The sequence below is a fragment of the Limosilactobacillus walteri genome, from assembly GCF_014830205.1.
In the GTDB taxonomy this organism is placed as follows: domain Bacteria; phylum Bacillota; class Bacilli; order Lactobacillales; family Lactobacillaceae; genus Limosilactobacillus; species Limosilactobacillus walteri.
This window is the reverse complement of record NZ_QORN01000024.1, coordinates 1-41,191: the sequence shown is the minus strand read 5'-3', so window position 1 is coordinate 41,191 and position 41,191 is coordinate 1. Positions and strand designations below refer to the sequence as shown.

Here is a 41,191-nt window from a genome sequence, read left to right as displayed (position 1 = left end):
AGAAAGTTATTAGATAAATCCGCTAAAATTATTTATAAATTGAATGGCTAACTATTGAAAGAAAGCATTTTCTTTTATGAAATATTTGGATTAAAATATAGAAAGGTAATAAAGGAGGCTATCTTGATAATGAAAAAAGCAATTTTTGAAAAAGTTAGTCAAGTCAAGCTTGTTGATGTGGATCGCCCCACAATCGAACAACCAGATGATGTAATTATTAAAGTTGTCCGGACCTGTGTTTGCGGATCAGATCTTTGGAATTTTCGGGGAATTAATCCACTCACAGAAGGCGAAGAAAATTCTGGTCACGAAGCTTTAGGGATTGTCGAAGAAGTCGGTGACGAGATTACAACAGTCAAACCAGGTGACTTTGTAATTGCGCCATTTACTCATGGCTGTGGTCATTGTGCTGCTTGTCGTGCAGGCTTTGATGGTTCGTGTGAAGCTCATACCGATAACTTTAGCAATGGGGTTCAAGGTCAATATTATCGCTTTGCTCATGGGCAATGGGCACTCGTTAAAGTCCCTGGCAAGCCAAGCGATTATAGTGAAGGAATGCTTAAATCATTATTGACATTAGCGGATGTCATGGCAACTGGTTATCACGCTGCCCGTGTTGCTAATGTTGGCGCTGGCGATACTGTTGTTGTATTGGGTGACGGTGCGGTTGGCCTTTGTGCAATTATTGCTGCTAAGATGCGCGGTGCCAAGAAAATCATTTCAACTAGCCGTCATGCAGACCGGCAAGCACTTGCTGAAGAATTTGGGGCAACTGATAATGTTGCTGAACGTGGTGAAGAAGCCATTCAAAAGATTATGGAATTAACCAATGGTTCTGGCGCGGATGCGGTCCTCGAGTGTGTTGGAACTGAACAATCAACAGATACTGCCATGAAAGTTGGCCGCCCTGGAGCAATTATTGGACGGGTCGGCTTACCGCATACGCCTAAGCAGGATATGGCGGCACCATTCTATAAAAATACGATCGTTGCTGGTGGTCCAGCTTCTGTAACGACTTATGATAAGGCAGAATTATTAAAGGCGGTCCTCGATGGTGAGATCAACCCAGGAAAAGTCTTTACCAAGAGTTTTAGTCTTGACCAGATTCAAGAAGCATATGAAGCAATGGATAAGCGTAAAGCGATTAAGTCCTACATCATTATGAACGGATTTGAACGCGAATAATTAAGTATAAATTTAATTTTGACTCAGGGTACTATTTTAATGGTCCTCTGGGTCTTTATTATACTTACAAAAAATCAGGGCAACATTAAGGCATAAAAAAGTGAAGCGTGATAAAATACCAAGATAGAGTATAAAACAAGCGGGATGATAAATATGCGTCGGTATCGCTTTTTAGCACTGGCGATTATCTTAAATTCAATTGGGCACTCAATGACGATTGTAACCAACATGGGGAGTATGCCGTGGCCGGCTTCAATCGTTAATATTATGCATCTGATGCATTGGAATATGACTGAAACTATTTTTACAGAAGGCCTGTTTGTGATTGGTCTTAATATTTTGCTAGTTGGTGAGTTTGTACCAAAAGAATTTGGTTGGGAGCTGACTTTTTTAATTCCCTATAGTATCCTAATGCAGTTATTTGCTGATGTGTGGCGCTTTTGCGGTCTCAATACGAGTCAGATCCTAGTCCGGTTCGGTTTCGACCTCCTTGGATTAGTAATTGCTTTTGCCGGCTATGCCTTATATCAACAATGCGACTGTTGTTATCACCCGCATGATAAGTTGACAGTATTTTTAAAACGCCGGGCAACCGTCAAATTTACCAAATATTTCAATATTGTTTTGCCAATTATTATCATCTTGTTATGTGCGATGAAAAATCAGGCAATTTATGCATTTAATATTGGCACGCTGATTGGTTTCCTTGGTCAAGGACGAATCGTTAGTTTTTGGCAGGAACGGTTAGCGCCACGTTGTCATTTCTAAGATTAATTATGGGGGTGATTAAATGCGTCGTTTCTTATTAGCGTTACTAGTTGTGGGGATGATCGGAGTGAGTGGTCGCCAAGTTTTTGCTGATGATACGAATGCAAACTCACAGCCGTTTCAATCCTCATTTTTTAGTCCAGATACGGTCAATGATAATGATTTTCAATTTTCAAATTCGTCCCAACGTCCTAATGCTGAACGGCTAGCGATTCCACAAAACACGCCAACACCATTAGAGGGGATTCGCTGGAAGAAAAAGAACATAACTATTTATATGGAGACGACTGATCCAAAGTTAAAATGGGCTTTTCGTGATGCGGTCAAGAAATGGAATAAAACCAAAGCAGTTCATATTCGGTGGATAAAGGACGAAGAAAAAGCCAATATTATCGCGGCCGATGGGGATCTTGCCCGTAATAGTACGGGCAATAATAATGTTGGCTATACAACCTCTGAACTGGGTTCAACACGGACAGAATATGATCCGACTACGAATACCTTGCACAAAGCGACCTCCACGCTTGATCCGAACCAGTTAGATTACACAAATCAAGAATTTCGGAGTGAGGTAGCCCAACACGAACTCGGGCACGCGTTAGGATTGGCACATGCTCCAGAGTATGAACATAGTGTAATGATTCCGCGAAATATAAAAAATGGGATCACTAAAAATGATGCCAAAACCTTACGAATGCTCTATGCTGATTAAAAATTTGAAATTAGGTGTTGACATTTTGTAAGGATGACGATATTATAATGACAATTAAATTAGAAAATGCTTAGAAAAGATGAGTAATCATTTAATGCTTTTACAGAGAATCGGCAATGATGAGAACCGGTATTGCAGATAATGATGAAGATGGTCTTGGAGCAGACTGATGCTGTGAGCGTTCGTCGTTAGCAGCAAGCGATTAGCACCCGTTATCGTGCTGGGGTATTCAAACGAGTACCTCATGCGGATCTTATTGCGAGATAAGGTCGAATTAGGGTGGTATCACGTTAATTAGTATTAGACGTCCCTAGGAATTGGTATTTTACCGTTCCTAGGGATTTTTTCGTTTCAAGAGCAAGCACGCATCGATTAATAAAGGAGAGATTTATTATGGCTAAAGTTGAAAGTTTTACATTAGATCATACTAAGGTAAAGGCACCTTACGTTCGGTTGATTACAGTTGAAGAAGGGCCAAAGGGCGACAAAATCAGTAACTATGACTTGCGGTTAGTTCAACCAAACGAAAATGCGATTCCAACTGCCGGATTACACACGATCGAACACTTGTTAGCTGGCCTGCTTCGTGACCGTTTAGATGGCGTAATTGATTGTTCCCCGTTTGGTTGTCGGACCGGGTTCCACTTAATTACCTGGGGCGAACACTCAACCACTGAAGTAGCAAAAGCCTTAAAGTCTTCCCTAGAAGAAATTGCTTATAAGACAAAATGGGAAGATGTCCAAGGAACGACCATCGAATCATGCGGAAACTATCGTGACCACTCACTATTTTCTGCAAAGGAATGGTCAAAGAAGATTGTTGATGAAGGAATTTCAGATAAGCCGTTTGAACGGCATGTGGTGGACTAATAGTAAATAGCAGGCTAACGATTTCTCTAGAGTAAAGACATGTCGAATCCCGTTGGCTGTTGCGATTAGTTATGACAAATAGCGAAAACAAAAGTAAAGGGGAATCTTTAAGATGAGAAATAAAAAGCATACTAGCTGGTGGATTATTGGAATTATTGTTGTGATTTTACTTGGCGTAGGGCTTAGTGTGGGCGCTAATGGCGGCTTTGCGCGTAAAGATGAAGTTACAGTCGGGACGATCGGTCCGGATGTGCAGATTTGGCAGCATATTGCTGACAGTAAACAAGCAAAAAAGGCTGGTTTGAAGATTAAAGTGAAGAGCTTTACTGATCCAGTCGCCTTGAACCGGGCAACTGCCAGTGGGGAGATTGATGTTAATGCCTTTCAGTCATGGTCATACCTGCAGGCATACAATAAGGAAAATAAAAAGGCGCAATTAGCCGCGCTGGGGACGACTTATCTTGAGCCAATGGGCTTATATTCTGACAAATACAAGAATATTAAGGACATTCCTGACGGAGCAACGGTTGCGATTGCCAATAACCCGGCTAATACCGCTCGTGGCCTGCTCCTCTTGCAAAGTGCCGGCTTGATTAAGCTTAAGTCAAACTTTGGGGCAACAAGCGGCACCAATGATATTGCGGCTAATCCAAAGAACCTTCAATTTAAGGAGATTGATGATACGACTGGACCACGGGTATTAAAGTCAACTGATCTTGTATTAATCGGTAATACCATTGCGTTGACTGGTCACTTAAATGTATTAAAAGATTCAATTTATCATGAAAAAGTTGACCAAAGCACTAAGGATAATATTAATGTCTTAGCAACTGCTAAAAAGAATCGTAATAATAAAGAATACCAAAAATTGGTTACCCTTTACCACAATAAGCAAATTCAACAATGGATTAATAAAAAGTATCAAGGGACAAAAGTCAACGTTGAAAAGCCGTTGAGTTATTTAGAAAAATAGAATTAGAGCGCGATAATCTGTGAATGATCAGCAGTAATTATCGCGCTTTTATAATCTAAACGATATATTATGAAAATTATAAAAAGAATTCAAACTATTAATGGTTTGATCCTAAAACGGTTATAATAAAGGTAATGTAGTAGCTTATATTTGGAAGGGAGCTAAACAAAATGAAGTGGCAACGAAAATTAGCACAAAGTATTGTAACTATTGTTTTACAAGCGTTAGTAGCAAGGTTTGTGTTCCGGCTCTTTAATAAAAAGCAGCAACCAGCAAAAGGTGTAAAAAAAGTTTAAACCAGTATAACGGGATTTGTCGGGTGGTAAACATGGGAAATGGTTATCGCTCGATTTTTTGTTATTGATATTTGAAATAACAAGTTTCAAAAGTGAATAGATTTAAAATTATATTGGCTTATCAAATGATTGAAACGGTTACTGAGATAAAACATAATTGGTGTTTTGCGTTCTTCGTCACTAGTGTAAGAAGTTTATCAGAATATAGAATGTTACTAATTAACTAATCGGTTTATCAATTGAAGGTGAAACCTATCAAATGGAATTTGAGTTATAATTAGTAACATAAATATAAGCAATAAATGTCATAAAGTGAGAGGGGAATATTATGAGTAAAAATAATTCTCTGAGGGGGATGACTCCGCAAAATAAAAACTATAAATTATACAAAGCAAAAAAACAGTGGATCACAGCTTGTGCTACTTTTATGTTGGCATTTGGTGCGACCGCGGTAATGAATGTTAGTGCGCAGGCTAACGATAATCCTGAAACAGGTAAAGTGACGGAAGTTTCAAAACCTAATAGTGGTAGTGGTTCTGCATCGTCAACTCCAAGTGCTGTTGCTAGTGCAGGTGATAGGGGGACGACAACTGTAACAGGTACTCCAAAGGTGGTTTCAGGTGATTCTGTTAAGGCAAATAACGCGGATCCTGCTTCATCAGCTACGTCAGATAAGACACAGCCACAGCAAACACCTGATCCAAAAATAAATCAAACTACTAAAGAAAATAGTGCTAAAAACCAACCCCAAAACCAAGGCGATACCCAAACTCTATCTTTAACTAATAAACCAGCTACCCAACTTACCGCTAATGCCCTCAAGGAAAGTAAAGTAGCTACTGAAAACACTACCCCAATTGTCTACACGATGGGAGACGGCGCGATGGCTAACGCTGGTTCAACTTTAAGCGAAGCCGATGCTGCTAAATTTATCCAAAATGCAGCTCAGCTTGAAGCAGCTGGCGCCAAAATTACTTGGGATGGTACTCCTGACACCGGGACTGCAGCTGACGGAGTGAATGGTGGAACCGGTAGTGGTAAGATCAAAGTCACTTATGCAAATGGACAGTCAACAACTGTTGATGTTGAATTTACACTGAACCCTCAAGTTGGTCTTCAGCAAGGACACTCTTTTTACTATGTAGGAAATGTCGGTGACACTGTTACTTCACTTGATCAACCAGACGCTAATGGCTATGTATTATATGATTCCAATGATTCAGAGCATAGTCTAATTAGTCCTGGGCAAAGTGTGGCCGGAGTCGATCCAGCTGGTGTAACTGCTCACTTAGTAAGCCCCTTAGATACTTCAACTGAAGGAATTCACTGGGCAGATGTTTTTGTTAACGATACTTCTTTGACTGGTTATAACCAAGATATGGGAATAGAAACCCCATTTCTTAATACTGTCGGAACTTATACGATTAAGGTGCCGTATATTGTTAAGGGCTTAAAATTACGCACTGATATTCCCACGGATGCAGACGGCGATCCCGTGATCAATGCTCAAGGGCAGACTTATGCTAATGATGCCGATAGTAGTTTGCTTCCGGCAACTAATACTCCGCAAGTCGGCTTTGATCCCAGCCAAGGCGCGCAGACGCTGGGCCAATATTTCTATCAAGATTATGCCTTAGCTTATAGTCTCGGGGTAACGACGAACGTTAGTGATTGGACTAATCCAGCTGATTTAGCTAGCGCTAAGACTAATCACTTTACGATGTCACTAGCGGGGTTGCCAAACTCAGCTGGTCAAAATGTTCAGGTTAACTATGTTCCGTTGCCAAAATTGCAAGATTTATATTTCTATAATCAAGGGACAAACCCGAATGCGCCATACCTTTCACAGTTTAGTCAAAATAATGCTTATCTCAAAAATGATGTCTTTAAAAATGCCGAAGAGTTAAATAAAGAGTGGCCAGCAACGACAGCTGGTTATGCTTCAACATCTCTTTCGCATTCAAGTAATGAGAATTGGCTAAAGCTTAAAGGTGCGCGTACTCAAGGGCAATGGGCGATTACGGTTAATGCTAGTTTTGGTCAAACCAATGCTAGCGATCAACCAGTGATCTTTTCGAACTTGAGTAAAACCGTCACTGCATATAACGGCGCCACTGGAACTGAGAACTTTGTTAAACAAGTTGCCCAGTACACTACTGATCTCTTCCAAAATGCCGGAACAGGTGGCACTATCAATGTAGCTGCCAACATGCCAACTACTTACTATGGTCTAACTGCTACAGCTAAGGCACTTTATCCGACAATTGCCACCAGTCCAAACCCAATTGATGTTAGTGATGGTCCAGTCGACACAGCAGCTGCTATTCAAGCTAATATTGAAAATTCACTCAAACACGTCCAAGCAAATTCGATTCTGGACAATAATACGAAGTGGCCAGAAGGGACAAAATTTGAATGGTTAAATCCAGCAACTAATGAACCCGAAACAATTACTCTTGATAAAGCAGGACAAACCTATACGGGAACGGTTAAGGTAACGCTGCCTACTGGTACGTCTACTTTAGTCAAAGATGTTACACTTTCAACAATTGCCAATGTTCACGTAAAGAATGAAACGGTCGACTACGGTACTGTTTTAACCGCAGCTGATTTAGTAACAAATAAGTCGGCTTTTCCTGAAGGTACGACATTCCAGTTTACTGATGGTGAACCAACTTGGACGGTGCCAGGTTCTTACACTAACGTTCAAATTACGGCAACTTATCCATTATTTAATGCGACTGATAACAAGCCAATTTTAGATAGTACTGGTAAGCAAGAAACGACGACAACGCCAGTAGCTACCGCGGCTGTTGCAATTAACGATTCTCGTGTAATTAATATCGTTGAAGGTAGCGAAGTCCCGTCTATTGATAGTATTTTGAACTTGCCAAGCAATTGGGAAGAACACACTGCAGCTTGGACGACTGACATTAATACTAATAAAACCAACGAAGGTTTAATTACTGTTCACTACCCATCAAGTGGCCTAAATCAGGAAATTAAGGTTTACGTTAACGTAATTCCGAAGCTGACTGCAGTTGATGGTCAAGAATTTAAGACTGATGGTTCAAGCTACAGCGGTCAAGGTAGCAGTATTGCTAATGGTGAAAATCAAGGCAGTAATTTAACTAATTATGATGGTAATTCAGTTAACTACCAAGCTTATACTCAGACTGGTAAAGATGGTGAACAGAGTTCTTTCCCAGAGAAGGCAACAAGCTACAAGCCAACTTTCAGCTTATCTGGATTGCAGACAAATGCTGACGGCAGTTTAGTTAGTGGTAACCAAACCGCTACCATTCGCGTATCTGTTCCAGCTGGCACTTTAGGCGCCTTAACTGATGAAAATGGTTCATACTACAATGTTCAAGCTAAGGTTGTTGTAGCGCAGCCAGTAACGTTTGAATTTGTCGATCGTAAGACTAATGATGTTGTAGGTGACACTTACACTCAAGAATTCATCGCAGGCAAGGACACCAAGCTTGACTTCACAATGAAGGTTCCTGACAATTACCAACTTGTTCAAGGTGCATCAATTCCAACTTCTTACACGCTTCCTAGCTTTACTAGTGATAAAGCGGTTGTGAAGGTTTCGGTAAAACAAATTATGAACTTCACACTTAAGTTCTGGGATGATGATGAAAACAAAGAACTTTATTCAGATCACTTAGTTAACCCTGGTAATGGTGGATATGATTGGATTAAATTCCCAGCAGGAACTTTCCCAGAAGGTGTAAATGCAGGTGATTATTATTCTGTTGGAATTGACGGTGTACCAACAGGTGCTACAATTACTGGTTCATATGGTGTACCATTTACTAATCCAGACTGTAACTGGACTGTTCCAAACTTTAAGTGGGAGACCACACCTGCGGTTGAAGATGCTTTAACTGGCGCAACAATGACCATTCACCTTAAGCATAGAACTCAAGATGTGACAAATTCTGATCCACAAGCCCAAGAAACCAGAAAAGTCACTGTAAACTACGTAAAAGCAAAAGTGAATGATGATGGCACCTATACTGAAGACGGGAATGCCTTTGATTCAGCCGTTCTAGATGTGTACTACACCAGAAAGGCTACCAAAGACTTAGTAACTAAAAATATCACTTATGGTCCATGGCAATGGAATACTCAAAAGACAGGTAATGGCGGCAAAGCAGGATACAATGTTGTTTCTGGAAAATGGACTAATTTGCCTGAAACTTGGGGAGCTGTTACAGCTGATGTGCCAACTTTAACAGGTTATACCGCTTACGTTGGTGGACCCGCTTCAAACACTAATAAAGTTCCAGCTAATCAGTTCGTATATCCAACTTGGAATACTGATGGTGAAGGTGGTCAAACAGATTCATCTAAAGCTTCAACAGCATATACAAGTGCTGCTACAGCTTATGAAGCTCAGCCTATTCATACTATTTTATATGTTCCAAATAAAACCGAAGCTAGAACAATCACCGCTAAATTTCAGATTGTTGGCGGCGACCGTGATGGTCAAGCTTTCGCACCAGATTCTAAGATTCAAGTCTTTTATGATAAGACCGGTACTTTAGATCCGACTACCAACAAGATAGTTTATGATAATAACTGGCAATGGGATACTTCTGCAGGTGATAAGGCAAATCCAGGATTCCACATTATTTCTGGTTCTTGGGGTATCCCAACTAATGGTAAGCCAAGTTCATTTAATGTCATTCCGCCAGCTGCTGGAAATGACTTTGTTATTGCCTATATGCAATTGAATAATGCATATTCTACTCAAACTTTTGCTACTCCAACTTATTGGACGAATACAGTCTTTACTAATAGTACTGATCCAACTTGGTATATGCGTAATGAACTAACTACATACTATGTAGCAAAGCCATTAGTTGAAGAGAAGATTACCCGTACGATTAACATAACTAAGCCTGGTCAATCTACTGTTACTACTAATCAAGATGTCACCTTAACTAGACCTGTCAGAGTTAATGCCAATGATACAGGTGTTGTTTTTGATGGATTTACTGGAAGCGGCTGGACAACTCCTAACTGGGCAACTAATCAGTGGCCGGCATATACAATTCCAACAATTGATGGCTACAAGCCAGTAATTGCTCAAACTGTCGATGGTGTAACAACTACAATTGATTCAATTCAGCCTCAAACAGTTAATAGCACCACTAAGCCAACGACTATCAATGTAACTTACACAGCTACAGCAACAGCCACTTTAACTGGTGACGGCTCAAGTACTTACACTGGTAATCCAATTAGCATAGCTGACTTGAACAATCCAACTACTGGATTGAAGGTTACTGTAACTGGTCCAACTGCTAATGTTGGTTCAATGAGTCTCAGCTTAGGTGACGTCGAATTTTCAACTGACGGCACAACTTGGACAACTGATTTACCAACTAATGCTGATCATTACCAAGTTCGTTTAACCACTCAAGGTGAAGACGCAATTAAGTCTAAGTATGGTAATAACAGTATCGTTTGGACTAAAGATGGCAAATCTACAATTACCAGTGATGCTACATTTACCATTAATCCGTTGAGTGGTGATGCTGTTTTAGCTAATAGGACAGAAGGTAATTACACCAAGGTTTATGACGGTGCACCAACTAGCTCAATTGATGCAAGCAAGTTTGCTATTACTACTACGCTTAATGGTCAACCAGTTAACCTTGATATGACAGGTATTGACAGTACAAGTTACGAATGGGTTGACGCACAAGATCAGCCAATTAGCAATCCACAAAATGTCGGCACTTACTACGTGAAGTTGACTAATAGTGGCTTTGAGACTTTAAAGGCCCACAACAAGAACTTCACTTTAACTAATAAGGGTCTTGGCGTTTACACAATTACTCAAGCTAATGCAAGTGCGGTTTTAAGTGGTAGCGGAACTCGTCCATACAACGGTCAAGCTGTTACTGTTGATGAATTGAATGCTCAAAACACTAATAACAACATCACTTTGACTTTGCACTATCCAAAAGATGGCAACGCCGATTACTCAACTACAGTTCAATTAACTGCTGATGATTTTGTTTGGAATACTCCAGATGGTCAAGCACCAGTCGATGCTAACAGCCAGGCTTACACGATTTCACTTAAGCCAGAAGCTATTAAGCAGATTATCTTGAATGTAGTAGGCAGCGGTCAAAATGGTCAAGCTAACGTTAAATTTGCTGACAATGCAATTTCAGGTACAGCTAGCTACACGATTACTCCACTTGCAGCTACAGCTAATGTAAGCAATGTTGGTGATTACGGTAAGACTTACGATGCTCAAGTAACTAGTCAGATTGATCCAACTCAGTTGCAAATTACTACTACTTTAGGTGGTCAAACTGTAAAACTTGATACGACTGGCCTTACTGGTAGCGACTACGAATGGGTTGATGCTAGTGGTAATCCCCTCACTGAAAATGATTATCCTAAGAATGTTGGTACTTACGGTATTAAATTGAACGCTGCAGGAATTGCTAAACTTGTAGCTAACAATCCTAACTACGCTTTAACTGTATCAGGGACTGGTAGTTACGTAATTAGCCAAGCTCAAGGCTCAGCTGAATTAAGCGGCAGCAACTCTAAGGTTTACAATGGTGCAGTCATCAGCAATGCTGAAGTTAACAGCAATGGTCAAATCGTTGTTAAGTTAACTTTCCCAGGTGCAAATAACGCAACTTACACTTTGCAAGATGGCGATTACACATTTAGTCAAAATAATACTGCAGTCACTGATCCGGTTAATGTTGGTCAATACACGATTACATTGACTGACGCTGGTAAGGCTCATATTGCTCAAAAGGTGCAAGAACTTTCAGGTACTGGTCAAAATGATCAAGCTAATGCAACTGTTGATGCTAGCGCAATCAGTGGGGATGCCAGCTTTACCATTACTCCATCTGAAAATGTTGTAAATGTTTCAGGCATGCAAACTGAAACCTACACTGGTTCACCAATCAACGTTGTCTACAATGCTGATGGCGCAAACAGTGTAACTGTAAGCTTTGCTAATGCTGCAGGTAACACCACTGGCGCAACTGCTTCAATGACGAATGTCCAACTTGAATCAGGCGACTTTGAAATCGTCGATGCCAGCGGTCAACCAATCACTGCTGAAAACGCTGGTGGAGTTTACCACATTGTTTTAACTGCTGCTGGTGTCACTAAGGTTCAAAATGCAGTAGGTAATAACTACAAGATTAGCCAAGGTACTAGCTACGGTAATTTAGTAATTGATAAGGCTCCTGCTTCAGCAATCTTTAGTGGAGACCCAACTCATGTCTACACGGGCAGTGTTAATACTGATCTCTTAAATGGCTTCTCAGTTACCTTAAATGAACCAAATAACCCAACTTATAAGCTGGCTGCCGGCGATATCGAATTTAAGGTTGGCGATACTTGGACAACTGAGGCTCCTCTTAACGTTGGTCACTACGAAGTTCGTCTATCACAAGCAGGCTGGGATCACATTAAGGAAATTAATAAAGACAATGTTACTTGGAACGCAACTTCATCAGAGGGTGAAGGTAGCTACACCATTACACCTGCTACTGCAACAACTGAACTTAGCGGCAATGGTTCAATGATTTACAACGGGTCTGCTGTAACAACTGCTGATCTTTATGCAAATGATTCAACTATTAAGGTAGTTATTAGTGGTACTAATATTGCTAACTTGCCAACAAACTTCACTTTGCAAGACGGTGACTACACTTGGAATACTCAAGATGGAACCGCTCCTAAGGATGTCGGTAATTACACCATTACTTTAACTGAGCAAGGTTTGAATAAGATCCAAGATGCAATTAACACTGCAGTCGGTGCTGGCAATGTTAACTTAACTAGAACTAATACCGGTTCAGCTGCATTTGAAATTAAGCAAGCTGTTGCACCAAATGTTCAGTTGCATGGTGAAGAAAAGAGCGAGTACAACGGTAAAGCGGTTGTCTTTGATCCAAATAATGCCGAAATCAAGAAGAACTTTGGCTTCAACAATACTGAAGGATTAACTATTCCTGATTTAACCAGCGCGGACTTTGAATGGGTAGATAATGATGGTAAGCCACTTTCTGAAGTTCCAGTCAATGCAGGATATTACTACTTACAGTTGAATGAAGCTGGTAAAAAGGATTTTGCGAATGCTAACCCTAACTATGTTTTCACTAATAAGGATGGCGCAAGCACGATTACTGGCCGCATTACCTACCACATTTATCCAGCTACTCTCGAAATTGGTGTTTCTGGAACTGCTTCTAAGGTCTACAACGGTCAAAATGCTGCAGTTACTCAAAAACAGATTGATGATGGTGATATTAAGTTAGTTTGGGGTAATTCAGCTAATGAACCAACCGGATTAGGTAGCTTCACTTTAACTGCCGATGATCTTGAGGTGGTTGATGCTGCTGGTCAACCAGTTAAAGAAGCTAACTTCCGTGGTGGTGTTCAAACTGGACCAGATTATCATGTTCAATTAACTGCTGCAGCTATGGCTAAGATTAAGGCTTTAACCGGTGCTAACAACTATAATATTAGTCAGGCAACGAGCACAGCTAACTATATTATTTATGCTCACAAAGCTCAGTTAACATTAACAGGAAATCAAACAACTCCATATGGTACAGTTCTTCCATTTGATCCTGCCGCATATACAGCAGAATTAAGTAATTGGAATGATGCAATAACGCCTAAGCCAATTATTGGAAAGCTGCAAGCTGGAGATGTTTATATTCAAGGCTATCAAGCTGGCACTTTACCAACCAATGTTGGTTCATACAAGGTTGTAATTTCTGAGCAATTAATTAACCGTTTGAAGGAAGAATATCCTGACTATGATTTTGAGGGAACTGCTACTAATGCTCTTTCTGAAAATGGAGATACAAATGTAGTTGAAACTGAACATGATCCAGCTAGCTATGTAATTACACCAGCTGCAACTACTGTCACAATCAATGGTGCTCAGCACATTAAGTATGGTCAAGATCCTACTATTCAATATGGTGGCGACAATGGCTACACAATGACGATTACTGCACCAGTTCACAACGATACTGTGAATAATGATAAGCAGCCAATCTACACTAATATTCAATTGACTACTGGTGATTTGGAATTTGTTACAACTCCAGATGATGTTGGAACTTATGAAGTTAAGTTATCCAGCCAAGGCTTGAAGAAGTTGCATGATTTAACAGGTTCAACTAACTATGATTGGACGCAAGCTTCACTAGCTCGGGCTAACTTCTTCGTTGATCAAATGCCAGTTACGATTAGCGTTGGCGAAAATAAGTCAGTGGAATACGGCTCTACCGCATGGAAAACCGCAATTCAAAATGTTCCAGAAGGATTTAGTTTAGGAATTAAGACTGAAAATGGCACAACTTTGAATTACACAATTCAAGCTGGTGACTTAGTCTTTAATCAAACTCCTGGTAATGTCGGCTCCTATAAGGTTGTTTTAAGCGCTACGGGATTAGAGCACATTAAGGCAGCTTTAGGAACTAATTATGCATATCCACAAGTAGCTACTGATGTGACTAGTCATGGTACATTAACGGTTACCCAAGGTGAGGCAACTGTGGGATTAAGTGGTACTGACAGTACAGGTTATACTGGTAGTTCAATTACACCAAACGATTTCAAGTCAGGAAAATACACTTATTCAGCAACGATTTATACAGCTGATGGTAGTGCAGCCCAAACTATTACATTGACGAGTGAGGATTTGCAATTTACCAATGGTGATCCAACTAATGTTGGTCATTACGCTGTTGAATTATCTGATAGTGGTAAAGCTAAGCTAAAGGCTCTTGATGGAAACCATGGTAATAACTATAAGTGGACGTTTAATAGTAATGCTGCTTTTGATGTGAGTCAGGTAACTGCTAAGGCAAACTTATCAGGTTCTAACCAAAAGGTATTCGATGGTTCCAGTGTAACTACTGCTCAAATTAATGATGGTGGTGACATTATTGTCAACTTAAACTTCCCAGCTAGTGCTAATACTACGTACAAGCTCCAAGATGGAGATTATACTTGGAATACTCCACAGGGCCAAGCTCCAGTTAATGCGGGTACGTATACTCTTAAGTTGACCCAAGCTGGTTTGACTCACTTGCAAGCTGCAATTAATGCTAAAGCGGGCGAAGGGAATGTAACCATTTCTGCTGATGACTTATCAGGTCAAGCTACATTTACGATTACGCCAAAAGACATCACCAATGTCACAATTAACGGTGATAATCAAAGTAAGACCTACGATGGTCAAGGCGCAAGCTTAAATGTTGCTGGTTTAACAATTAGCGGTGATGGTACGGTTGCTGATACTCCATTATCTGATGCAGGCATTACTGCTAGTGACTTTGATTGGTACGATGCAAACGGCAATAAGCTTGATGCAGTTCCAGTTAACGCCGGTAGTTACGAAGCACGTTTGAAAGATAGCGTTCTTAAGACTTTGCAAGATGCTAACCCGAACTACCACTTCACTGCAGTTAACGGCACTGTGAAGTACACGATTAATCCAAAAGTTGCAACGGATACTTTAGGTGGCAATAGTGAGAAGACTTACAACGCTCAAGGCACGACAGTTGATTCTGTTTTAGGTCAACTTACTTGGACACCAAGTGGTTTAGTTGAAGGTCAAAGCTTAGATCTTTCAAGTTTGACTGCTAACGACTACGAATGGTATGACGCTGCAGGTCATGTAATGACTGGTTTACCAACAAACGTCGGCACTTACTACTTGAAGATCAAGACTGGTTCAATCGATAAAATTAAGAATGCCAACCCTAACTATAGCTTTGCTGACGGTGCAATTAGTGGTGAGTTTACTTACACGATTAATCAAGCTACCGGTTCAGCAACTCTTAGCGGTCAAAACGATAAGACTTACGACGGTCAAGCTGTCACAACTGCTGAAGTTAACAGCCCATCTGGTAATATCGAGATCACTTTCATCTTCCCAGGTGACAACAATAGCAGCTACAAGCTCAAAGATGGTGACTATGACTGGTATGATGCTAATGGTACTAAGTTAACTAGTGCACCAACTAATGCCGGTACTTACACAATCAAGATTAATCCTGAAAAACTTCAGGCAATTATCAACAGTGTTGCTGGTGACGGCAATGTTAAGATTGATGGTGAAACTGGTAGCGCAACCTTTACCATTAATAAGAAGGACTTAAACGTCACTCTTGGTGAAAAGACTGGTGTTAACGCTGGTAAGACTTATGATGGACAAGCAGCAACTCTTAACCCAGCTGACGGTTCATTTACTCCAAGCGGATTAGTTGATGGCGAAAGCTTGAACACTGCTAATATTTCTGCTGATGATTACGAATGGCTAGATGCTAGTGGCAATAAGATTGATGCGCCAACTAATGCCGGTACTTACTACATTGCATTGAAACCATCTGGAATTACTCAATTGCAAGCAGATAATCCAAACTACAATGTAACTGAAAGTGGTAAGTTCAAGTATGTAATTAGCCCAGCTGAAGCAATGATTAAGATTTCTGGTAGTCAGGAAAGCACTAATGCTGAAATTGATCCAGCTAACTACCATGTAACTGGTGCAACTGGAGTTACGATTCCAGAAGGATTAACTTATGAATTTGTCGGTAATCCTGATCAAGCTGGTACTTATGTAATTAGTTTGACTCCAGATAGTATGCAAAAGCTTAAAGCTGCAAATCCAAATTACGCTTTGAAGATTTCTTCAACTGCTGAATTTACTTTGGATGCTACTTTGACAATTACTTTTGAAGATACAACTGAAGGTAATAAGCAAGTTGGGGATGTTATTACTAAGACTGGTGCTTACGATTCAACAATCGCTGATCTTGGTTTGAAAGTTCCTGAAAACTATGAATTAGCTCCAGGTCAAAAATTGCCAACTACTTACACATTTGGCAAAGACTTGCAACAAAGTTTGAATATCAAGTTAGTTCATAAAACGATCCCTGTTGATCCAACTAAGCCAGCTACCAACCCAGATCCAAAAGACAAGGATTGGTTCAAACAAAATGGTTTGGTTAAAGATGTTACTCGTACAATTAACTACAGTGGTTTGACTCAAGATCAGCTTGACCAAATCCCTGCTGATCAAAAGGACCCACAAACAGTTGAATTCACTAGAACAGCAACTTATGATCTAGTAACTGGTAAATTGGTTGCAAATAGTGAAGGTAAATGGACCGCACTTGATGGTAAAAGTACTTGGGCAGGTTTTACTCCTAAGGAATTTGCTGGCTACACTGCTGACAAGACTGTTCCGGAAGTGACGGTGAAAGCAACTGATAGCGATAGCTCAATCACGATCGCTTACACCGCTAATGAGCAGTCAGTAACCATTAAGTTTGTCGATGATGACAACAATGGCGCCCAGGTTGGCAAGACCATCACTAAGACCGGTGTGCTTGATCAAACAATTGATAACCTTGGGTTAACGGTTCCAGTTCACTACGAGTTAGTTAAGGGTCAAACATTACCAACAAGTTACACATTTACGGCAGATAAGGATCAAACAATTACTATTCACTTAACTGAAAAGGAAGTGACAGTTGATCCAACTAAGCCTGATACTAATCCAGATCCAAAAGATCGCGATTGGTTTAAGGAACATGATTTGACTAAGACTGTTGATCGTATTATTAACAATGAATTGCCTACTGGTACTAAGACAGAAAAGCAGACTGCTACGATCAACAGGACCGCCACTTACAATGAGGTAACTGGTAAGTTGACAAACTTGAGTGATTGGAGCAACGCAAGTTGGAGTAGTTATCCAGTTTCAGGTGTTTCAGGCTACACTACGCATATTACGCAAACGGTAGATGGCAAGACTACTACGATTACTTCAATTGATGAGGTAACTGTAACTGATGCCACTCAGCCAACGACAATTACGATTACTTACACTGCTAACGAACAATCAGTAGCCATTAAGTTTGTCGATGATGACGACAATGGCAGTCAAGTTGGTACAACCATCACTAAGAATGGTAGAACTGATCAAACGATTGATAACCTTGATTTGAAGGTTCCAGACCACTATGAATTAGCTGATGGTCAGAAGTTACCAACAAGCTACAAGTTCACAGCAGCTAAGGATCAAACAATTACTATTCACTTAGTTCACGCAATGAAGACGATTGATGGTAAGGATCCGGAAGATATTCCAAGTAATGTTGATAAAGATCAATTGATTCACACGGCAACGCGGACAATCACGGATAATATTCCAGATCAAACTCCAATTGTGACACCACAAACAGCTACAATTACTCGTAGTGCAACTTACGACGAAGTAACTGGTAAGTTAAGTAACTTTAGCAAGTGGACTACCGCCAGTTGGGCAAGCTACAAGGCAAAGGGTGTTGCAGGTTACACTGCAAATCCAGAAAATATAGCTGAAGAAGCGGTAAGTTCAACAACGAAGAATGTAAGTGTTGCAATCAATTACACGCCAAACGAGCAAACTGGTAAGATTTCTTACGTTGACGGGGCTGGTAAGGAAATTACTTCAACGCCAATCACTGGTAAGACTGGCCAAAGTGTTGCGATCAATCCAAGCGCGCCTGCTGGCTGGCAGATTATACCAGGACAAGAAATTCCTACGACAGTGACGGCAACCCCAGATGGCGTTCCGACAGTTACAGTTAAGATTGAACATCGGACGATTACAGTTATACCAGATACTCCAACTGCCGATATTCCAACGGGGAAAGTTCCGGGTGATCCATCCAAGACTTACCCAGCCATCGACAAGCTGGTAGTCACGCCAACCCGAACGATTATTGTTACTAACCCAGACGGTACCAAGCAAACAATCTCGCAAACTGTGAAATTTACCCGGACAGCAACCTTTGATGAGGTTACTGGTGAAGTAACTTACAGTAAGTGGTCAACAGCAGGGAAGGCTCAATGGGATGCATATACACCAAGTGAAATCGCTGGTTACATCCCAAGTCAAGCCAGTGTTGCCCAAGAAAAGGTAACTGCGGAAACGGCGGATCAAACCGTTAACATCACTTACGATAAGATTCCGCAACCGCAAGAGGGGCAGCAAATTATCCAGTATAAGGATAAAGATGGCAAGGTAATTCATACCCAGACGGTCACTGGTGAAGATGGTAGTAATGTACCATTTATCCCAGAGGTTCCTAATAACTGGAAGCCAAGTGGTAATATTCCATCGACTGTTACAATTGAGAACGGGACAACGACAATTATTGTTGAACCGCAAACGGTAGCAGTGACTGAGCATCGGACTATCACGCGGACAATCATTGAACACTTACCAGGTGGTGATCAGACAGTCACTCAAACGGTCGAATTAACTGGTAAGGGAACTAAGAACCTTGTCACAGGTGAGATCACTGACGTTCAATGGAATACTGGTAAGTTTACGGCCTTTACTCCTGAATCCGTAACCGGGTACACGACAAATATGCAAATTGTTCCAGAGGAAAATGTTGATATTACGACTAAAGATCAGACGGTTGAAGTTAACTACATGCCGAATGAGCAAACAGGTAAGATCATCTACCGTGACGGGGGTGGCAACGAAATTGGTCATACCGATATCACTGGTAAGACTGGTGAAACGGTCAATGTAACACCGGACATTCCAGCTGGCTGGCAGCCAATCCCTGGTCAAGAAATTCCATCAACAGTTACTATTACTCAAGATGGGGTTCCGACAGTTACGATTAAGATTGAACACCAGACCATTACGGTAACGCCAGGTGAACAAGCACCAACTGGAATTGTTCCAGGTGATCCGAGTGTGACCTATGAGCATATGGATGCCTTAACTGATACGGTAACGCGGACGATTGTTGTTAAGAATCCTGACGGTACGCAACAGACAACTGTTCAACCTGTTGAGTTTACCCGGACGGCAACGTTTGACGAAGTAACTGGTAAAGTAACTTACAGTGCTTGGCAAGCAGCTGCTGGTGATGAATGGCCGACATATCATGTTCCGATGATAAATGGATATACAGCTAGTCAACAGGGGGTTAATACGGTAAAGGTTGAGCCGGGAATGGATAATCAAGAAGTTGTAATTACTTACAAGAAGAATGCCACTCCTGACCAGCCAGTAACGCCTAACCATCCTGCTAAGCCAGTATCTCCAGTGACGCCTGTACAGCCGACGACGCCGGTACAACCAGAGGTGCCTGTACGGCCAACAACGCCAACACAGGAAGAACATCCAAAGACTAGTGTTGATCAACCAGCTACAACTATTGTGCAGCAAGGCAAGGAGACGCATATTGCTAATGAACATTCGATTTCGACGCAATTGCATCATACATCGCAACCGAATAAGCAAAAGGCAAATGTCCTCCCACAAACAGGTAATACGCGGAATAGTAAAGCTGCAATTACGTTAGGCTTTGCTTTTGCAACCTTAGCAAGTATCTTTGGTCTTACTGGACTACGGAAAAAGCGGAACAGCTAAACTGAATAATGCAGGAAACTGACGATAAAGCAATTGAGGGTAATATTCCCGCAGTTGCTTTATTGCTTTTAAACTAAAATAAGCGTATTCTCTTGAATTTTTCGCTTTATGAAAAGCAAGAGAAAAGCTTTAACAGTCGTTTGTTACCCACCTTAAACAGTGATAAGCAAAAATCGGATGCCAAACGTTTAACATATGAAAAAGTTATCATTTGTAAGAAAAAATTTAGATGTTTTTAGGACAGACCTAACCCCTTGATATATCTGGAATTTATCGCTGTTTAAAAGAAAATAGTGCTTTAAATTAGCGGAGATTAGACATAAGCAAAATTGTGTTTTAAACCAAAACAAGTAGAATATAATTATACGTGTTATGTGTTCTGTCAATTTTTCTATAATAGAGCGATAAATAAATACATATCAAGGGGGAATATAGATGTTATCACGTAATAATCGGCAAGAACAATTTAAGAAATATGAGCCCAAGAAGCAGCGGTTCACCATCAAGAAACTATCTGTTGGTGTAGCTTCTGTCCTTTTGGGTATTTCTTTTGCCAACGGTGTATCAGCTGATACAACTGATGCTAACGCTGATACCAATAACAATAACGATGGTTCAGAACAAACTGACCATAATCTAGTATTGAATTCTGCTAGTGCTTCAACATTGAAAGAAGCTACAGCAGCTAACCAAGCTAGCGGTGCGATGCCAGCCTCACAAAATCCGGCTGGAGATCTTAAAACTCCAGTGGCGGATCAGTTCGAACAGAAGGTTGCTAGTGCAGCTTCGCAAGCAATCGCAGCGAGTGCATCAGCAACTACGAATGATAGTGCAACGGCTAACAGTGGTAATGCAGCTTCTGCTAGTGCAAATACTAGTGCGCAAAACAGCGCTCAAGTTACTCAAGTGGCTGCTTCCAATGATAACGAATCATCACAGGAATCAGCTGCTGATACGCAAACATTTACTACCCAGTCTTTTAATGTTTCAAGCAATGCAACTGGTTTAGATAATTCAGCAATACTTGCGCAATTACTCGGTACGTCATTTATTCAAACTACTGCTACTAACAATGCGCCAGTTAACTTAAGTACTTATAACCCAGATGTAACTTATACACCAGTATATGAACAACCTAGCTTTGTTCCATCAAATCAAATTGCTTATGCACAATACCGCGATGAAACTAATGCTAATCGTGTATTTACATTTGCTGCTGATAAGAACGATCCAAATAACTTATATCTTTAATTCAATGGCAGTTTGTTGATGACGGTTGGTCAAAACTCTGGCACAAGTAAGCAATATATTACTAATGGCGTTATTGCGGGTTCCCATTATCAAGGTGGAACTTATGATATGGTAACTAGTGACTATGCTACCTCATCTAAATTAACCGCAACAGACAGAGCCAATCTTAATAAAGCAGGTCTTAGTGAAGTTCAAAGAATTGATGTTAAGGGTGCTAATGGCTCAGTAGTTAATAGTGGTGCTACCTTTACTATTTATCAAGGAGCTAAAACTTTAGTCGATAATTGGAATAAAGATAATCCTGGAGATTGGCAAAGTGTTGGTGGCGATGTTCCAGGTTTTGTTAAGCAGCACTTATGGTATGTGGATGCTACTACTGGTGAAAAATTAGCAGAAAAAGAAACTGATCAAGTTTTATCTACTACTAATTATGATGCTAGCAATGCCGCTCCATCAACGATTACTGTTGGTAGCAAGACATATAAGTTAGTAGTTCGTAATGCAGATGGAGTTTATGACAGTAGCGACTTAAAGAAGGATAGTGTCTTAGCAACTAATAATGGCGTTGATATTAAAGCTTCTGATCTTTTAGGTGTTAAACTCAAAGGTAATCTTTCTAATAGCGGAAGAGTAGGAGATATTAGCATCACTAATACTGTTCACGGTGGTATCGGAAATGTCTTTATTGCTCAGCGAGTTAAGCAAGATGGTACTGTCGATTTAAATGTTTACACACCTGAAATGGATGATAGTAATGGTAAGTGGACATTTAAGTTAACGCAAAGTCGTTACGGCGGTGTAAATCCAGTTTCTAAAACTAATGTAGCACCTAAAACAGCTACAAGTGGTGATACCTTACAATGGTACAATTCAAATAATGCCTCAGCTGCAGATTTGATCTTTCTTTATGTACCAGAAGAAGGTAACGAACAAAAGGCAAAAATCACTTTCGTTAATGATGATACAGGAGCAACTTTAAGTCCTGCTCAAGATGTTACAGGTCAAAGTGGTGATACGATTGCTTTCTCCAATGCCTCATCTACAGTAACTAGTCTTGAAAAGACTTATGTTTATAACGGTACTACTGGTACTGATGTAACTAATGGTTCAGCTTCAGATGGCTTTACTAACGTTAAGTTCCCAGTTTACGATTCTGATGATAGTACAACGCAAACCTTCGTTGTTCACTTCAAGAATAAGACGCCAGATACGCCAACTTATCATCAAGGTAAAGAAGAATCAGTTACTGTTCACCGTACAATTAATTACTATGACAAGGTAACTGGTGAAAAGATTCCAAGTAATGTAATTTCAACTAACCCATACAGTGATACTCCAATTACTTTCACTCGTACTCAAGTATTAGATGCTAATGGTGCAGTTGCGGGTTACGGAACGATTAACGCTGACGGTAAAGGTTTCAAGAGCCAAGATTGGCACACTTCTTTGGGTGAAGTTGGAAGCTCTAGCTTTGATGCTCATAAATCCCCTGATTTATCTGCATACAACTACACTGCTCCAGAATTTAGAGATGGTACTAGCGCAAGCGTTGTTCAAAGGGATGAGATAACCCCAACTTCTAAAGACCTCGTTTACGACGTTTACTACGGTCACCAAACTCAAGCAGTTACAACTAAGCAAGATGTAACTCGGCGTTTCCACTATATCTTTACAGATGGAACTACTCCAGAAAGCCACTTAACGCCACAAGCTGACCAAACTGTAAGCTTTACTGGAACTGCTACTAAGGACTTAGTAACTGGCAAAACTGGTGATACTGTTTGGACTCCTGCAAGTGGCACTTTAGCTCAAGTTGCTGGTCAACCAGTAGTTGGCTACCACATTACTGGAAACGTAAATGCAAATGCTGATGGTAGTGCTAATGCTGTTACTGTAAATCCAACTTCTGGTGACATCGACGTAACGGTTGTTTACACTCCAGATGCTAAGACCCCAGATACTCCACAAAAAGCTCAGGTTACTATTTACGACAAGACTGCAAATAAGCAATTATCTACTTTTGACAATAATAATGGTATCAAGGGTAGTGCAATTAGCTTTGATGGTGAGCCACAAACTCTTCAAGCTTACTTAAATTCAGGCTACGTCTTTGATAGTGCAACTGATGCTAATGGCAACTCAATTGGGACGGCATCAAACATTAACTTTGGTAACTTTGACAGTATTGATGGCAATGTTCAAAGCTTTAACATTTACTTAGTTCACGGTACTGATACTAAGACCGAGACGGCTACTACTAATGCTCACGTTCACTATGTTGTAGCAGGTAATGAAGCTAACAAGCCAGCTGCTCCAGCAGATAGTCCAACGCAAACAATCAATTGGACTAAAACTAACACTACTGACAAGGTAACTGGTGCTACTACTGAAGGAACTTGGACTCCAGACAAGAGCGGCTTTACTAGTGTAACTTCACCTAACCTTACTAATTACACGCCAGACCAAGCCGTGGCTAACTTTACTACTCCACAACCAAATCGTGATCAAGTAGTAACAGTTGTTTATAATCCAAACCCAGAAGTTGCTCAAAAGGCTGACTTGATTGTTTACGATAAGACTGATAACAACAAGCAACTTAACAACTTTGACAACAGCGGCAAGGCTGGTACTCAAATTTCATTCAGCGGTGCGGCAAATTACGTGGCTGACTTGATTGCTAAGGGTTACAAGATTGACAGCTTTGTTAATGACCAAAATGTAACTTCGAACCCAAGTTCATACGGTCAAATCACTTACGATAACTTCGACAATAATGCTGCAAGTGACCAACACTTCAAGTTGTACTTAGTTCACGATACTGAAAACGCAACTCAAACTAAGAATACAACTTCAACTGTTCACTATGTTGTTTCAGATGGTAAAACAACTCCACCTGCAGACCACACTGAAACGATTACTTGGACTCAACCTGGTACTAAGGACAAGGTAACTGGTACATTTACCCCAACTGGCAACTGGACTACTCCAGATCACTACACTGATGTGCCAACGCCAAATCTGGAAGGCTACACTCCAGACAGAAGCAATGTTCCTGCACCAACTCCAGATCCAAATACAAATCCTAATACCACGGTTACTTACAATCCTAAGACGCCAGAAGCACCAACTTACACTGGTACTGAAGAAACCCGTGATGTAACTCGTACTATTAATTACTATGACAAGGTAACTGGTGCCAAGATTCCGAGCGATTTAATTGCTGGTAACCCAACTACTCAAACGGTAACTTTGAAGCGTACGCATGTTGTATCTTCAACTGGTCAAGATATGGGTTACGGTACTATTTCTAATGATGGTAAGACCTTCACTAAGTCTGCTGGTGACGGCTGGAATACTGGTTCATGGGATCAAGTAGTTTCACCAGATTTACAAAATGCTGGCTACACTGCTCCTGACCTTGCCCAAGCAGATCAAGTAAATGTAACTTCTGCCACTAAGGATGCGGTAGTTAATGTTTACTACGGTCACGCAACTGTTCTGGTAACTCCAGACAAGCCACAAAACCCTGGCGACAAGATCAACCCTAATGACCCACGGAATAACCCACCAGCTTACCCAGATGGTTTAACTAAGGCTGACTTACAACAATCAGTAACGCGGACCATTAACTACAAGGGAATCAACGAAAACGGTCAAACTGTTGACGTTAACGGTGCCCCAGACGGTCAGAATACTTACACACAAACAGTTAACTTTGAACGTCATGCTGTTGTTGATAAGGTAACCGGCCAGGTTCTTGGCTACGACACTAACGCTGATACTACTACTCCAGTGGTAACAACTACTGATGAAAACCGTGCTTGGATGCCTGCTAGCCAAAACATGGACTCAGTTGCTTCTAAGGATCCTAGTGCAGTCGGTTACGACAACGTTGACATTAAGACTGTTGGTAGCATGACAGTTTACCCAGGTCAAAAGGTTAACGACGTAACGGTAACTTACACTAAGAACAAGACGCCAGAAGTTACGCAAAAGGCAACCCTTGAAATCATTGATAACAATGATGCTAATGCACCTAAGCAATTAGCTTCATTCGGTAACGAAGGTAAGAGTGAAGATCAAATTACTTTCGCTAACTCAAATGAAATCCTTCAAAGCTACTTGAACCAAGGTTACAAGGTTCAAAAGACCGCTGGTAACCTTAGTGGGGATGCGCAAAGTGGTTACACTTACCCAACTTACGGTAATACTGCTCAAGACTTTAAGATCTACTTAATTCACGACACTAAAGACGTGACTGAAACTGCTAAGGCAACTGCTCAAGTTCACTATGAAGTAGCTGATCACGGTGTAGCTGCACCAGCAGATAGTGATCTTCAAACTATTACTTACACTAGAACTAACACAGTTGATAAGGTAACCGGTCAAGTAACTAAGGAAGGTACTTGGAAGACTGATAAGGATGCATTTAGCAATGTAGTTTCACCAGACCTTTCTAAAGATGGTTATACTCCAAGTCTTGAAACTGTTCAGTTTAATACTCCAGAACGTAATGTAAACCAACGCGTAACTGTTGTTTACAACCGTTCAGCTCAAGCGGCTGATTTACAAATTATTGATGATAATGATCCGCAAAACCAACGTGTATTAGCAACTTACTCCGCAGGTGGCGAATCAGGTAAGCAAATTAGCTTCGATGGTTCAAACGATCAACTTCAATCTTACTTGAACCATGGTTACACCTTTGAAAAATCTGAAGGTCAAGGTATGAGCGGGGATGCAACTGACGGCTTCACTTATCCAAGCTTTGACAATGATTCTAAGACTAACCAAAGTTTCAAGATTTACTTGAAGCACGCAACTGGTGACAAGACCGAAACTGCTACTACTACTGCTCATGTTCACTACATCATGGCAGATGGTACTAAGGCTCCAGATGATAGTGAAACTCAAACTATTAACTGGACTAGAAATAACACAGTTGATCAAGTAACTGGTGCAATTGTAAAGGAAGGTACTTGGAAGACAGACAAGGATACATTCACCGATGTTGATTCACCAGAAGTAACTGGTTACACTCCAGGTACTAAGACTGTAAAATTTACTACTCCAGAACGTGGTGTCAACCAAGTCGTAAATGTTGTTTACACTAAGGATGCCCCAACTCCAGACCAACAAAATGCGTTAGTTGTTTACCAAGACGTAAATGATCCTGCTCATCCTGTTGATTTAGGACAAAGTGATCAATTAACTGGTCAAGCAGGGGATGCAATTAATTACAGTACTGCCGATAAGATTGCAGAATATGAAAAACAAGGCTACGTATTAGTAACAAACGGTTTCGATCCAAATGGTACTAAGCCAAGCTTTGACAATGTTAACGACAATACTCAAACCTTCTACGTAACCTTTAAGCATGGCATCCAACCAGTAAACCCAACTACTCCAGGAACTCCGGGCGACAAGATTAACCCTAACGATCCAAACCCAGAAGGTCCTAAGTATCCATCTGGTACTACTAAGGAAAACTTAACTGAAGAAGTAACCCGTACCGTAACTTACGAAGGTGCTGGTGATCAAACTCCAAGTCCAGTAAAGACTACGCTTAACTTCCAAGGTTCAGGTTACTTAGACAAGGTAACTGGTAAATGGACTGATGCCAATGGTAAGGAATTAGCAGACCAAACGAAGGGCATTACTTGGACAATCGTTGATGGTACCAAGGATAATGGTAGCTTTGACTTAGTACCAACTAAGCACATCGATGGTTACACTTCCCAAGTTGTAACTGCTGGTGCTGATGATGGTAACGGCAATGTTAAGAGCTACACTGGCATTAACCACAGCAGTCAAGATATCAATGTTGTCGTTAAGTACAGCCCAGTAGTTGCTGAAAAGGGTAACTTAATCGTTAAGTTCCACGATGATACTGATAATAAGGACTTGAGCGGTGTTGGTACTGATACTGGTTCACAAGATGTTGGTACAAATGTAACTTACAGTCCAAACACTGATTTGACTAACCTTGAGAACAAGGGTTACGTTTACGTATCAACTGATGGCAATATCCCTGCTTCAATCGTTAAGGGTACAACTACTGTAACCATTCACGTAAAGCACGGTACTCAACCAGTAAACCCATCAACTCCAGGTAAGCCAGATCAACCAATCAATCCTAATGATCTAGATCCAAACGGCCCTAAGTACCCAACTGGAACTGACAAGGCTTCAATCGACAAGACCATCACACGGACAATTCACTACGAAGGCGCTGATCAATACACTCCTAGTGATGTTGAGCAACCAGTACACTTTACGGCAAGCGGTGTTCTTGACAAGGTAACTGGCGAATGGACTACTCCACTTACTTGGTCATCTGAAACTGAAACATTCGGCCAAAAGAATAGCCCAGAAATTCCAGGTTACCACGTAGTAAGTGTTGACAAGGACAGTAAAGATGGCAAGAACGTTGATAGTGCAACGATCGGTCATGATGGTGCAGACTACACTGTCACTGTTAAGTACGCTAAGGATGAAGCTCCAACTCCAGAAACGACAACTGGTAAGGTAGTTTACATTGATGACACTACTGGTCAAAGTTTGAAGACTGATCCTCTTAACGGTAACGTCAATGCCAACATTGATTACACGACTCAAGACAAGATCAGCACTTACGAAAATGAAGGTTACAAGTTAGTTTCTAACAACTTCACTGATGGTAAGGAAACATTTAATGTGGACGCTTCAAAGAATAACTTCGAAGTACACTTGGTTCACACTTACGTTCCAGTAACGCCAGAAAACCCAGGTACTCCAGGTGACAAGATCAACCCTAACGATCCACGTCCTGAAGACAAGCAACCTAAGTACCCAACTGGCACTACTAAGGATGATCTCGAAAAGACCATCACTCGTACCATTCAATACAAGGGTGCAGGTGAATACACTCCTGAATCTGTACAGCAACCAGTACACTTCACGGCAAGTGGTGAAATCGACCGTGTAACTGGTAAATGGAGCAAGCAACTTACTTGGTCACCTGATCAAACATTTGGTGCTAAGACTACGCCGAAGATTCCGGGCTACCATGTAGTCAGCATTGATCGAGACGCTAACGGTAATGATGTTGCTGCTACACCAATTGCTCACACTGGTTCGGATTACACAGTAACGGTAACTTATGCTCCAGACGAAAAGCCACAAGCTGAAAATGCTAAGTTGCACATCATTGATATCAACGATGGTAACAAGGAAATTGGTACTTTCGCTGATCAAGGCGATGATAATGCTGCCATCAACTTCAATGGTGCAAATACGACGGTTGATTCATTGATTAAGGCCGGTTACAAGGTTAACAGCATCAAGCACACTGAAAAGAGCGGTGTTGTAACCGATGGTGGCGAAGGTGCTGACTACGATACTATTTCAAGTCAATGGAAGTTTGACGATCAACCAGGATTTGACCAAGACTTCTACGTTTACCTTGAACATGATTACACGCCAATCAACCCAGAAAATGCTTACGGCAGAACTGATTTGACTAGAACTGTAACTGAAACTGTTCACTACGTAGACGAAGCTACTAACAAGCCAGTCGCAACTGACTACACCAACACTCTTACGTTTAAGGCTCAAGGTAAGGTCGACAAGGTAACTGGTAAGATGCTCGCAATTAAGAGTGTTGAAAATGGTCAGATTACTTATGACTACAATGTAAACAATGAAAAGGACATCAGCACCGCTAAGGACAGCGACTTCGTATGGTCAAACCCAACAACTCTTGCTAAGGTAACTTCACCTACAATTGGTGGTTACGCTATTGATGCTGCTAAGACCACGCCAAGTGACTTAGCTGATGGCAACGACATTAAGGAAATCACTAATGTTGCTTACAACCACGGCAATGTTGAAGCTACTGTTTACTACAAGGCAAACCCTGTTGAAAGCCACAAGGCTGGTTTGACAATTTACGCAAATGGTAAATCTGTCGGTACTGCAAGCATAACTGGTGAAAAGGGCACGGCAATTAACTTCGGTCAAGCAAGTGAAATTGTTGCTGCTTATCTTAACAACGGCTACAAGTTCGACCATGCTCAAGACGTAACCAACAACAAGGAAATGATTGGTAAGTCATACAGCGAATTGAACTTCGGTAACTTTGCAAACGAAAACAACAGTAACCAAGAATTCGCTATCTACTTGACTAAGGATGTAACGCCAGCTAAGACCCAACAAAATGCTCAATTAGTAATCCAAGACGTAACTCCAGGTCAAGAAATGCAATTGGGTAGCTACACGCAACCAGGTCTTGAAGGTGACGCAATTAGCTTCAATGATGCTGCACAACGTATTCAAGACTTGTTAGGTAAGGGCTACGTTTGGGATGGCGCAACTTACAACGGTGCTAACTTAAGTGCTACTGATTACGCCGGTATCCAATTCGGTAACTACGACAACACTGATGACAAGAGTGGTATCAGTCAAAAGTGGGTAATCAACTTAGTTCACGGTACTACGCCAGTAAACCCTGACCATCCAGATGATAAGGACGGTTACACTAAGGATTACTTAGACCGTACAATTACTCGTGACGTAAATTACGTTGACGAACAAGGCAAGGAAATGTCAGGCTTAACTCCTGAACATCAAGAAACTAAGTTCCAAGGTTCAGGTTACTTAGACAACGTAACTGGCAAATGGGTAACTGTTGAAAACGGTAAGATCACTGGTTTAGCTCAAGGCCTAACTTGGACTCCAGATAAGGATCAAAGCTTCAAGGCAATCGATGCTAAGACTGCAGAAGGTTACCACGTAGTTTCTGTAACTGGTAGCGGAATTTCAGGCTTCACTGTTGATACCAAGACTGGTGCTGTAACTGCTCAAACAGTAAGCAAGGATACGCCAAGTTCAAAGATCACAGTTGTTTATGCCAAGACTCCAGTAACTCCAGTACCAGCCAATGGTTCAATCACTTATATCGATGACACCACAGGCAACACTCTTGAAAGTGCAACCTTCGGCGGTAGTGTCGGTGATAAGATCAACTACACGACGGCTGACAGAATTACTAACTACACCAACAAGGGTTACAAGCTTGTATCAAACAACTTCACTGATGGTAACGAAACCTTCAAGCAAGGTGAGAACAAGTTTGAAGTTCACTTTACTCATGTAACTGATACTAAGGATGTAACGAAGACTGTAACTCGTGACGTAACTTACGTATACGAAGACGGCAGTCAAGCAGATACTCCAGTAAACCAAAAGGTAAACTTCACAGGTAAGACAACTACTGATAAGGTAACTGGTGCAACTAAGACAACTTGGGACAACGAAAACCAAGACTTCGGTGCAACTAAGTCAATCGACACTACAAACTACAACATTGTTCGGGTAAGTGAAAGCAACACTAATGCAAGTGTTGATATGACTAACGGTGTCGTAGCTAAGGAAGGCGTAACTCCAACTAGTTCAAATAGTACAGTAGTAATTACTTTAGCTAAGAAACCTGTAACCCCAACACCTATCGAAAAGGGTAGCTTAACTGTTATCTTCCACGATGATACTGAAGGTCATGACATTTCAGGCTACGGTACTCAAACTGGTAACGAAAATGTTGGTACTGATGTAACTTACAAGTCAGATAGCGATTTGACTAAGCTTGAAGACAAGGGGTATGTATATGTTTCAACTGACGGTACGATTCCAGATAAGATTACTAAGGGTAACACGGTCGTAACCATTCACGTTAAGCATGGTACTCGTCCTGTAACTCCAGAAAATCCGGCTGACCCAGATAAGCCAGTTGATCCAACTAAGCCAAATACACCAACACCAAGCAACCCTAACTTGGCTAAGACTGACCTTGAGAAGACCATTACTCGGACGGTTAAATACCAATACGCTGATGGTACTTCAGCCCACGCTGATGCAGTACAAACTGTAAACTTCAAGGGTCAAGGAACAATTGACTTAGTAACTGGTAATTTGGTTAACGTTGATAAAGGTGGCAACATTATTGATCAACGTGGCAAGATCACTTGGGATCATGAAGCACAAAACTTTGATACTGTAGCAGCAATCGATCATACCGGTTACTATGTATCAAATATCACGGAAACTGGTACGATTGCTAAGGTTGATGGGACGGCAGTTGCTAGTGAGACTGTAAATCCAAATAGTCAAAATAGTACGATTGTTATTACTTTGACCAAGTCGCCAGAAACACCGGTAGCTGCTCAAGGCTCAATTGTTTACATCGATGACACTACTGGTCAAGAACTTGAAAATGCAACCTTTGGCGGTAATGTCGGTGACAAGATCAACTACACGACGGCTGACAGAATTACTAACTACACCAACAAGGGTTATGACCTAGTATCAAACAACTTCAACGATGGCAATGAAACCTTCAAGCAAGGCGATAACAAGTTTGAAGTTCACTTGGTACATGCAACGACCCCAATTACCCCTGAAAACCCAGGTAAGCCAGGTCAAGAAGTTCCAAATCCCAAGGACCCAACGAACCCACACAAGATTCCTGACAACTTTGTACCACAAGACTTAACTAAGACTGTAACGCGTGATGTAACATACGTTTACGAAGATGGTAGTCAAGCTGCTACACCGGTACATCAAACATTTACCTTTAACGGTAATGGAGTTGTTGATCTTGTAACTGGTCAATTGGTAACAGTTGAAAACGGCAAGATCACTGGTGCAGGTCACATTACTTGGAACGCTGAAAACCACAACTTTGATGCAACTAAGTCAATCGACACTACGAACTACAACATTGTTCGCGTAAGTGAAAATAACACTAATGCGAATGTTGATATGACTAACGGTGTGGTAGCTGGTGAAACCATTACCCCAGCTAGTCAAAACAGTACGGTAGTAATTACTTTGGCTAAGAAGCCAGTAACGCCAACGCCTGTTCAAAAGGGTACGGTAGTCGTTAACTATGTTGATCAAACAACTGGTAAGACCCTTGAAACTCGGACTTCAACTGGTAATGAAGGTTCTAATGTAAACTACAGTACAAAGGACACAATCACTAAGTACACTAACCAAGGTTACAAGCTTGTGAGTGATGGCTACCCAACAGGTACTGTAACTTACACGAATGGTACTGTAACTTACGAAGTTGACTTTGTTCACGATACTGTTCCGGTAAACCCAGATCAGCCAGGGCCAAAGACGCCTAACATGCCAATTAATCCAAATGATCCAGATGGTCCTAAGTACCCAGATGGCACACAGCCAGCACAATTAACTAAGACTATTACACGGACGATTAATTACGTTGGTGATGGCCTCAACATTCCATCGATTGAAAAGAGTCTTACATTTACCGCCAATGGTGTTCTTGACAAGGTAACTGGTCAATGGGTAACTGTTGATCAAGACGGCAAGATTACTGGTAATGCAAATGGTATGACTTGGACAGTCAAGGGTGGCAACACTGATGAAGGTTCATTTGATGAAGTAGCCGGACCACAAACTGATGGTTACCACATTACTAACATTGCTGCTTCAAACGAAGACCTCGGTGACATTAACAGTACTACGGGTGCGGTTGCTGGTAAGACAATTAACCATACTAGTGGCAATATTGTAATTACCATTAACTACGCTAAGAACCCAGTAACACCAACGCCAACTCCAGCCGACCAAACAGTTGTTGGTAAGCAAATCGTTCACTACGTTGATGGTGATAACAACAACGCTAAGTTACGTGATGATAATACTAATGACACATTCGTCTTTACGAAGTCTGGCAAGACTGGCACTTGGAATGCTGATAGTCACAAGTACGCTAATGCTAATGCCCCAGTAATTGACGGTTACGTTGCAGAACAAAAGACATACGAAGGTCAAACTGCAACGCCGGGTGATGCAGATAAGGAAATTACCATTGTTTACCACAAGATCGGTAAGATTATCCCAGTTGATCCATCTGGCAACCCAATTCCGGATGCACCAACACCTGGATACCACAATGATCCAACTGATCCAACAAAGGTAACGCCAAACGAACCTACGCCAGACGTTCCTGGCTGGACAACTAATGTGCCAAACGTAACTCCAGATACACCAACTGGTGATACTAAGGTACCTTACACCAAGCCAACGCCAACCCAAGACAAAGGTTCAATTACAATTACCGTTCATGATGTAACTGACAATACTGACTTACCAGAATATGGCAAGACCAGTGGTAGTCAAAATGTCGGAACTGGATTCAGTTATGACAAGACTGGTACGTTTACTTCACTCACTAACAAGGGTTACAAGATTGTTAACTCAGATGTAACGATCCCAACTGAAATTACGAAGGGTGATCAAAACATCGTAATCTACGTTGAACATACAACAACACCGATTACCCCTGAAAACCCAGGTAAGCCAGGTCAACCAATCAACCCTAATGACCCAACTGGTCCACAATACCCAGCTGGATCTGATCAAGTAACGAAGAATGTAACGCGGACAATTACCTATGTTGATAACAATGGTAATCAACTCCACGACCCAGTTGAACAGACTGCGCACTTTACTGGTACCGGCGTCATTGACAATGTTACTGGTAAGTGGGTAACACAAATTACTTGGACTGGTAACGGTGACTTAAGTGGTCAAAACACACCAGTAGTTGACGGTTACCATGTAACAAACGTTAGTCGGGATAAGGATGGTAACAATGTTGCTAAGGTTACAGTCAACCACGGCGACAGTGATTACACAGTTGTTGTAACCTACACGCCAAATGGTAAGATTGTGCCAGTTGATCCAAATGGTAACCCAATTCCAGATGTACCAACTCCACAATACCCAACTGACCCTAATGACCCAGCTAAGGTAACGCCAAATGAACCAGTACCAACTGTTCCGGGTTATACTCCAGAAGTTCCAACGGTAACACCTGATAAGCCGGGCGAAGATACTCCAGTGGTTTACACTCCAGTAACACCAGCTACAGTTCAAGGTAAGGTAACTTACATTGATGACACTACTGGTAAGACGATTACGACTGATAACTTCAGTGGTAAAGTCGGTGACAAGATTAGCTACACAACAGCTGATAAGATTGCTGGCTTTGAAAGCAAGGGTTACGAACTTGTATCCAATGACTTTAAGGATGGTAATGAAAACTTCACTGATGGCGACAATAACTTCACTGTTCACTTGAAGCACAGCGAACAAACCTTTACTCCTCAAACTCCACACGGTGGCGATGATGAAAATGGTAAGTACGCTACGCAAAAGAAGACGACCTTTACTGTTCACTATGTTGGTGCGGGTGATAAGAACCCTGCTGACCATGTTGAAACAGTTCAATGGCACCGTCACGTTTCAGTTGATGGCGTAACTGGCGAAATCATTAGTACAACCCCATGGACGACTGATGACAGCTACAGTGATGTTAATACGCCAGTAGTTAACGGTTACCAAGCTGACAAGGATGTAGTTAACGCTCCACAACCAGATCCAAATAAGGATACCGTTGAAACAGTTATCTACACACCTGCTTCTACACCGGTAACTCCTGAGCAACCTGCAACTCCAGGTAACCCTGGAGGTAATGACGGTGAAACTCCTAATAAGGTAACACCAACTACTCCAGCAACTCCTGGTGACAATGATGGTGAGAATGGCAACAAGGTAACTCCACAAACGCCACAACAACCAGTAACACCAGCTGAAAGTACACCAGTTGCTCCTACAGAGACACAAACGCCTGCAATGAAGCAAACTGCTGCACAACAACCAGCTGCTAAGTCTGAAGCTAAGAAGTTACCACAAACTGGTAATGAAGCAAACAAGAGTGCCGAAGTTCTCGGACTTGCTGCTCTTGGTTTGACGGGCCTCGTTGGCTTAGGAAAGAAGCGTCGCAAAGAAGATTAATAAAATTTATGTTCGGACAGACAACTAATGATGCAACAAGTTGAGTTAATTGCTATGGCTTAACACGATGCAATGGAAGGCATGACTTAACTGATTCATCGCAAGCAACTTGCTGCATTAAGAAAAAGCTCTACAGTTTCGGCTGTAGGGCTTTTTTGCATAGTGACTTATCAGCATTTAATTTAAATGCCTTGTTATAATAATATTAATAATTTTATGGCTGCATCTAAAGTTGTATAACCATTCTATTGATTAGAAATTTTCAGTTTTAATCAAATATAACGATGAAGAAAATTTATATTTAGCGAATGGATAGTTAATTTTTGGCTAAACCAATCTAGGTATTGACAATTTAATAACCTTAAATGCTTGTTTTATAAGGACTTGATGCAGATGGAAGAATGGGCTAGTTGGATTTTAAAATAAAAAAATATATATGGGTATAAATGAAAAGTTTTTCATGTGTTTTAAACTTTTTTAAGGAAAATAGTATAATATCTTCACTTCTCAATTATTGACTTATCAAGGTTTAACGTATTTTGCGGTTAGCAAATGATAACCAAATGCGGTGTGAGCTTATTGCCTTTTAAAATTAAACCTTTATATTAGATAGTGACAACAAGTTATGGGAGCTCTTAATTACACATAACAATTTACTTATCCATTGATTAAGGGGGATAAACGATAATGCTTTCTCGCAAAAATTTACAAGAACAAATAAAGAAAAATGAACCCAAAGAGCAACGGTTTGCTATCAAAAAATTAACTGTTGGGGTTGCTTCGGTCCTTTTAGGGGTTACCTTTGCTGGGACTGCTTCTGCCGATACTACTGATGCAAATTCTGCTTCTGGGTCTGCTAGCGATGGCGCTGAACAAACTGACCATAACTTAGTCGTTTCATCAGCAAATACTGCCACGATGAAGCAAGCTACAGCAGCCAATGCGGCCAAAGATGTGCAAGCAGAAGCTGTCAATCCTGCCGGCAACGTTGAAACACCAGTTGCGAGCGGGTATGAAGCGACGGTTAATAGTGCAGTTTCAGCTGCAATGAGCAGTAATGCATCCGCAACGGCTAATACGGCAAGCACTGCTGCTAATCAGCACTCAGCTGTTACTACAAGTAGTGCAACGTCATCGCCAATAAGTGCTGCGTCAGATATTGCGCAAGCTCCTAAAACCGAAACGTTTGTCCCGACAACAACTCCTGCCGCAGCTAATGCAATCAGTGTCCAAAATTTAGCGACACAAAAGACTGCTTCATCAACAGCAGCCAATGAAAATGTTAACCAAGTTTATAAAGTTAGCGTTAAGGCAGTCGATGTTACAACGGGCGCTACACCAGTAACATACTCCGCTTCATTTAACTATAACTTTAGAAATAATGGTATTTTCACTGAAGAAGGGAAAACAGGTACTACCCTTTACTCATTTGGGATGCCGCCAATTGGTTATAAATTATTAAATCCTGATATCCTGGCAGAAAACTTCATCATGGATGGCAACATGGGTAAAATCAAGGATAAAGATGTCGATATTACCCTCGAGTATGCACCGATTTCGCCGATCCTTGTACGTTACGTTGATGAAGATAGCGGTGAAGTGCTCTCAACTTCATCTGTTGGTGCTAATACATCTACAACTGCTAGTTATGCCTATCTTCATGGTGATAAGACTAATGTTGCAACTTCAAAGTTTGTGTTGCGGGCAATTGATATTCCTGGTTACCAATTAGACGACCAGCCAACTTTTGAAGATACTTATAATAATGTTCAATCAAAGGGTAATCTTAACTACCAGATCCACACCTTCAAGTATAAGAAGATTATGGATAATCCTAACCCGAAGGACAGTCATAAGGGATCAGGTGCCCAATATGGAGAATACTTTGGTCCGGAATGGAGTACGATTGATCCTAATGATATGTTTACTGTTTCCGGTGTTCAAGGCTTGACTTATGAACATGATAATGGTGACATTGAAGCGAAAATGAATAACCTGATCGCAAAGTATAACAACAAAGGCTACACCTACATGGGGACCTTTAACTATCATAAAAATACCGATTACTATAACTGGAATGAAGCTCAAACGGCAATTAACTTGATTCCTAATAAGCCTGTGACGGTTAAATTTATTGATGAACAGGGTAATAAGTTAGCAGATAGCGAAACAATTGCGTTTAATGTTAATAATCCAGATCAAACTAACGGTGGAATTAACGAAGCTAAGAATTGGTACTCTGCTGGGGAATGGCATGCTACGCCTAAGACGTTTGATGGTTACACTTTACGGACAACTTACGGTGCTGACCATGGTCAATTTACACCATATAACTATATTGTGACCTTTGAATATGCGAAGGATGCAACTGCTCAAGTTAAGTACATTGACGATGTGACCGGGAAGCAATTAAAGGCTGATGATTTAACTGGTTACGTGGGCGATGAAATTGATTATTCAACGAAGGATTCTATCGCAAATTACGAGGAGCAAGGCTATACATTAGTGAGTGATGGGTTCAAGCCTGGCACTAAGTATGCTGATGGGTCAAATGTATTTGAAGTGCACTTTAATCATGGCCAATCACCAGTAAATCCGCAACATCCTGACAAGAATGTTGATCCAACATCCTACATAAAGGATGTTAAGGCAACCGTTCACTATGTTGGTGCTGAAGCTAAAACACCTGCGGACAATGTGCAAACATCTCAATGGTCGCGGACTTTGACTATTGATAATGTTACTCATGAACTTGTTCAAGATGGTCAATATGATACTGAGTGGTCAATTGTGCCAGGACAAAAGACCGCTTATGATCAAGTTGATACGCCAGTGATTGATGGTTTCCATGCAGATAAGGCTAATGTACCGGCAACAGCTGTTACTCAAGATGATATCGAAACAACTGTAACTTACGCGCCAAACGGTAAGATTGTGCCAGTTGACCCATCAGGTAAGCCGATTCCTGATGCGCCAACTCCACAGTATCCAACAGAACCAACTGATCCAACAACGGTAACACCAAACGAACCAGTTCCTGATATTCCAGGATAGGTACCAAGTCAGCCAACGGTAACGCCAACTGACCCTGGTGAGGATACGCCCGTTGTTTACAACCAAGTTCAAAAGGCAGATTTAACAATTGTTGACCAAGATAATGATAATAAGCAAATCGTTGTTAAGGGAGTAACAACTAAGTTTAACGCGGATGGAACCGTGGATACTAAGATTAGCTTTAATGGCTATACGGATTCGATTAATGCGCTCGAAAGTATGGGCTACGAATACGTTGGTTCGGATTTTGATATTAACCAGACTTTTGACGATGATGCTAATACTGACCAACACTTCACGATCACGATGAAGCATGGAACGGCACCAGTTAACCCTGATCATCCAGGCGCGGGTTATCGCAAGACTGATCTTCAAAAAGATATTACACGGACAATTAATTACGTAAATGCTCAAGATGGTCAACAGGTAGCTGAACCAGTAAAGCAAACCGTTAACTTTACCGCTGATGGTACAGTTGACAAGGTAACTGGTAAGTTAGTCACAGTTACTGACGGCAAGATTACTGGTCCCGGTGAATTGACTTGGACACCAGCACAAGAAGTCCAAGCTGTCCAATCACCAGCGATTGAGGGGATGCATGTTATCTCCGTTAGTCGGGATGCAGATGGTTCTAATGTTAAGGAAATTGCATTGAATCATGACGATAGTAATTATGATGTGACTGTTAAATATGAAGCGAACGGGACTGTTAACAAGAATGAACAAAACATTCCAGCATCACAAACTATCAAGTTTGTTGATGAAAATGGTAACACGCTCCGTGAAAACAACGTTCAAACTAGTGAATTTACGCGGACGCCAGATGTTGTTGATGCTGTAACTGGTAAAACAATTACTGCAGGTTCGTGGAATGAAACTAGCCACAAATTTGGGACAATTAATGTTCCCGTAATTGATGGCTACGTTGCGACAGTTAAGACTGCTGGTGGATTAACAGCAACTATTGATAATCCCAACGTTGTGACTGAAGTTGTTTATCACCAAATTCAAAAAGCGGACTTAACAATCATTGACCAGGATAACGGCAATAAGCAAATCGTTGTTAAGGGTGTAACAACTAAGTTTAATGCTGATGGAATTGAAAACGATAAGATCAGCTTTAGCGGTTATGGCGAATCAATTAATGCTCTTGAAAATATGGGCTATGAGTATGTTGGTTCTGACTTTGATGTTAACCAAATTTTTGATGATGATGCTAATACTGACCAACACTTCACAATTACCATGAAGCACGGTACCACGACCTTTGAACCAGACAAGCCAGGTACGCCGGGTGAACCAATCAACCCTAACTACCCAGACGGGCCAAAGGTAACCAATGAAGACGTTGACTACCTCAAGGATGTTAAGTTTACGGTTCACTACGTTGGCGCTGGTAATAACAACCCAGCCGATAACGTGCAAAACGCTCGCTGGACGCGGACCATTACTGTCGACAACGTTACTGGCAATATCATTAGCTCAACTGAATGGGTAAGCAACAAGGATAGCTACGACAACGTTAAGACTCCGGTTGTTAATGGCTACCATGCAGACCGGACGCAAGTTGACGGCCAGCAGGTAACGATGGACGACCAAGAAGCAACGGTAACTTATGCACCAAACGGTAAGATTATCCCAGTTGATCCTGAGGGCAACCCAATTCCAAATGTACCTAACCCGCAATATCCAACTGATCCAACGGATCCATCAAAGGTAACACCAAACGAACCGGTACCAACAATTCCTGGCTACACGCCACAAGTACCAACGGTTACCCCAACTGATCCAGGTGTTGATACGCCAGTTAAGTACATTCCAGATACCGTAAATCCAAAGCCGGCTGATGATCAAAAGGCCATTGTTAACTACATTGACCAAGATGAGAACAACAAGGTAATTGCGACATCTGGCAGCTTAGTTGGTAAGCCGGGCGAAAAGATCGACTACAGTACCGCAGCAACGATCAAGGAACTTGAAGCTCAAGGGTACGAATTAGTAACCGATGGCTTCCCAGCCAACGCAACGTTTGACGACAATTCAGACGTTAACCAAGTCTTCACAGTCGTCTTGAAGCACGGTCATGCTCCCGTCGGTCCAAACAACCCACATGAACCAGGAACACCAGTTAACCCTGATGAACCAAACGGTCCAAAGTGGCCAGCAAAGGACAACTACACGAAGGACTACACATCGACCGTTCACTTCGTGGATAACCACGGGAACAAGATGCGTGATGATAATGTTCAAACTTCAACATGGACCCGGACATTGATCATTGATAAGGTTACTGGCGAAATCCTTAACCCTAATGAAAACTGGACTTCTGATAAGGACAGCTACAGCGAAGTTAAGGTATCGGTAATTAACGGTTACGTTGCGGACAAGGCTAATGTACCAGCCAAGGAAGCAGTTCAACGTAATATTGAAGATACCGTAACCTACACCAAGGTTGGTAACATTGTTCCGGTTGATCCAAACGGCAACCCAATTCCAAATGTACCAGTTGTGCCATACACTAATGATCCAACAGACCCAACCAAGGTTGTACCAAACGAACCAGTACCAACAATTCCAGGAATGACACCAAACGTTACGACAGTAACGCCGGATCATCCAACAGTTGATACGCCGGTTGTCTACACGACGCCAACACCGGTAACGCCAGAAACGCCAGCTAAGCCAGAAGTTCCAGCAACTCCTGCTCAACCAGCAGCTCCGGCTGCACCAGCGGCTAAGAC

The 41,191-nt window shown here is 41.4% G+C and carries 9 protein-coding genes and 1 pseudogene; all 10 read left to right on the top strand.

Translation table 11 applies throughout. The features are described 5' to 3' along the window. Nucleotides 1-129: 129 nt before the first annotated feature. Nucleotides 130-1,185, top strand: a complete 1,056-nt coding sequence (locus DTK66_RS06725) for a zinc-dependent alcohol dehydrogenase family protein (RefSeq protein WP_191668176.1) — start codon at nucleotides 130-132, stop codon at nucleotides 1,183-1,185. A 153-nt stretch (nucleotides 1,186-1,338) separates the two neighbouring features. After that, nucleotides 1,339-1,953 (top strand): DUF6198 family protein, encoded by a 615-nt coding sequence (locus DTK66_RS06720; RefSeq protein WP_191668175.1) that lies wholly within the window; start codon nucleotides 1,339-1,341, stop codon nucleotides 1,951-1,953. A 22-nt stretch (nucleotides 1,954-1,975) separates the two neighbouring features. Then, nucleotides 1,976-2,665 (top strand): matrixin family metalloprotease, encoded by a 690-nt coding sequence (locus DTK66_RS06715; protein ID WP_191668174.1) that lies wholly within the window; start codon nucleotides 1,976-1,978, stop codon nucleotides 2,663-2,665. Between the two features lie 393 nt (nucleotides 2,666-3,058). After that, nucleotides 3,059-3,535, top strand: a complete 477-nt coding sequence (locus DTK66_RS06710; protein WP_191668173.1) for an S-ribosylhomocysteine lyase — start codon at nucleotides 3,059-3,061, stop codon at nucleotides 3,533-3,535. Nucleotides 3,536-3,647: 112 nt separating this feature from the next. Continuing rightward, on the top strand, nucleotides 3,648-4,508 hold the full coding sequence (locus DTK66_RS06705) for a MetQ/NlpA family ABC transporter substrate-binding protein (RefSeq protein ID WP_191668172.1): 861 nt from the start codon (nucleotides 3,648-3,650) through the stop codon (nucleotides 4,506-4,508). Nucleotides 4,509-4,678: 170 nt separating this feature from the next. After that, complete coding sequence (locus DTK66_RS11110; RefSeq protein ID WP_255505076.1) at nucleotides 4,679-4,804, top strand: hypothetical protein; 126 nt, start codon at nucleotides 4,679-4,681, stop codon at nucleotides 4,802-4,804. A gap of 328 nt (nucleotides 4,805-5,132) precedes the next feature. Beyond that, nucleotides 5,133-20,276, top strand: a complete 15,144-nt coding sequence (locus DTK66_RS06700; RefSeq protein WP_191668171.1) for an MBG domain-containing protein — start codon at nucleotides 5,133-5,135, stop codon at nucleotides 20,274-20,276. Between the two features lie 435 nt (nucleotides 20,277-20,711). Further along, nucleotides 20,712-21,527, top strand: a complete 816-nt coding sequence (locus DTK66_RS11010) for a YSIRK-type signal peptide-containing protein (RefSeq protein WP_225209030.1) — start codon at nucleotides 20,712-20,714, stop codon at nucleotides 21,525-21,527. 18 nt (nucleotides 21,528-21,545) lie between these two features. Further along, a complete protein-coding gene (locus DTK66_RS06695) occupies nucleotides 21,546-35,396 on the top strand; it encodes a mucin-binding protein (protein WP_225209029.1) in 13,851 nt (4,616 codons plus the stop codon). A gap of 687 nt (nucleotides 35,397-36,083) precedes the next feature. Continuing rightward, nucleotides 36,084-41,191: pseudogene (locus DTK66_RS11210) on the top strand (mucin-binding protein); the annotation flags it as partial.

Bases quoted from the DNA above. Each gene is read 5' to 3' on its own strand.
- DTK66_RS06725 (WP_191668176.1), top strand. From the start codon at position 130: ATGAAAAAAGCAATTTTTGAAAAAGTTAGTCAAGTCAAGCTTGTTGAT.
- DTK66_RS06720 (WP_191668175.1), top strand. From the start codon at position 1,339: ATGCGTCGGTATCGCTTTTTAGCACTGGCGATTATCTTAAATTCAATT.
- DTK66_RS06715 (WP_191668174.1), top strand. From the start codon at position 1,976: ATGCGTCGTTTCTTATTAGCGTTACTAGTTGTGGGGATGATCGGAGTG.
- DTK66_RS06710 (WP_191668173.1), top strand. From the start codon at position 3,059: ATGGCTAAAGTTGAAAGTTTTACATTAGATCATACTAAGGTAAAGGCA.
- DTK66_RS06705 (WP_191668172.1), top strand. From the start codon at position 3,648: ATGAGAAATAAAAAGCATACTAGCTGGTGGATTATTGGAATTATTGTT.
- DTK66_RS11110 (WP_255505076.1), top strand. From the start codon at position 4,679: ATGAAGTGGCAACGAAAATTAGCACAAAGTATTGTAACTATTGTTTTA.
- DTK66_RS06700 (WP_191668171.1), top strand. From the start codon at position 5,133: ATGAGTAAAAATAATTCTCTGAGGGGGATGACTCCGCAAAATAAAAAC.
- DTK66_RS11010 (WP_225209030.1), top strand. From the start codon at position 20,712: ATGTTATCACGTAATAATCGGCAAGAACAATTTAAGAAATATGAGCCC.
- DTK66_RS06695 (WP_225209029.1), top strand. From the start codon at position 21,546: ATGACGGTTGGTCAAAACTCTGGCACAAGTAAGCAATATATTACTAAT.